The 57,671-nt window shown below is 41.9% G+C and carries 53 protein-coding genes, 7 pseudogenes and 1 other annotated feature (1 of these 61 only partly in view); of the genes and pseudogenes, 28 read left to right on the top strand and 32 right to left on the bottom strand.

Annotated elements, in window-relative coordinates:
• The 6 genes and pseudogenes from RTN07_RS09545 to RTN07_RS09520 all read left to right on the top strand — a co-directional run.
• Window positions 1–700, top strand: the 3' portion of a protein-coding gene (locus tag RTN07_RS09545) for a Y-family DNA polymerase (protein ID WP_076777054.1). 620 nt of this gene lie to the left of the window's left edge; 700 of the gene's 1,320 nt are visible here — the last part of the coding sequence; its start codon lies off the left edge, out of view; it ends in the stop codon at window positions 698–700.
• Between the two features lie 20 nt (window positions 701–720).
• Window positions 721–1,383: pseudogene (locus RTN07_RS09540) on the top strand (SOS response-associated peptidase).
• Window positions 1,384–1,428: 45 nt separating this feature from the next.
• Window positions 1,429–2,103 carry a 3'-5' exonuclease gene (locus tag RTN07_RS09535; protein WP_099808712.1) on the top strand — a complete coding sequence of 225 codons (675 nt, stop codon included), beginning with the start codon at window positions 1,429–1,431 and terminating at the stop codon, window positions 2,101–2,103.
• A gap of 175 nt (window positions 2,104–2,278) precedes the next feature.
• Window positions 2,279–3,079 (top strand): alpha/beta fold hydrolase, encoded by an 801-nt coding sequence (locus tag RTN07_RS09530; protein ID WP_312177694.1) that lies wholly within the window; start codon window positions 2,279–2,281, stop codon window positions 3,077–3,079.
• Between the two features lie 409 nt (window positions 3,080–3,488).
• Window positions 3,489–4,631: a 5-methyltetrahydropteroyltriglutamate--homocysteine S-methyltransferase gene (locus RTN07_RS09525; RefSeq protein ID WP_312177692.1), complete on the top strand. Its 1,143-nt coding sequence runs from the start codon at window positions 3,489–3,491 to the stop codon at window positions 4,629–4,631.
• Between the two features lie 326 nt (window positions 4,632–4,957).
• On the top strand, window positions 4,958–5,779 hold the full coding sequence (locus RTN07_RS09520) for an acetoacetate decarboxylase family protein (RefSeq protein WP_138019354.1): 822 nt from the start codon (window positions 4,958–4,960) through the stop codon (window positions 5,777–5,779).
• Window positions 5,780–5,929: 150 nt separating this feature from the next.
• Here RTN07_RS09520 and RTN07_RS09515 read toward each other — a convergent pair whose 3' ends face one another.
• The 11 genes and pseudogenes from RTN07_RS09515 to RTN07_RS09470 all read right to left on the bottom strand — a co-directional run bounded on the left by RTN07_RS09515 (window position 5,930) and on the right by RTN07_RS09470 (window position 15,758).
• Window positions 5,930–6,112, bottom strand: a complete 183-nt coding sequence (locus RTN07_RS09515; RefSeq protein ID WP_312177690.1) for a recombinase family protein — start codon at window positions 6,110–6,112, stop codon at window positions 5,930–5,932.
• 277 nt (window positions 6,113–6,389) lie between these two features.
• Window positions 6,390–8,213 (bottom strand): acyl-CoA dehydrogenase, encoded by a 1,824-nt coding sequence (locus tag RTN07_RS09510; RefSeq protein ID WP_312177689.1) that lies wholly within the window; start codon window positions 8,211–8,213, stop codon window positions 6,390–6,392.
• A gap of 13 nt (window positions 8,214–8,226) precedes the next feature.
• Window positions 8,227–8,483 (bottom strand): annotated as a pseudogene (locus tag RTN07_RS09505) (hotdog family protein); the annotation flags it as partial.
• Between the two features lie 49 nt (window positions 8,484–8,532).
• Window positions 8,533–9,297: an SDR family oxidoreductase gene (locus RTN07_RS09500; protein ID WP_099834574.1), complete on the bottom strand. Its 765-nt coding sequence runs from the start codon at window positions 9,295–9,297 to the stop codon at window positions 8,533–8,535.
• A gap of 1,014 nt (window positions 9,298–10,311) precedes the next feature.
• Entirely contained in the window at window positions 10,312–11,832 is a 1,521-nt protein-coding gene (locus RTN07_RS09495) for a SulP family inorganic anion transporter (RefSeq protein WP_312177687.1), read from the bottom strand.
• Between the two features lie 350 nt (window positions 11,833–12,182).
• Window positions 12,183–12,599, bottom strand: a complete 417-nt coding sequence (gene arsC / locus RTN07_RS09490) for an arsenate reductase (glutaredoxin) (protein ID WP_472796760.1) — start codon at window positions 12,597–12,599, stop codon at window positions 12,183–12,185.
• Between the two features lie 18 nt (window positions 12,600–12,617).
• The gene (arsH, locus tag RTN07_RS09485; RefSeq protein ID WP_472796759.1) at window positions 12,618–13,379 is read right to left on the bottom strand and encodes an arsenical resistance protein ArsH; all 762 of its coding nucleotides are present in this window, start codon (window positions 13,377–13,379) and stop codon (window positions 12,618–12,620) included.
• 3 nt (window positions 13,380–13,382) lie between these two features.
• Window positions 13,383–13,544 carry a low molecular weight phosphatase family protein gene (locus RTN07_RS10995; RefSeq protein ID WP_409455559.1) on the bottom strand — a complete coding sequence of 54 codons (162 nt, stop codon included), beginning with the start codon at window positions 13,542–13,544 and terminating at the stop codon, window positions 13,383–13,385.
• A complete protein-coding gene (locus tag RTN07_RS09480; RefSeq protein WP_409455558.1) occupies window positions 13,522–13,833 on the bottom strand; it encodes an arsenate reductase ArsC in 312 nt (103 codons plus the stop codon). The genes RTN07_RS10995 and RTN07_RS09480 overlap by 23 nt, the downstream gene beginning before the upstream one ends.
• A gap of 2 nt (window positions 13,834–13,835) precedes the next feature.
• Entirely contained in the window at window positions 13,836–14,357 is a 522-nt protein-coding gene (locus RTN07_RS09475) for an arsenate reductase ArsC (protein WP_007116029.1), read from the bottom strand.
• 108 nt (window positions 14,358–14,465) lie between these two features.
• A complete protein-coding gene (locus RTN07_RS09470; RefSeq protein ID WP_007116030.1) occupies window positions 14,466–15,758 on the bottom strand; it encodes an arsenic transporter in 1,293 nt (430 codons plus the stop codon).
• 61 nt (window positions 15,759–15,819) lie between these two features.
• Between RTN07_RS09470 and RTN07_RS09465 the strand changes: the two genes are divergently transcribed.
• Entirely contained in the window at window positions 15,820–16,113 is a 294-nt protein-coding gene (locus RTN07_RS09465; protein WP_007116031.1) for an ArsR/SmtB family transcription factor, read from the top strand.
• 15 nt (window positions 16,114–16,128) lie between these two features.
• A complete protein-coding gene (locus RTN07_RS09460) occupies window positions 16,129–16,476 on the top strand; it encodes a YnfA family protein (protein ID WP_007116032.1) in 348 nt (115 codons plus the stop codon).
• A 22-nt stretch (window positions 16,477–16,498) separates the two neighbouring features.
• On the opposite strand, the gene RTN07_RS09455 is transcribed toward RTN07_RS09460, so the two are convergent.
• The 3 genes and pseudogenes from RTN07_RS09455 to RTN07_RS09445 all read right to left on the bottom strand — a co-directional run bounded on the left by RTN07_RS09455 (window position 16,499) and on the right by RTN07_RS09445 (window position 19,618).
• Window positions 16,499–17,179: an NADPH-dependent FMN reductase gene (locus tag RTN07_RS09455; RefSeq protein ID WP_050325874.1), complete on the bottom strand. Its 681-nt coding sequence runs from the start codon at window positions 17,177–17,179 to the stop codon at window positions 16,499–16,501.
• A gap of 237 nt (window positions 17,180–17,416) precedes the next feature.
• Window positions 17,417–18,698: pseudogene (locus tag RTN07_RS09450) on the bottom strand (IS3 family transposase).
• Window positions 18,307–18,423: a sequence feature (AL1L pseudoknot), on the bottom strand. Its footprint overlaps the pseudogene before it by 117 nt.
• Window positions 18,699–18,787: 89 nt before the next feature.
• Window positions 18,788–19,618: a cation efflux transmembrane domain-containing protein gene (locus tag RTN07_RS09445; RefSeq protein WP_312177681.1), complete on the bottom strand. Its 831-nt coding sequence runs from the start codon at window positions 19,616–19,618 to the stop codon at window positions 18,788–18,790.
• A gap of 72 nt (window positions 19,619–19,690) precedes the next feature.
• On the opposite strand from RTN07_RS09445, the gene RTN07_RS11000 reads away from it, so the two are divergent.
• Both RTN07_RS11000 and RTN07_RS10990 read left to right on the top strand, forming a co-directional pair.
• Window positions 19,691–19,807 (top strand): transposase-like zinc-binding domain-containing protein, encoded by a 117-nt coding sequence (locus RTN07_RS11000; protein ID WP_418001145.1) that lies wholly within the window; start codon window positions 19,691–19,693, stop codon window positions 19,805–19,807.
• Window positions 19,800–19,928: pseudogene (locus RTN07_RS10990) on the top strand (IS1 family transposase); the annotation flags it as partial. The gene RTN07_RS11000 and the pseudogene RTN07_RS10990, both read left to right, overlap by 8 nt.
• Before the next feature lie 202 nt (window positions 19,929–20,130).
• On the opposite strand, the gene RTN07_RS09435 reads toward RTN07_RS10990, so the two are convergent.
• On the bottom strand, window positions 20,131–20,727 hold the full coding sequence (locus RTN07_RS09435; RefSeq protein WP_282850684.1) for a DUF411 domain-containing protein: 597 nt from the start codon (window positions 20,725–20,727) through the stop codon (window positions 20,131–20,133).
• Window positions 20,728–21,233: 506 nt separating this feature from the next.
• On the opposite strand from RTN07_RS09435, the gene RTN07_RS09430 reads away from it, so the two are divergent.
• Window positions 21,234–22,226 carry a transposase gene (locus RTN07_RS09430; protein WP_143822846.1) on the top strand — a complete coding sequence of 331 codons (993 nt, stop codon included), beginning with the start codon at window positions 21,234–21,236 and terminating at the stop codon, window positions 22,224–22,226.
• A gap of 344 nt (window positions 22,227–22,570) precedes the next feature.
• Here the strand turns inward: RTN07_RS09430 and RTN07_RS09425 are convergent, their stop codons facing one another.
• The 3 genes from RTN07_RS09425 to RTN07_RS09415 form a co-directional block, all read right to left on the bottom strand.
• On the bottom strand, window positions 22,571–22,981 hold the full coding sequence (locus tag RTN07_RS09425) for a YqaA family protein (RefSeq protein ID WP_007116042.1): 411 nt from the start codon (window positions 22,979–22,981) through the stop codon (window positions 22,571–22,573).
• Window positions 22,982–23,173: 192 nt separating this feature from the next.
• Window positions 23,174–24,046, bottom strand: coding sequence for an alpha/beta fold hydrolase (locus RTN07_RS09420; RefSeq protein WP_312177678.1), 873 nt, complete (start codon window positions 24,044–24,046; stop codon window positions 23,174–23,176).
• A gap of 220 nt (window positions 24,047–24,266) precedes the next feature.
• Window positions 24,267–24,659 carry a MerR family DNA-binding protein gene (locus RTN07_RS09415; RefSeq protein WP_138018156.1) on the bottom strand — a complete coding sequence of 131 codons (393 nt, stop codon included), beginning with the start codon at window positions 24,657–24,659 and terminating at the stop codon, window positions 24,267–24,269.
• 108 nt (window positions 24,660–24,767) lie between these two features.
• Here RTN07_RS09415 and copM point away from each other — a divergent pair, with 108 nt between their 5' ends.
• From copM to RTN07_RS09400, 3 genes are all read left to right on the top strand, one after another.
• Window positions 24,768–25,517 carry a CopM family metallochaperone gene (gene copM / locus RTN07_RS09410; RefSeq protein WP_076777061.1) on the top strand — a complete coding sequence of 250 codons (750 nt, stop codon included), beginning with the start codon at window positions 24,768–24,770 and terminating at the stop codon, window positions 25,515–25,517.
• 41 nt (window positions 25,518–25,558) lie between these two features.
• Complete coding sequence (locus tag RTN07_RS09405) at window positions 25,559–25,771, top strand: heavy-metal-associated domain-containing protein (protein ID WP_007116046.1); 213 nt, start codon at window positions 25,559–25,561, stop codon at window positions 25,769–25,771.
• Between the two features lie 112 nt (window positions 25,772–25,883).
• Window positions 25,884–28,097, top strand: coding sequence for a heavy metal translocating P-type ATPase (locus RTN07_RS09400; RefSeq protein ID WP_159675756.1), 2,214 nt, complete (start codon window positions 25,884–25,886; stop codon window positions 28,095–28,097).
• A gap of 131 nt (window positions 28,098–28,228) precedes the next feature.
• On the opposite strand, the gene dsbD is transcribed toward RTN07_RS09400, so the two are convergent.
• From dsbD to RTN07_RS09380, 4 genes are all read right to left on the bottom strand, one after another.
• Window positions 28,229–30,190: a protein-disulfide reductase DsbD gene (gene dsbD / locus RTN07_RS09395; RefSeq protein WP_282850692.1), complete on the bottom strand. Its 1,962-nt coding sequence runs from the start codon at window positions 30,188–30,190 to the stop codon at window positions 28,229–28,231.
• A gap of 73 nt (window positions 30,191–30,263) precedes the next feature.
• Entirely contained in the window at window positions 30,264–30,806 is a 543-nt protein-coding gene (gene lspA / locus RTN07_RS09390) for a signal peptidase II (RefSeq protein WP_007116049.1), read from the bottom strand.
• A 50-nt stretch (window positions 30,807–30,856) separates the two neighbouring features.
• A complete protein-coding gene (locus RTN07_RS09385; RefSeq protein ID WP_007116050.1) occupies window positions 30,857–31,561 on the bottom strand; it encodes a DsbA family protein in 705 nt (234 codons plus the stop codon).
• Window positions 31,562–31,633: 72 nt separating this feature from the next.
• Complete coding sequence (locus tag RTN07_RS09380; RefSeq protein ID WP_203172730.1) at window positions 31,634–33,646, bottom strand: heavy metal translocating P-type ATPase; 2,013 nt, start codon at window positions 33,644–33,646, stop codon at window positions 31,634–31,636.
• Between the two features lie 105 nt (window positions 33,647–33,751).
• On the opposite strand from RTN07_RS09380, the gene RTN07_RS09375 reads away from it, so the two are divergent.
• Window positions 33,752–34,204, top strand: coding sequence for a MerR family transcriptional regulator (locus RTN07_RS09375; RefSeq protein ID WP_036594787.1), 453 nt, complete (start codon window positions 33,752–33,754; stop codon window positions 34,202–34,204).
• A 304-nt stretch (window positions 34,205–34,508) separates the two neighbouring features.
• Here RTN07_RS09375 and RTN07_RS09370 read toward each other — a convergent pair whose 3' ends face one another.
• From RTN07_RS09370 to merA, 3 genes are all read right to left on the bottom strand, one after another.
• A complete protein-coding gene (locus tag RTN07_RS09370; RefSeq protein ID WP_076776531.1) occupies window positions 34,509–35,531 on the bottom strand; it encodes a DNA-binding protein in 1,023 nt (340 codons plus the stop codon).
• A 189-nt stretch (window positions 35,532–35,720) separates the two neighbouring features.
• Window positions 35,721–36,356: an organomercurial lyase MerB gene (merB, locus tag RTN07_RS09365; RefSeq protein ID WP_007116054.1), complete on the bottom strand. Its 636-nt coding sequence runs from the start codon at window positions 36,354–36,356 to the stop codon at window positions 35,721–35,723.
• 11 nt (window positions 36,357–36,367) lie between these two features.
• Entirely contained in the window at window positions 36,368–37,990 is a 1,623-nt protein-coding gene (merA, locus tag RTN07_RS09360; RefSeq protein ID WP_076776533.1) for a mercury(II) reductase, read from the bottom strand.
• A 21-nt stretch (window positions 37,991–38,011) separates the two neighbouring features.
• Here merA and RTN07_RS09355 point away from each other — a divergent pair, with 21 nt between their 5' ends.
• Complete coding sequence (locus tag RTN07_RS09355; RefSeq protein WP_158071794.1) at window positions 38,012–38,170, top strand: hypothetical protein; 159 nt, start codon at window positions 38,012–38,014, stop codon at window positions 38,168–38,170.
• Between the two features lie 82 nt (window positions 38,171–38,252).
• Here the strand turns inward: RTN07_RS09355 and merP are convergent, their stop codons facing one another.
• Together merP and merT are read right to left on the bottom strand one after the other, a co-directional pair.
• Window positions 38,253–38,528: a mercury resistance system periplasmic binding protein MerP gene (gene merP, locus RTN07_RS09350; protein ID WP_040403538.1), complete on the bottom strand. Its 276-nt coding sequence runs from the start codon at window positions 38,526–38,528 to the stop codon at window positions 38,253–38,255.
• A 13-nt stretch (window positions 38,529–38,541) separates the two neighbouring features.
• A complete protein-coding gene (merT, locus tag RTN07_RS09345) occupies window positions 38,542–38,892 on the bottom strand; it encodes a mercuric ion transporter MerT (protein WP_040403539.1) in 351 nt (116 codons plus the stop codon).
• A 71-nt stretch (window positions 38,893–38,963) separates the two neighbouring features.
• Here merT and merR point away from each other — a divergent pair, with 71 nt between their 5' ends.
• The 3 genes from merR to RTN07_RS09330 all read left to right on the top strand — a co-directional run bounded on the left by merR (window position 38,964) and on the right by RTN07_RS09330 (window position 43,420).
• Window positions 38,964–39,371 (top strand): Hg(II)-responsive transcriptional regulator, encoded by a 408-nt coding sequence (gene merR, locus RTN07_RS09340; protein WP_007116058.1) that lies wholly within the window; start codon window positions 38,964–38,966, stop codon window positions 39,369–39,371.
• 83 nt (window positions 39,372–39,454) lie between these two features.
• Window positions 39,455–40,417 (top strand): site-specific integrase, encoded by a 963-nt coding sequence (locus tag RTN07_RS09335; RefSeq protein ID WP_007116059.1) that lies wholly within the window; start codon window positions 39,455–39,457, stop codon window positions 40,415–40,417.
• Between the two features lie 39 nt (window positions 40,418–40,456).
• Entirely contained in the window at window positions 40,457–43,420 is a 2,964-nt protein-coding gene (locus RTN07_RS09330; RefSeq protein ID WP_312177672.1) for a Tn3 family transposase, read from the top strand.
• A gap of 59 nt (window positions 43,421–43,479) precedes the next feature.
• Here the strand turns inward: RTN07_RS09330 and RTN07_RS09325 are convergent.
• A pseudogene (locus RTN07_RS09325) lies at window positions 43,480–43,699 on the bottom strand (IS3 family transposase); the annotation flags it as partial.
• A 230-nt stretch (window positions 43,700–43,929) separates the two neighbouring features.
• Here RTN07_RS09325 and RTN07_RS09320 point away from each other — a divergent pair.
• The 4 genes from RTN07_RS09320 (at window position 43,930) to RTN07_RS09305 (ending at window position 47,963) form a co-directional block, all read left to right on the top strand.
• Window positions 43,930–44,571, top strand: a complete 642-nt coding sequence (locus RTN07_RS09320) for a TetR/AcrR family transcriptional regulator (RefSeq protein ID WP_312177670.1) — start codon at window positions 43,930–43,932, stop codon at window positions 44,569–44,571.
• Window positions 44,572–44,752: 181 nt separating this feature from the next.
• A complete protein-coding gene (locus tag RTN07_RS09315) occupies window positions 44,753–45,709 on the top strand; it encodes an HlyD family secretion protein (RefSeq protein ID WP_312177668.1) in 957 nt (318 codons plus the stop codon).
• Between the two features lie 20 nt (window positions 45,710–45,729).
• Complete coding sequence (locus RTN07_RS09310; RefSeq protein ID WP_312177666.1) at window positions 45,730–46,782, top strand: ABC transporter ATP-binding protein; 1,053 nt, start codon at window positions 45,730–45,732, stop codon at window positions 46,780–46,782.
• Entirely contained in the window at window positions 46,782–47,963 is a 1,182-nt protein-coding gene (locus tag RTN07_RS09305) for an ABC transporter permease (protein ID WP_076775726.1), read from the top strand. Before RTN07_RS09310 ends, RTN07_RS09305 begins: the two co-directional genes overlap by 1 nt.
• 157 nt (window positions 47,964–48,120) lie before the next feature.
• Here the strand turns inward: RTN07_RS09305 and RTN07_RS09300 are convergent.
• Window positions 48,121–49,361 (bottom strand): annotated as a pseudogene (locus RTN07_RS09300) (IS3 family transposase).
• Between the two features lie 99 nt (window positions 49,362–49,460).
• Here RTN07_RS09300 and RTN07_RS09295 point away from each other — a divergent pair.
• A complete protein-coding gene (locus tag RTN07_RS09295; protein ID WP_007117301.1) occupies window positions 49,461–50,690 on the top strand; it encodes a TerD family protein in 1,230 nt (409 codons plus the stop codon).
• A gap of 133 nt (window positions 50,691–50,823) precedes the next feature.
• On the opposite strand, the pseudogene RTN07_RS09290 reads toward RTN07_RS09295, so the two are convergent.
• From RTN07_RS09290 to RTN07_RS09280, 3 genes and pseudogenes are all read right to left on the bottom strand, one after another.
• Window positions 50,824–50,946, bottom strand: a pseudogene (locus RTN07_RS09290) (prolipoprotein diacylglyceryl transferase family protein); the annotation flags it as partial.
• 183 nt (window positions 50,947–51,129) lie between these two features.
• The gene (locus tag RTN07_RS09285; RefSeq protein ID WP_312177664.1) at window positions 51,130–52,602 is read right to left on the bottom strand and encodes an ATP-binding protein; all 1,473 of its coding nucleotides are present in this window, start codon (window positions 52,600–52,602) and stop codon (window positions 51,130–51,132) included.
• 1 nt (window position 52,603) lies between these two features.
• Window positions 52,604–53,338, bottom strand: a complete 735-nt coding sequence (locus RTN07_RS09280; RefSeq protein WP_312177663.1) for a heavy metal response regulator transcription factor — start codon at window positions 53,336–53,338, stop codon at window positions 52,604–52,606.
• 501 nt (window positions 53,339–53,839) lie between these two features.
• Here RTN07_RS09280 and RTN07_RS09275 point away from each other — a divergent pair.
• The 4 genes from RTN07_RS09275 to RTN07_RS09260 all read left to right on the top strand — a co-directional run bounded on the left by RTN07_RS09275 (window position 53,840) and on the right by RTN07_RS09260 (window position 57,369).
• Window positions 53,840–54,112, top strand: coding sequence for a hypothetical protein (locus tag RTN07_RS09275; protein ID WP_065253219.1), 273 nt, complete (start codon window positions 53,840–53,842; stop codon window positions 54,110–54,112).
• 61 nt (window positions 54,113–54,173) lie between these two features.
• Window positions 54,174–54,764 (top strand): c-type cytochrome, encoded by a 591-nt coding sequence (locus RTN07_RS09270; protein WP_312177659.1) that lies wholly within the window; start codon window positions 54,174–54,176, stop codon window positions 54,762–54,764.
• A 165-nt stretch (window positions 54,765–54,929) separates the two neighbouring features.
• Window positions 54,930–55,568 carry a DUF411 domain-containing protein gene (locus tag RTN07_RS09265; protein WP_312177656.1) on the top strand — a complete coding sequence of 213 codons (639 nt, stop codon included), beginning with the start codon at window positions 54,930–54,932 and terminating at the stop codon, window positions 55,566–55,568.
• Window positions 55,569–55,662: 94 nt separating this feature from the next.
• The gene (locus tag RTN07_RS09260; RefSeq protein WP_312177653.1) at window positions 55,663–57,369 is read left to right on the top strand and encodes a copper resistance system multicopper oxidase; all 1,707 of its coding nucleotides are present in this window, start codon (window positions 55,663–55,665) and stop codon (window positions 57,367–57,369) included.
• Window positions 57,370–57,671 lie beyond the last annotated feature (302 nt).

Below are 57,671 nucleotides of genomic sequence, written 5' to 3'. Positions count from 1 at the left end.
CGCGATGCCACATAGCTTAGTGCGTCAGCATTTTAGTGTGGTCATGGAGCGGACCAATTTAGAATTGAATGGGGTGATGTGTTTAGGTTTAGAAGCGGCAATGGCTAAACAAGAGATTGTGTCATCGCGTTCGTTTTCTAAAAAAATCAGCGAACTTGAAGATTTAAGCCAAGCGGTGATGGGTCATGTGTCTAAAGCGGCCGTTAAACTGCGTAAGCAGCAAAGCGTGTGTAAGATACTGGTGGTGTTTGCCAAGACCAGTGCCTTTAACCCCAATGAGCCTTACCAAAGTATTCGTGGTCAATATCAGTTTATTAATGCCACCTGTGATACCCGGGTGATGATTGCTGGCGCTAGACAAGTACTAGAGCGGATTTATAAACCTAATTTAAAGTATGCCAAAGCCGGTGTCATGCTGTGTGCGATTCAAGATCAGGCTACCATCGTTGATGATTTGTTTGAGAAGCCTGACCTCTTAAAACAGCAGCAATCACAAAAGCTAATGGCAATGATGGATGCCATTAATCAGCAGATGGCGCACCAGAGCAAAGCTCAAGCCAAAGGTTCATCTAAAGGCAATGGTGGCCGATTGTATATTGCCAGTACCGGCATAGCCAAGCAGCAAGACTGGCAGATGAATCGAGCGTTTTTAAGCCCAAGCTATACCACCAAACTGTCTGATTTATTAACTGTGCATTAATTTAACCAAGAGAATCCTGTATGTGTGCCAACTTTCAACCGATTACCCAAGCGCAAGCGTCACGCTTTACCAATCAGCAGTTAAGCTTTGACTTTAAAGACGATATCTATCCGGGTTACGAGGCACCGATACTATTTGCCAATATCGGTGACCCAGCAGAGTGGCGATCTGCGATGTTTGGTATGATTCCTAAATGGGCCAAAGACACCAGCTTTGCTAAACACACCTACAATGCGCGTAGTGAAACCGTTGCCGGTAAACCAAGCTTTAAACGCGCTTGGTATAACAACCAGTTTGCGCTCATTCCGGTGCAAACCATCTTTGAACCCAAATATATCGATGGTAAAGGTTAACATTATGGCATTGAACGCGAGGATGGTGAGCCCTTTACCGTAGCCGCTTTATATGAGATCGTTAAGGTAGGGGAGCAAATCGTTCGCTCCATGACCATGCTGACCATCAATGCCGATAATCATCCTTTCATGTCACAATTTCACAAGCCTGAAGATGAAAAACGCTCGATTGTGGTGATTGAACCTGAGCATCGCCAGGATTGGCTCAATATGCATCATGAGGACGCGTTTGAGCTACTTAAACCGATGGGTGCTGGGTATGTAGCAGAACATCGGCCAAAGCCGAAAAAACTGCTTAAAACGGCGCAAATGGATGTGTTTAATGGCTAGGGTAGCGGTTATATGACTGACTTACACCCATGATTGATTAATTTAATGACTTCAACCCCAATGACAGCAGACACTCAAGCCCAAATCGATGCCATCTTTAACCAAGTTGCCCAGTACAACCAACGGCACGATACCAGCAAACCCTTGTTCTTTGATACCGAAACCACCGGTGGCGGCAGGGAGGATCAAATCATTGAAATTGCGTTTTGTGATAGTGACCGAAATGTGATTATCGATACGCTGATCTATACCGATAGACCGTCTAGCCCAGGCGCATTTAAGGAGCATGGGATTTATCCTCATGAGCTGATAGGTAAACCTACCTTTATTGATATTCAACCGGCGATTTTACAATTGCTCAAAGGACGCACCTTGTATGCCTATAACGCAAACTTTGATATTCGTATGATGCGCCAATCGGGTCATAAACTTCCCTTGCAGCAAGTTGAGGTTAAATGCTTGTGCAAGCAGTTTACTGATTTTATCGGTCAGTACTCACCGTATTTTAAAGCCAATCGTTATTTTAGCCTAAGCAATCAATTTAGCAATGTGGTTAAAATCAATACTGAGACCAAGCAGCCATTATCGCCTCAACAGAAAACTGATTATGTTAATAGCCGTCCACAGAGTTTGGGCTGGTATAATGAGCTCAAAGATGAAGTTAAAACGCTGCCAAAAGAGCGCAAAAATGATAACGTACCAAGATTTAGAATGAGATAATGTGAGACAAGAAAGATTGGTATTTAACATAATGAATGATGGGCGAAGTTAAATTGAATTAAGTTCTAAGTCTAAAATATTCATAAAAACATTCAAAAATTTGTTTATTTCCTTTATTTGTGTTTGTATGGTCAGTACATAAAAACTTTAACCTATTTAATCAATTAGGAAAATTATGGCAACGACTTTTCATATAGCAGGTGTCAACGGTAGTATTGACGGCAATGGCGAACAAACTTTGGTGATGATACATGGTTGGCCCGATACCCAAGCACTGTGGCAAAACCAAGTGGCTTTCTTTAAAAATGACTATCGTTGCGTCACCTTTACGCTGCCTCTATTTGATGAGCCACAGGCTCGCCCCAAGGTGTTTTCATTAGAAGACATCATTGATACCATTCGTCAAGTGATTGACTATGTCAGCCCTGACAAGCCGGTGATATTGATGGTACATGATTGGGGTGCTATTTATGGCTATCAATATGTGGTACGTTATCCAAAGAAAGTCAGCCGCTTAATTGGCATTGATGTGAGTGATGCCTATAGTGAAGAGTTTAATGCTAGTTTAACGGTTAAAGATAAGCTGGTGATTGCAGGCTATCAGCTGCCATTAGTGATTGGTTTTCGTTTAAATGGTAGCATTGGTAATAAAATAGCCAGAACAGTAGGCAAAGTCCTAGGAGCACCTGCGGCATCTCAGACGATCCATGCGAATATGGGCTACCCTTATTATGTGGCGTGGACAAAGGCAAAGGGCGGTTTTAAAAACTTACAATCGATTAACTTTACCTGTCCTTACCTTTTCGTCTATGGCACACAAAAACCTACCATGTTTCACTCTGAAGCTTGGCTTGTTAAAATCAGGCAGCAACCTAACAATCAGGTGAGCGGGTTTAAGACATCACATTGGGTTACTGTCGATAAGCCCACACTGTTTAACCATACGGTATTAACATGGCTGCAACGACTTGACTGATGTATGCTGAAGAAAACGGAGGAATTTATAAGGTTATTTTTCATTAGAATTTACTTAATAATATTGAAAATGGAGTAGGCAACTAATTGATTTTAAAAATATTATTTTAACATAACAAGTATTGGGCAAGTTGAGTTTGAAGATGAATCAGTTAACAATAGTGCTGTCGTAATAGGATAAAATATACCTCCTTGAATGTAAAACAAGTCAGTGACTACGCTAAGTAAAACTGCACGGATGCTTACGATGCCTCACTAAACTTCTTAAGTATTTTGGTAAGCGCAAACCCACAGTTTAGTAGTGAAAACATTAAACGCAATTCATTTTACCTTGAAAAATCAGCGTTTGTCTGATTAGCTAAAAACTCTTATAGTGACGCTTCAAATTTTTTAACAAAAGCGAATCAACTATGAGCCAAATATTTGCGCAGGCAACCCCACGAACCCGAGCGCCATACCGTAACGATGTAGTAGGGTCGTTTTTACGCACTGACGTCCTAAAAAATGCCAAAATCGAATTGCAAACTGGCAAAATCAACCAAGCGGCATTTAACAAAATCCTAAAAGACGAAATTCAAAATCTTGTGAATCTACAAAAACGCCATGGACTGCACGCCGTGACCGATGGTGAATTTAGCCGTGTGTGGTGGCATTTAGATTTTTTAGCGGGGCTAGATGGCATTGAGATGATTAGCCTTGAAAAATTTCCTGTTGCGTTTAAGGGTGCGAAACCTAAGGGTAACACCATTGCCATTGTGGGTAAAATCGACTTTAGTGACGACCATCCCTTTGTCAAAGCCTATCAACTTTTAAAAGATTGTGCGGGTAATTACCCAACAAAATTCACCATCCCATCACCCAGTATGCTGCACTTATTGGCTTGTATACGTGATGAAAATTACCAGCCGATTGACCTTTACCAAGAAGAAAGCCAGCTATTTGATGACATTGCTAACGCATACATTAAAGCGTTAAACAAATTTTATGCGTTAGGTCTACGTAATTTACAACTTGATGACACAAGTTGGGGACAGTTTTGCTCGCTCGATAAACGAGCGGAATTTGAGGCTCGAGGTATTGATTTGGATAAAGTTGCTAAAAATTATGTGACGGTACTCAATCGTATTGTAGATGCCAAACCTGACGATATGCAAATTACCATGCATATTTGTCGTGGTAATTTTCGTTCAACTTGGTTCTCTGAAGGCGGTTATGCGCCTATTGCTGAGGTGTTGTTTGGTACCTGCAGAGTAGATGGTTTTTTCTTAGAATATGATAGTGAACGCGCGGGAGATTTTGCACCGTTACAACATATCAAAAATCAGCAAGTTGTACTAGGTCTAGTTACGTCAAAAACAGGCGACTTGGAAGACAAAAACGTTATTATTGAGCGGATTAAAGAAGCAGCCCAGTTTGTAGATATTAACCAGTTATGTATAAGCCCCCAATGTGGTTTTGCCTCAACCGAAGAAGGTAATATTTTGACTGAAGAAGCTCAATGGGCAAAACTCGATTTAATTAAAGAGATTGCTGATGAGGTATGGGGTAACTAGTGACCTCTGCTGTCAACAAGGGAGAAAAAAACTTGGTAGATTGATATTACTGTTATTTTCTTTGAATTTGACGATGGCTTCAGCTTTGAATGTTTAACTGTATTCTTTTCTTAGCCAGGGTAAACTTCTGTTTAGGTTGCTAGTTTACCAAATATTTCTCTGCGTTTTTTTCAGCATGCATCAATCAGATTTAGTTATGCCTACCAAACTTTAAATTAATTGAGTAGAACGCATTGCTTTACACAACAATACTTTATACTTTTTTATTGTCATGTTTAAATAAAACCGCTTAAAAACAATCTGATAATAAAAAAGGTACTTAACCTATGATAATGAATAAAAACGTGAATAATAAATGGTATGCTGACCCATTTTTTCAACAAGCCACCCACACAAGACAGATGTCACAAGGTCAAGCTCAGCTGCCTATTAAGTACTTTGATGTGTCAAGCCTGATTGCTTTTTTTATGGTGGATTATGACAAAGCAGTCAGTGTATTGGACAATCCAAAGTTAAAGGTTGCCAAGCTTATAGGCAATAAAGCGCTATTTAGTCTAGCTTTCTATGATTATCGTGAATTAACTGATGGTGAGCCTTATCACGAAGTTGCATCGAGTATGCTTGTCTATCCTGCAGACCAAGACACTCCTGCTCATCCATTGATGGAAATGACATTACCACCAGATCGACGCAATACCGGTATGTGGATTTGTGATTTACCGGTAACCACTGAAACTGCGTGTCGTGCAGGTAAAGAATTATGGGGCTACCCGAAATTCGTCACCGATATTGATTTTAATTTAAACGATAAGGATTTTAGTAGTTCTGTCAAACATCCAGAGAATCCTCAAACATCCATCTTGTCATTATCAGGTACGATCGGCGTCTCAGTTACCGCACCTTGGGCAGACTTAGTTTTATATTCAATGTTAAATGATGCGTTAATACGGGCAACCGCAGATACACGTACATTAAATGGCGCTAAAATTGCCACTAAAGGTAATCTTAAGCTAAGTGTTGATTCAACGAACAGTCACCCAATGACACAAAGGCTCAATAGCCTTGAGTTAAATGGCGCGACACCTTTTTCAGTCACCTTTACTGATAGCTTGCAATTGCGTTTAAATGAAGGCGTAATTTTTGATTGATAATTCGAACTTCAAAAACCTGCTTACAGGGTTCAGCACAGAAAGCGGAACAATAGCACGTTCAGGAATTTTGTCGGGTTTTATCCCCTTTTAAGACAAATACTTACTGACTTTGAGTATTGTTAAATCAATCTAGATCCCATCAGGTCGCTATATGTAAAGCGTATCACCAGATCGCAAAGCTTGAAGGCAGTTTTCTAGTTGAGGACGTTTATCTTTTACTGAGAAAATTTGCTCTTGAAAGATTTTTTCACAAACACAGTTGGTTAATGCGTCGAGTGATAAATTAAGGTGTTGGTCAAGCGTTGATGTGCGAGCATAGCCGATTTTCATAAGTGCCTTTGCGAATGTTTATAAAGCAAAATATAAGGCTTTATCATACGCTATTTAATAAATGAGTTGATATATAAAAAATCGCTATGATACCCATTAAAAATCAATGAAAATAAAATGTCTATTAAACCCTCGTTTTATAGACATTTTGAAATGACTTAAAAATACTCGATAAAATCCCTTACCGCTCTATTTTTTCCGTTTTCTGTGGTGACCCCTGATAGCTTTGAAAAGAATTAGCTTTTCTCAAGCTGAGCTATGCTTGCTTTAAGTAGCCTTAAAACCATGATTGGTGCATATTTAGAGGCGTCGTTTCAACTGGATCAAGAACGGCTAACCAGCTGTTAATTTTTGGCATTTCCCAACCAAAGAAATAATCACAAGCGGCTAATTTGCCATAGATAAAATCAGGAGAAGTTGAGTTTTCTAGCTTTTTATGGAGGACTACTGCTTGATCAAGCCATAACCAACCAACAATCATATGACCAAAAGCCTCTAAATAGTTAGCTGCATTCGCTAATCGTAATTCCACATCGGTTATAGCATGTAGTTTTGCAGTAACATCGAGAATCTGTTGCCATGCTTGACTTAAAGTTGCTACATGATTTTGCAATTGTGTAACCTTTCGAGCGTTAGCACAAGTCTCTTCAATTTTTATGCCTAAGAGCGTCATTGAAAGACCATTATTGATATATGTTTTACGTCCTAATAAGTCCAATGCCTGTACCCCGAATGTTCCTTCATGAATGGGATTTAGACGATTATCACGATAGAACTGTTCGACATTATACTCACGGGTATAACCGTAACCGCCATGCACTTGAATGGCTAAATCATTTGCAACTAGACCCCATTGTGATGACCAGCTTTTGACTACTGGGGTCAGTAAGTCAAGAAGTGCTAATGCTTGCTTTTGTTGCTCTTCCTCTTCCAGTGAGTTTATATCATCTACTAAACGAGATGCATATAAACATAATGCTAAGCCGCCAGATGCATAAGATTTTTGAGCCAACAACATTCGGCGAACATCTGCATGCTGGATAATTGGAATTTGTGCCGATGCAGGATTACGTTCATTGCGTGTCCGACCTTGCGCGCGTGTCTTTGCATAATCCAACGCATGCAGATAACCTGTATAGCCTAATGCCGCTGCCCCTAATCCAACTGAGATACGAGCCTCATTCATCATATGAAACATATAAGCAAGACCTTTACCAGGCTCACCAATCAACTCACCAATTGCCCCCGCCTCACCTTCTGGTGTAAAACGACCTTCACCAAAATTTAAAACCGTATTGACAGTACCACGATAACCCATTTTATGATTAATACCTGCCAAAACGACATCATTGCGCTCACTGGCCTGACCTTCTTTATTTAGTAATTTTTTTGGTACAGTAAATAAAGAAATCCCTTGTACACCTGGTAGGAGTTGACCATTTTCATCTGGGATTTTAGCAAGAACTAAATGCACAATATTTTCAGAAATATCGTGATCGCCACCCGAAATCCACATTTTATTGCCAAATAAACGGTAACGACCGTCGCTAGAAAGCACGGCACGTGTTCGAATGTCAGCAAGGCTAGAACCAGCCTGTGGCTCAGATAAACACATTGTTCCAAAGCATTTACCCGCTATCATAGCATCCACATAAGGTTTTACTTTTTCACGGTCACCATGTGCCATCAGTAAGTTAGCATTACCAATCGTTAAAAAAGCATAGCCTGTCGTCCCTGGATTAGCAGCCATCATATAAGCAACACCTGCCCGTTCAATTGAAGAAGGCAAACTCATTCCATTCCATTCAACAGGAAAAGCTGTCGCTATCAAACCTGCATCAGCAAATGCTTTTAATGCGACACCAACCTCTGGGTTAATGGTGACACGCTCTCCATCAAACACGGGCTCATTAACGTCATTTTTCTTATTATGCGTGGCAAAAAGGTCTGTTGCTAAACTTTCATAAACATCCAAAACCGACGCATATTCGAAACGCTCTTGTCCTGCAAAACGTGGGCGTTGACTAAGTTCATCAACTTTTAACCAGTCAAAAAGTAAGAATTCAACATCTTGACGCGAGAGTATCATTTCTTTGCTCATGCAATTCTCCAACTTATAGATTGATTAATATCAGCCATTCAGTAACCAGTGCTGGTTTAGCTTGATTTTCAATTTCAATAGAAACATCAAGAGTAAGCCGATACTGATTTATAGCCTTTTCGACAATACTTTCTAAACTAAAATACCCTCGACCCTACTACCACTAGAAACAGGAGTAAGAAAACGTAAATTATTTAACCCATAATTAACTGAGGAGGTCTGACCTTGTATTGCTGGCAACACCTTTTCAGCCATAGCTGATAGAAGCGACTTATTTTAAATAAAAAAGCTCCAGGGCTAAGAAAATTGATGATTAATATTAAATCGTTAAACCACCATCAACGACAATACATTCACCGTTGGTATAGCTAGCTGCATCAGAAACCAAATATAAAACTGTCCCCGCCATTTCATTTGGTTCAGCATGTCGACGTAATGGAATTTCTTTGATCCAGCTCTCATATGCGTCTTTATTCGCAAACAATGCACCAGCAAATTTGGTTTTAGTCAAACCAGGGAGTATAGCATTCACGCGGATGCCAAATTGACCACATTCTTTTGCAAAAGACTTGGTCATGTTTACGACAGCAGCTTTAGTAATGGAGTAAATACCTTGTAAATCACCAGGTTGTAAGGCGTTTACCGATGCCGTGTTAACAATTGCACCACCACCATGCTCTTTCATTAATTTGCCAGCTTCAACCGACATGAAAAAGTAGCCACGAATATTGACTTCAACTGTTTTATTATATGCCGATAGGTCAGTATCTAAAATATGACCATAATATGGATTCGCAGCCGCATTATTAACAAGAATATCTAAACGACCATGCTTTTTACGAATATGTTCAAATGTAGCTGAGATATCTTCCATTGATCCGACATGGCATGCCCATGCTTCTGCTTGCCCACCAGATTGGTTAATTTGCTGAGCGACAACTTGACAGTCCTCTACTTTTCGGCTCGATACTATGACATAAGCACCATACTCAGCCAATAATTTAGCAATTTCCTCACCAATCCCACGACTTGCACCAGTGACTAATGCGATTTTCCCTGTTAAATCAAATAGGTTTTTAGCCATTTTATCTTCCTTCCTTGTTTTTCCCTAGATATATTTATAATTTCCTGTTCCCTTAGCATACCTAAATCGCCACAATGAATACAATGAATTATTTAGATTGTTAATCATGAATAAAAAGGATTGTTTTTACTTAAAACTTAGTTCACACAAAATACTTTGTAATTTGCAATAGCCCCCGGATTCCTTATTTCCTATTTGTGAACCGTCCTGGTTTTATCGAAGACAGGTTTACTTGAGTCATGCAGCATAGCCTGACGTAATTAATGAACAATAGTAGGTATTTTCCGCATCCACTACGAGCATAGCTCTCTGTCTTGCACTCGGGCGAAGCAGTGCTCCGCTATTTCCTCGTTCAGGCGATACATATCCATTGGTAGAATGTAACCGTTCATGAAGGCGGTATAGACCCGGCCTGATTTAGTTTTAATGTAGGTAAAATCAGCGACCTGAGGAGCACTGCTCCGCAAGAGTCTTTTCTGGTTTAGCCTATCTGCAGTAAAGTTGCGTTTAACAAGGGGTCAGCACAGAATTCGGAGAAAATAGCACGCTAAGGAAATTTGTTTGGTCTTTTTATGGTTGAAAATACTGTCTATAAAACGATGGTTTTATAGACATTGTGTTTTAACCATTAAAAATCGATAAAACCCAATCGAAAGTGTTTAAATACTTGTGTAGTATTCAAAAAATATAAAACCAGAAATTTTAGCTTTTTAAACAAATTGCTATTTCTTAGACAATAAAAAGATTATTCAAATATCAATAACTTAAATTCAATATAAAATGCTTAGCGTGCTATTTTCTCCGAATTCTGTGCTGACCCCAGTATGTGCAGGATTAGGGATTGTATTACCGTGGTTCACGGCAATGATTTAAAATCGATGATGGCGCTAAAGTGCAATCGAATATACAAAGGTTTTATATTTCAATAATCTATTTACTTGGAAGATAAGTTTATGAAAAAATGTCTAAGAAGCTAATGTTTCTTAGACATTTCAACTGTATTAAATGCGTGGGTTAATGACCAAACACAATATTCACATCCTCAGATTTATCATGTACCCCAAAGCGGTCAACCAAGGTTTTGCTCGCTTCATTGAGGCCAATCACTTCGACATTCACGCCTTGCTTGCGGTATTTTAGTACCACTTTATCGAGTGCCGACACTGCTGTCACATCCCAAAAATGAGCATGGGTCAAATCAATACTCACTGCCTTAATCTGCGGATTGGTAAAATCAAACTGAGCCAAAAAATCATCAGCAGACGCAAAAAACACTTGCCCAATTACCGCATAACCCAAACTAGTCGCATCGCCTGTGGGCAATACTCGCACCGACAGATAACGACCGATTTTATTGGCAAAAAATAACGCCGACAACAATACACCCGCAAACACACCTAAGGCTAAATTATGGGTATAAACCACAATCGCCACCGTTACCAGCATCACCACATTAAAACCAACGGGGTGAGTTTTCAATTCTTTAATTGATTGCCAGTTAAACGTACCAATCGACACCATAATCATCACCGCCACCAACGCAGGCATGGCAATGATCTTGAGTAAATCGCTTAAAAACACCACCATCAATAGCAAAAATACCCCAGCCAAAAACGTCGATAATCGTGTACGACCGCCTGATTTGACGTTAATCACCGATTGCCCAATCATGGCACAGCCTGCCATACCGCCAAGTAAGCCGCTTGCGATATTGGCAATACCTTGACCTTGGCACTCTTGGTTTTTATCACTGTCGGTTTCGGTCATCTCATCCACGATGGTCGCTGTCATCAAAGATTCAAGCAAACCCACTGCCGCTAGGCTCAACGAATACGGCAAAATAATCATTAAAGTTTCAAGGTTTAAAGGAATATCAGGCAACAAAAATACAGGTAGCGTATCAGGTAATTGCCCCATATCGCCCACTGTCCGCACCTCAATGCCCATAAAATAAGTAAGCGCGGTTAAAGTCACAATAGTCACGAGCGGCGAGGGAATCAGCGAGCCAATTTTTGGAATACGGGGAAATAAATAAATAATTAAAAGCCCAGCGACTACAAGGGCATAAGTGTGCCATGTGGTATTAGTCAGCTCCGGCAGTTGTGCCATAAAAATCAAAATCGCCAACGCATTGACAAAGCCTATTACCACGGCTCGGGCGACGAACCGCATCAGCGAGCCAAGTTTCAGCCAACCTGCGATGATTTGGAACACCCCTGTCAAAATCGTGGCAGCCAGCAAATATTGCAACCCGTGTTCTTTCACCAATGTCACCATGACCAGTGCCATTGCCCCTGTCGCCGCCGAAATCATAGCAGGACGACCACCAACAAAGCTAATCACCACGGCGATACAAAACGACGCATACAGCCCAATTTTGGGGTCAACGCCTGCAATAATTGAAAAGGCAATCGCTTCGGGAATCAAGGCAAGTGCCACGACCAAACCCGATAGCACATCGCCACGGACATTAGAAAACCAGTGTTGTTTGATAGTCGCCACAGAAAAAGTGGCTGGATTAAAAAAATGTGTCATAACTTACCCATTGCAAAATAACCCATACGTTAGCAACGGGCGTCAATCACCACCTGCTAAATACAAGAAAACGTATGTAAGTTATTCATGAAAAAAGAAAACGCCCAAAAAAGTCCGCCTGCAACTACAGGAGAACTGAAACAAGTAGGTAAGTGAACTACTAGATTGGACGAATCATCAGGTAAGCCTTTTTAAGGTTAGTAAGGATATGGCATTGATAAATTGATAAATAGTCATCATGCCTAAGTAGAAGTGGCGTCAGCGTATCAAAAATTGCTGCATAAATCAACGCCACATAGCATGATTAAAGTGGGCATTTGATGGGTGAACCCTGATAAAGCCCCCCCACGTTATGGTTGATTGGGCGGAATCACTTCGCCATCTTCTTTCACAAACGGCTCGGTGAGTGGTTTATCTAACAAGTCAAGCACCACTTCAGACGGGCGACATAGCTTTACGCCTTTATCACTGACCACAATCGGACGATTAATCAAAATCGGCTCAGCCAGCATATGTTGGATAATGTCATCATCGCTTAAATCTAGATTTTCTAAGCCACGCTCAGCAAACGGCGGCACATTGGTACGCAATAACTGTCTTGGCATCATCGCCATTTGCTCAAGTAATTCTCGCAGTTTTGCTTCGCTAGGTGGTGTTTCAAGGTAATAGATAATATTCGGCTCACCATTTACGTGACGAATTAACGCTAAAGTATTGCGAGACGTGCCGCAATTGGGGTTATGATAAATGGTAATATCTTGCATGATAATTTCCTAAAATTGTGTTTATAGACTGGTTTGATTGACTCGTTGCATGAGTTCCTCGGCACTTTCAACTCGCTCAGAGTAGCGATTGACTAAATACTCTTTGTAATCACGGGTGAGTAGGGTAAATTTCATCAGCTCTTCGACCACATCGACAATGCGTAGAAAGTACCCCGATGGCTTCATCCTATCGTTTTCATCAAATTCCAAAAACGCTTTGGCGACTGACGACTGGTTAGGAATCGTAAGCATCCGCATCCACCGCCCCAAAATCCGCATTTGATTGACCGCGTTAAACGATTGTGACCCGCCAGAGACTTGCATCACGGCTAAGGTTTTACCTTGGGTCGGACGCACTGCACCCAGTGATAGGGGAATCCAGTCGATTTGGGTTTTCATGACGCCGGTCATCGCCCCATGACGCTCAGGGCTACACCAAATCATGCCTTCACACCAATTGACTAATTCGTAGAGCTCTTGGACTTTGGGGTGCTGACTATCCGCATCATCAACCAGTGGCAATCCTGCTGGGTTATAAATCTTAACCTCAGCACCCATTGCTGTGAGTAAACGGGCACACTCTTCAATCACCAACCGACTAAAGGAACGCTCACGCAGCGAGCCATACAGCAATAAAAACTTGGGCGCTGTTGTCGATAAATCGCCCTTAAAATCTTGCACAGTGGGACGATGAAATTGTGATTCATCAAGCTGTGGTATCGATAAATCTTTGACGGTTAATGTCTCAGGGTTGATATCGGTGTGTTTTTGCATGCTTGTCATAATTCATGCCTTTACCAGTTGTTGTAATGCCTCTAGCTGTTCTGCCTTGCGGCGTTTGGCAATGTCGATCAGTTTCTCAACTCGTTGCTCAATTTCACCAATGGTTGTCAAAAAAGCTTGGCGTTTTTGTTCATCGCTGCCGTCAAGTTTGGATGGGTCGGACAAGCCCCAATGGACAACTTTCGCCTGCGGCTTGGTCACACACCGTAATGACCACATCAGGCACAAAGCTGTCACCGTTGTCATCGGTTAGGCTGTCCCAAGATTGACTGGTTAAGCCTGCCGTGTCATAGCCCATTTCACTTAGATATTTGATGGATAAGGGATGCACTTTGCCACTTGGCTGACTGCCCGCGCTCATCGCATTGATGATACCTTGGGCATTTTGTCGGGTGATGGCTTCCGATAAGATACTGCGACAGCGGTTATGGGTACAAATATATAAGATATTCATGGTTATTCGGTATCCGCTACAATCGTGGTTTGTTCAGCAATGTCTTTGACCTGTTTGGTGAGGGCTAATTTATCCAGTTTTTCAATCGGTAAACTGTCTAACAAGCGAATACGGTTAACGAACTGATGCTGTACTTGGCTAAATGCCCGTTGTTGCTCTGTCTCATCGGTAATCGTTGACGGGTCAGCCATGCCCCAATGTGCCGTCACAGGTTGTCCTGGCCATACGGGGCACGCCTCACCTCGGGATTGATCACAAACCGTAATAATAAAATCCATCACAGGGGCGTCAGGTTGGGTAAACTCCAGCATATCTTTACTGCGCAAACTGTCTGTGTCGTAGCCTTGCGCCTTTAAATGCTCAATAGTTTTTGGGTGGACACCGTTGCCGTCTGGGTTACTACCCGCACTGTAAGCGGTAAATTTTTCAGGCAAAATGGTATTGGTAATCGCTTCAGCAATGATACTGCGACAGCGGTTATGACTACAAATAAATAGAATGTTATAAGGCGGTTTGTTGGTCATGGTTTTTTTCTCTTATGGATGAATAAATAATACTAATGAAAATTCATGATAAATTGATTACATTGACTGATGATGAAACGTTCGCTAAAAGCAGGGTGTTTGACCAAACTAATTGATTAAACTTAACCACCCTACCAAGGCGACCAAGGTTGCCAATAGTACGGGGATAGTTAAAATCATCCCGACTTTAAAATAGTAACCCCAGCTTACCTTAATATTTTTAGTCGCCAACACATGCAACCAAAGCAGGGTCGCAAGCGAACCAATCGGGGTAATTTTCGGCCCCAAATCACAGCCAATCACGTTGGCAAACACCATGGCTTCTTTAATCATTGGACTTGTAATATGTGCCCCATCAATGGCGAGGGCTTGGATCAGCACCGTTGGCATATTGTTCATCACCGACGATAAGATGGCGGATAAAAAGCCTGTGCCCACGGTTGCCACGAGCAGTCCTTGTTGTTCAAGCCCTTGTAACAACGTGGCCAGATAATCGGTTAAACCCGCATTTTTTAGCCCATACACCACCAAATACATACCGAGTGAGAAAATCACGATTTGCCATGGGGCGTTTTTGACCACCGGTAAAATAGGCAACTTTTTACCCATCGTTGCCACCGCCAACAACACCGCCGCACCTAGGCCAGCAATCACGCTAATCGGCACACCCATCGGCTCAAACACAAAAAACCCGAACAACAACGCCGCTAGTACCACCCAACCCGTTGTAAAAGTCGCTTTATCGGTAATCGCTGAATTTGGCTCATCAACCCATTCCAACGCATAGGCATTGGGTATGTCTTTACGATAAAACCCATACAACACCACTAGTGATGCTAATACGGATACAAGATTCACCGGCACCATCACCAACGCATAACGGTCAAACGGTACCTTAAAAAAATCCGCCGATACAATGTTGACGAGATTCGATACCACCAAGGGCAAGCTTGCCGTATCGGCAATAAAGCCTGCTGCCATAATAAACGCCAATGTGGTGGCTGGACTAAAGCGTAATGCCAATAAAATGGCAATCACAATCGGTGTTAAAATCAGCGCCGCCCCGTCATTGGCAAAAAATGCCGATACTACTGCCCCTAGCAGTACGATAAAGGCAAATAACCAATGACCATTGCCCTTGGCAAAACGCGCGACATGCAAGGCAATCCACTTAAAAAACCCCGCTTCATCAAGAAGCAAGCTGATGATGATAATGGCGATAAAAGCAAAGGTGGCATTCCAGACAATATCCCACACCACAGGAATATCATCCATACCAATCACCCCTGTCATGAGTGCCAACATCGCCCCGATGGTCGCTGTCCAACCAATGCCTAAGCCTTTAGGTTGCCAAATCACAAAAATCAGCGTGAGCAAGAAAATGATAGCGGCGATTGCCATAATGAATATCCAGTGCTATAGTTAGTAACATAATAATTTATATATTCGGATATGTAAATATATGAAAGAGAAATTTTTACCGCATGAGTTTTTTAAAGCATTGGGCGACCCAACGCGCTTAAGCATTATTCAACTGCTCAATGAAAAACAGTCGCTGTGCGTGTGTGATATCATCGATACCCTCAATCAGCCACAACCCACCATCTCACGACATCTTAACCAGTTAAAAACCATTGGCATATTGACCAGCGAGCGCAAAGGGACTTGGATTTGGTATAGCATTGACAACGATTTATCAGATTGGTGTAACACGGTGATTACTGCTTTGCCTGAGTTTAACCCTGAACTTGTCTAGGAACCCGCCTAGCTCATGAAGCAGATTTTATTCACGGTGGTTTTATTTGCGATAACGGCCATTGCCGAAATCGTCGGTTGTTATTTGGGTTATCAATGGTTGGTTGAGAAAAAACCGCTTTGGTATCTCATCCCATTGGTGATTAGTTTAGCCATCTTTGTGTGGTTATTGACTTTGCACCCAACGGCGACAGGGCGTGTGTATGCTGCGTATGGTGGCATTTATGTGGCTGTCGCCTTAATGTGGCTACACCTTGTCGACAAAGTCACGTTAATGGCATGGGACATCGCAGGAGGTAGCGTTGTACTACTCGGTGTCTGTATTATTATTTTTCAGCCATACGCCTTTAGTAAAAACTTTTGACTTAATCAGGCTATTTAAACCATTATCTATCTGAAGTGTCACCATTAGGCGCATTGCGTTGTGTGGGTGTGGTTAAAAATGGGGGTGTCATCTCTAAAGGATTGATAATTTGACGTTGAGACTGGGTTGCCATTGCCCACCACTGTAGCTGTAAAAAGCTACGAGCCAAGTAACTTTGCCAATCCTCGGTATTCACCGTGGGTAAAAAATGACCCTGTTCATCAAAGACTTCTTGCGCTTTTGGAATATGAATCATAGCTGATACCGATAGACAGCCCAATTCTGCTAAAAAAGTGCGCATATTGATGGCCGCTCGCATACCGCCCCATTGCCCTGCTGAATAAGTGACAATGCTACTTGGCTTGAATGAAAATAATGAGCTGCCAAAGTGATTGAGTAAGTCCATCAAGGCAGGACTCATAGCGTGGTTATATTCGGGACTTACCATCACATAGCCGTCCGCTTGGGCGATTTTATTCGCCAGACGCTCTAACGGTTCAGGTGCTTTACCTTTAGCATAGGCAAAATGCGGTTTAAAAACCGGTCCTAATGGATAATCGAGTGGGTCAATGATTTCCACGGTAATGTCTGGAAACGCGGCTTGCAAATACCGCTCACAAGCCAATGCCACACGCTCACCGAGTCTGGCAGGTTTTGGTGGGGTGCTATCGCGTACCGAACCTAAAAAAATAAGAAAGTTCATTAATTCATTTCCAAACTTGTAAGTTTAATAAGAATAATGGAATTATGCTTAATTGTAGCGGTCAAGTTTAATTAGACAGCCTTTAAGAGATTTTGATTAAAAAACTGTATTTCTTTCTCGACTAGTGTTAAGTAATCATTGAAGCTGTGTGGTCTAACTTGACGGTAATAGCCGATGATATAACTGGCGACATCGACTTGAACCGTCCTGGTATTATCGGAGACAGGTTTGCTTGAGTCAGGCAGCATAGCCTGACGGAATTAATGAACAATAGTAGATATTTTCCGCATCAATAGGCGATACATATCCATTGGTAGAATGCAATCGTTCATGGTTGTACCAGTGTACCCAATCAAGGGTCGCCAATGCAACATCATTCACACCATTCCATTCAGGTTTAAAATAGTCAATCACCTCCGTTTTATATAGCCCATTCACGCTTTCGGCTAAAGCATTGTCTGAGCGAGGAATAGCGAAGCACTGCTTCGCCCGAGTGCAAGACGTAGGGCTATGCCCGAAGTGAAATCACCAGTCGTACCAACAGATGCGGCAAGCCCTGGCTGTTTGAGCCGTTCACTGTATTTGATGGATAGATACTGGCTACCCTTATCGCTATGGTGAATCACATTTTTTGGTCTATGCCTAGCATCCAGTGCTTGATTTAACGCATCAAGTACCAGTTGGGTATCCATGCGATTGGATACTTTCCAACCGACGATGACCCGTTTAAACACATCAATGACAAAGGCGGTGTAAACCTAGCCTGTTTTAGTCTTGATATAGGTAAAGTCAGCGACCCATAGTTTGTTTGGGGCATCGGCAGTAAAATTGCGTTTGACCAAATCAGCGGGTTTGTCTTGGTCATCACGCTGTTTGGTGGTGATTTTGCCTTTGCCCCGCCATACGCCTTGGATGCCAAGCTGTTTCATGAGCCTTTCAACAGTACAGCGAGCAAGCTTTGGTAGACCGTCTTGTTTGAGTTTGTGCCAGACTTTACGAATGCCATAGCGACAGCCACTGTCTCGCCAAATCTGTTTGATTTGCTCCATAAGGTGTTTGTCGCTTTGCTTGCGACGGCTTTGTTTTTCTGGGTTCTCTTGCTCGTCTTTGATACGATAGTAGGTGGATGGGGCGATTGGCAGGATTCTGCAAATCGACTCGACCCCATACTTTTTCTTTTCATCATCGATGAATTTGACCATTACTTCGGTTTGCGGCCCTTCTCCGCCTGGGCGAAAAAAGCAGCGGCTTTGCGAATGATTTCATTAGCCTGCTTTAATTCTTTGATTTCTCGCTCTAACTCGGCAATGCGGGCGGCTTGGCTTTCGGTGGTAACAGTGATGGGATTTTGCTTTGCTAGGTGCTTTTGATGCCATGAACGAAGGGTTTCAGGGGTACAGCCAAACTTCGGAGCAATGGCTTGTATGGCTGCCCAGAGTGAGGGATAATCTTTTTGTGATTCGATGAGTAATTCGACGGCTCGAGTCTTAATTTCAGTTGAGTATTGTTTGGTTTTCATAAGGGTATTGTCTCAGAGTTTTGGGTCTCCGACAATCCCGGGACGGTTCACTACTTACTTGAGCTATTTGCTTCAGTTATTAGGCTTGGCTACTTACTCAACTTCAATATTCTAAAGGCGCCCTGAATAACTAAAGCAAATACGATGCTACCAATAATCAAATCAGGCGTACTAGAGTGTAACCAATTAACCAAAATCCCTGCAACAATTACCCCTAAATTGATAATCACATCGTTTGAAGTGAAAATCGTACTGGCTTGCATATGGGCTTCTTCTTTGCTTTTCGATTTTTGTAGTAAATAGAGGCAAATCGAGTTTGCAATTAGCGCAAGAATCGATATGACTATCATGGTAGAAAAGTCAGGTAACTGCTCATTGCCAAAGAAACGTCTTAGTACTTCTAAAAAACCAAGAATCGCCAGCGTAATTTGAAAATATCCGGCAATTCTAGCAATCCGTTTTTTCTTAATGACCGTTCCACCGACCGCAAATAAGCTAATTCCATACACGAAGCTATCTGCTAACATATCTAAGCTGTCGGCGACCAACCCCATCGAACGAGAAATCAGTCCCGTGCTCATTTCAATAATAAAGAAAGCAAAGTTAATGACCAGCACTATCCATAGTAGCTTTCTTTGCTCAGCATCTTTTTTGTGACTAGAGTCAGCATCAACTTTAAAATTATTGTTGGGATCAGAGGGGTCAATGGTTTCGGTCGAGAGTAAGGTGCCTCCTAATTTTAGGTCATGAATAGCAGTCTCTATCCCTTCTATATTGTCATGATGAAACACAGTTAATTGACGGTTAGGAATGTCGAACTCAAGATGTTCAATATTCGAGTGGCCCTCTAATTTCATTCGGATTAGGTTTTCCTCCGAAGGGCAGTCCATCTTCGATATTTTAAAAGTTGTTTTATTCATAGCTACATTTATATCCGGGTGGTGGTTCAAAAAGTAGAAAAAAAACAGGCTGAGAAATTGATAAATAGTGAAATGCAAATGACACTATACATCAAATGCCCAGCCTGTCTAAGTGACAATATAAAGAAAAATGGTTTCAAAAGCTATGGTAAGCGAAACTATAAATACAAAGACTGCAAAAGGCATTGAAGGTAATAATTGCATTATCAGACATCGAGTAAGGCGAGCATTTAGGCGAAGTTGTAACTTTCCTAAAAAGCTGGAAAATCACTTTAAAGCCTTTGATTTAGCTTTCTTTGATGTGGCCTGATAAATTAGGCATCAGCATAGAATTTGGATTAAAATAAGTATCCGACCACCCCGCCTTTCTCACATTAGCAGAATGTGGGGTAACTGCTTATGATGATTAACTAAATAACTTACTCAATCTGCTGTAATATTATATGAGAGCCACGTCCTATAGCCGGACGTGACCCAATCAGTGTTACCTAGCGCTGTACTGGCTAATATCTTCAATATTGTTCGTTTGCTTGTTTAATACTAGCATAAGGCGCGGTACTACCGTCTTTTTTTATCAGCATAATAGTATAAGGACTGAATTGATCACCCATTTCCATGCCTGGACTACCCATTGGCATACCCGGTGTGGCTAGACCAATAGCGTCTTTGGGCGGGTTTTGTAGGAACTTATCCATATACTTGACCGGCACATGACCCTCAAACACATAACCGTCTTGGCTTATGATGGTATGGCAAGAGTACATTGACGTTGGTAATTGATGCTGCGCTTTGATCGCTGTAACTGCCTCATTACTGGTGACTTTGTCAACAATCATCACACCGTAGGATTTAGCATGCTCAATCCAACTATGACAACAGCCACAGTTCGGGTCGCGATGTACCGTTAACGTATTGTTTTTCAATGTATCTGAGATTTGAGTTTGAACGTTAGGAATGGTGGTTATCGCCTGACGCTGCTGAGTTGTTTGAGGCGTTGAGGCGATGGTATCTGTTTGACTATTTTTCGCGACTTGATTGCTACAAGCGACCAAAGATAACGCTGATAAGCTGACGAGGATTGAAAATTTAATAGAATATTTATTTGACATGATAATCTCTATTGATAAGTTGGTTTCAGCTCAAACGTGACGGGTAACGCTAAAATCACTGGTTAATCTGTAACTTTGAAATCACTAAATGAGTAAATGCCAAAACCTTATGCTTGGCATTTATAATTCAATACTTCGCTAACAAGTATAGAAAAATTATATAAATCAGAAACTTAGAATCACAATTTAGATTAAGTATAGGCAGAAAAACAAAATAGATTGAAAAAAATAAGGTATTCTCCGATAATTAGGTTACGACACCACCACTACCAGAGAATACCCCACATGAATGATATAATTATTAGCATCTTAACGCAAATGAAATTACAACTTGGCATCAAAATAGACAAACGAATCATCACAGCATTTTGCCTCACCCTAAATTTTTTTTATTCATCAAAGACAAAATCAACTTCTCACAACTAGCCCGATACAGTGGCAGAAACGAAGAAAGCTATCGAAACCTATTTGCCAAGCCGTTTGACTTTTTTAACTTTAACAAAATATTGATAGAACAACACATTGAAGGCAAAAAAGCCATTGCCTTTGACCCAAGTTACATCAACAAAACAGGCAAACATACCGCAGGGGTAAACTACTTTTGGTCAGGGGTAGCTGGGCAAATGAAATGGGGATTAGAATTAGGGGGATTGGCAATACTAGACATAGACCATCACACCGCCTTCCACCTCAAAGCCATAAAAACCATTGACGTGAAACATGATGAAAACCTGCTTACATTCTATAAACGCAAACTACTGGAGCATAAAGAAGCCCTATTAACCCTATCAAAATACCTTGTCGTTGATGCCTATTTTTCCAAAGACAGCTTTATCACACCTATGCGTGCAGAGAAGTTTGAAATCGTATCACGACTTAGAAATGATGCCAATTTAAACTATTTATACACAGGGGAACAAAAAGGGCGTGGCAGATCCAAAGTATATGACGGTAAAGTGGACTATAAAAATCTCTCCCTGCACCATACAACCTGTGTTCAAGATAATGGTAAAGAGAGGATTTATCATATGCAAGCCTATAGCGTTGCCTTAAAAATAACACTCAATATCGTCATTGTCAAAACTTTAACCAAACACAACAAATGGCAACACCGAATCTACTTTAGTACCGACTTAACCCAAGATTGGCAAGATATTTTAGATTTTTATAAAACTCGATTTCAGATTGAGTTTTTATATCGGGATGCCAAACAGCATACAGGTTTAAATGACTGTGAAGCACGCAGTAAAGAAAAAATTGACTTTCATTGGAATATGTCACTGACCGCTATCAATTTGGCAAAGGTTAAATACTGGCTACCAAAGAAAAATGCGATGCCTAATACAGATATTGTATTTTCGATGAGTGATGTGAAAACCCGCTATAATAATGAGCTAATGGTGAATAAGTTTATTTCAATGTTCGCTATTAATCCCAAACTTGCTATTAATAGGCGTAAAATTTCTGAATTCCTTGAGTTTGGGCGTATGGCGGCTTAATTTGTTAGCGAAGTATTGTTATCTATTTACCTAATTTAATAGAGAAAATAACCTGTGTAAAGGTAATAGATAAAAATAAATCGCTGATAATCAGCGACTTTTACTTTTGCTGAATTAATTATCTATTAGCACGCTATTGGATAATTAATTTTGAAGGGGCATTATTTGACAAAACTGTCAAATGAAGTCAGTCGGTGGGGTAAGGTAGCGTTTTTTAGACGAATGACATATCCTCAATTTTAAACATACTCAACAAAATTCCTTAGCGTACAATATGGTTCGAATTCTATGCTGACTTCTAATAGGTTACCCATCCCTTATGCGAACCTGACGCGGTATAGCCCTCACGCCCAACCGCCTCCTAGTACCAAAACAGTCAAAACCGCATACCGAATACTTTTACCCAACAATATCATTACCGCCGACAGCCAAACATTCAATCGCAACCAACCTGCCCCAATCGGCAATAAATCACCAATAACAGGCATCCATGATAATAATAATGCCCAAACACCATATTTCTCGAATAGGCGTTTGGCTTTATCAGAAATGCGGTGGCGTTTGGGTAGCCAATAGCCAAGTCCATACGATACAATGCCGCCCAAGCTATTGGCAACTGAGGCAACCAAAAAGATACTTAGCCAATCGTTAGGATTTCGTAAGAGCAAAGCAGTTAAAGCGATATCGGATGTGCCTGGCAACACCGTTGCCGACGTAAACGCCGATACCGCCAATGTCCAAAGTTCCCAATTCATCGTTTGATAAACTCTTTAGTTAAAAACCTTAATATAGGGGTCAGCACAGAAAACGGAGAAAATAGTACGCTACAGAATCTTGTCGAGTATTTCTAAAATTGATAATGGGATAACTGTCTAAAAAACCAGCGTTTTTAGACATATCACAACTGAAAAATAATCCTAATAGGCACTGCTATTTGGTTGGGCTAATTAAACCTGCCTGGCAAAGTGGCGAATATGTTCGGCAATCACATTGGGCTGGCTTAATATGCCCCAATGGTTGCTATTGACACTAACCTTTTGAAAATTTTTAACCCATTGTGGCATGGCATCAATGTAGTCAGCACTAACGAATTTATCCTGGGTTAAAACAATCGCTTGCACAGGGCTATGGGCAAAACGCTGACGAGGGCGTAAGTTTCTGGGTAAAAAATTCGCCCGATACAGGGCTATCCCATGTTTACCATCCGCTTGTACCAAGGTATCAAGCGGAATATCCTGGGTGTTTTCTAGCTTTTGAACGTGTTTTTGCCATTGCTTAGGTGAGTAAGTTTGCCAAAAAGTAGGTGCGAGAAAGGGCAAGTGCATCATGCCGATATACCAAGATTTACTCAGTATCGACAACAGCTTGGCAGGCTGAGAACCAATACTGCGTAAGTAAAGTGCCACATGGTCAAGGCAAGGACCTGAAATGGTAGAAAATGATAAAATTTTGCCCGCCAATTTTAGGTCAGTCACCGCTTCCCACGCCTGAATTGAACCCCAATCATGGGCAGCAAGATGAAACGGCTTATCACCAAGCAGTTGCTTTGCCACGGCTTGCAAATCCTCACTGAGTTGTAATAAATGATACGCTTTTATATATGTCGGACAGTCTGACTCCCCTGCCCCTCGCACGTCATAGGCTATCACAAAAAAATCGGCAATGAGATGGGGTATGACTTTTTCCCAAACCGTATGGCGGTCGGGATAGCCATGCACCAATACCAAAGGCGGTAAAGTGCTATCACCATACGTAAATGCGGCAAGTTGGTGATTATCCGTGGTAAAAATCTTATGATGTTGGGGCGATAAAGTAGGCATAGTTGGGTCTCGTTTTTGGCTTAATATTGTGGGTCTCTGACAGTTTGGGTGACGAATGTTAGATTAGACTTATTTGATAATGTTGTTAAATGAAGTAAGACGATGGTAGTGGGCGGTGTTTTTTAGGCGAATGAGATAGTCTCAATTTTGAAAATACTCGACAAAATTCCTTAGCGTACAATATGGTTCGAATTCTTAGATGACCCCTAATAAGCAATATTCACTCTTTAATAGCCAATTTATCTAAAATCCCACATTCTGCCATCCCATCCCCTTTACAACTATCATGCCAAACTTGTAATGTGCTTTTCATGGCTTGTAATTGCTCGATTTTTTCGTTTAATGTCACAATATGCTGTGCGGTTAAGGCTTTAACCTCACTATTATTACGACATGGATTGTCCTGCATTGCCAGTAATACCTTGATTTCTGCTAACGAAAAATCTACGTCTCTCGCTCGTTTAATAAATTGTAAACGCTCAATACTATCCTGTGAATAGTCCCGATAACCTGACGGTGTGCGAGTAATCGCAGGAATTAGCCCGATTTTTTCATACTCTCGGATTTGGCGAGCGGTCAAGCCTGTGGTTTGTTCTACCTGTTTAATATTCACTATATTTCCTTTTACAAAAGAATAACAAAGAAATAGCTTGACCCTAACATAGTGTTAAGCTTTATACTGAGTATAAATTAAATCTCCGACTAACAAAAGTAAAAACGTATGAACGTACTTTCTACCAAATTCAAAGCTTTAGCCTTATTCAGTTCTATCGCCCTATTAACCGCCTGCAATCAGCCTACCAAAACTGAGAAATCAACTAATCCAGTAACCGCAAGTAGCGCCAGTAGCGTAGTAGCATCCACAAAGACAAATGAAACCGCCCGTGCAGGACATGATATGAGCAAAATGAATGGCATGGGAACAGCAAGCAGTCCTACTGCTAGCCAACCTGCCCACGTTGCCGAGTATATGCAATCCATGAACACCATGCACGAACAGATGATGTCTGCCAGCCATATTGCTAACCCTGATGTTGCTTTTGCTACAGGTATGATTGCCCACCATCAAGGGGCGATTGATATGGCAAAAATTCAGCTAAAATACGGCAAAGACAGCGAAATGCGAGCCTTGGCAGAAAATATTATTAAAGCCCAACAAATAGAAATCACACAAATGCAAACGTGGCTTAGCAAACACAAAGATGACAAAGCCCCTACTAATACCGCTATGCCTGAAATGGATATGAAAAGCCATGATGCCATGATGCAAGGCATTATGGACAGTGACCCCGATGTTGCCTTTGCCAAAGGTATGATACCACATCATCAAGGGGCAATTGACATGGCGAATACGGAATTAAAAATGGGCAAAGACAAAGAGATGCTACAACTTGCCAAGCAGATAAAATCTGCCCAAGACCCTGAAATTAAGCAAATGCAAGCATGGCTTGACAGTAAAAAAACTAAATAATTAAATAATTAAACCACTTTAATAAAACCAAAGGAACGACTATGAGTAATCAAACCACTACCCTAAACATTAACGGCATGACCTGTGGTGGCTGTGTCAAAAGCGTCACCAACGCCCTTAATCAAGTGACAGGCGTACAGCAAGCCGATGTGAGCCTAGAGCAAAACAATGCGGTGATTAACTTTGATGATAGCCAAACCAATGAAACTGCCTTAAAACAAGCCATTGAAGATGCAGGATTTGAAGCGAGTTAAAAATATCATCAATTTCTTATTTTTATCAAAATACCAATAATACGCCTTTTAATTCATTTAAAAGGCGTATTTTACCTTTAGCAATGAATGTTTTAAGGAAATAAAAACTGCCATGACGACCGAAACTATCAATCTTGATATTGGTGGTATGACTTGCCAAGCCTGTGCCAATCGTATCGAAAAGGTGCTGAATAAAAAACCTGCCATTCTTGAAGCAACGGTGAATTATGCCAATGAAACCGCCCATGTGAGTTTTGACGACAGCCAAACCAATGCCGATGAAGTGCTAGACTGGGTTAAGAAAACAGGCTATACCGCCCACATTCAGCAAGCCGATGCGATGTTTTCCCAAGACAAAGCCACAGAAAGCGTCACACCGCCACTTCGGCTGATATTGATTTGGCTGTGTTTATTGCCGTTTTTGTGGGGTATGCTGGGCATGATGATTGGCAAACACGACTTTATGCCCGCGATTTGGGTGCAGTTTATTTTAGCCACGATTGTTCAGTTTGGTTTGGCATTGCCATTTTATAAAAGTGCGTGGGCGAGTATTCGAGGTGGACTTGCCAATATGGACGTATTAGTGGTATTGGGAACGCTGACCATTTGGGCGTATTCGACTTATGTGTGGCTAACTATGGAGAGTTCGCACGCCATGCACGATACGGCTCACGCTATGCCTGATGTGTATTTTGAGGCAGGGGTGATGGTCATAGCCTTTGTGCGATTGGGCAAATATCTGGAAGAACGCACCAAAAAACACAGTTTAAACAGCATTAATCTGTTGCTAGAACTCACACCAAGTAATGTTTTGCTAAAAGTGGGAAATGACTGGCAACAAACGCCGTTATCCAAGGTCAAAATCGGGCAGATTTTACTGGCAAAACACGGTGACCGTATTGCCTGTGATGGTGTGGTGACTGCTGTTACAGGGGGCGAAGCGTGGTGTGACGAAAGTCATCTCACAGGTGAATCCTTGCCGATTCCCAAAAAAAACGGCGACAACGTGATGGCAGGGGCAATGCTGTCCAGCGGTACACTCGAATATCGGGCAACCGCCATTGGGAGCCAAACCCAGCTTGGCGACATGATTACCGCCCTCAATGACGCCCAAGGCAGTAAAGCCAATATCGCCCGTATCGCTGACCGTGTGGCAGGGGTGTTTGTGCCTGTGGTGGTGGTGATTGCGATACTCACGTTTATCGGCAATTTTTATGTGCTTGGCTCGTTTGATACCGCCTTAATGCGAGCCGTGGCGGTGTTGGTGATTGCCTGTCCGTGTGCCATGGGGCTTGCCACGCCGTCTGCGATTATGGCAGGGATGGGCGTTGCTTCTCGGCATGGGGTGTGGTTTAAAGATGCCCAAGCCTTAGAAGCGACTGGCTCGGTGGATACCATTGCCTTGGATAAAACAGGTACGATTACCGAAGGCAAACCGCAAGTCGTAGCACATTATCTGTTTGATGAAGAGTTAAATTTAGCCGAAATCGCTCAAATCACCGCCACGCTTGAAACCCATGCCAATCATCCATTAGCGACTGCCATGCTTGACTATGCTAAAACCTTTAACTTGGAAAATACCTTTACCGTCAATAACGTAGAAAATGTGACAGGCAAAGGCATACAAGGCGACATTGCAGATATTGGCTTGGTAAAAGTCGGTAGCCCTGCTTTTACCAATATGACGTTACCGCAAGAGATTTTGGCAGAAAAAACATGGCAAGTTGCAAGCCTTGTTGCCGTTAGCGTGAATGACGTACCGATTGCCATGTTTGCCCTTGCAGATAGCTTGAAAGCGGACAGTATGACCGCCATTGCCTCACTTAAAAAACTGGGCTTAACCACAATAATGTTAAGCGGTGATAAACAATCGGTTGCCGATTATATAGGTGGACAAGTCAAAATTGATATCGCGATTGGCGAACTTTCACCTCGGGATAAAGCCACAAAAATCAGCGAACTACAGCAAAATGGCAAAAAAGTGGCGATGGTTGGCGATGGCGTAAATGATGCCCCTGCCATGGCAACGGCTACCGCTAGCTTTGCGGTACAAAATGGCACGGATATCGCCCAACACAGTGCTTCGGCTCGTTTGATGGGCGATGGCAGTCACTCTATTAGCCATGTGTTGTCAGCGGTAACGATTGCCCGAGCCACATTAAGAAATATTAAGCAAAACCTGTTTTTTGCTTTTATTTACAATATGATAGGCATTGGCTTTGCCATGGTGGGCTTGCTTAATCCGATGTTAGCGGCAGGGGCGATGGCGTTAAGTTCGATTTCGGTATTAATGAATGCGTTGCGATTGACACGGTTAAAAGGATAAACTTTTTCATAAATTAATGTTTTCCACAGGTTTTGTTAATGATGTGTTTTTCTTATTATGGTAAATTGGGTAAGAAACTAAACAAATGTCATTACCGCCCTATATGGTTCGAATTTTGGGCTAGTTCATTCTTATCGTACTATATTTGGTATTCTTAGCTTATCATTTAATTGAGCTAATTGTTTTTCAAATACCTCCCGTTCTACATTACCATCTTGACGAGCAACAAGTTTACCTTCTTGATAATATAACAAAGCAGGCGGAGCAAATACGTCCAATGCTTGGTACACTTCTTTACTATCCACTGTATCATCGGTGACATCCATTTTTATTACTTGCCAATCATTAAGCTGGGCTGGTGGTGTTTCAAATAACGTTTTATCCATAGTTCGACAAGTAATACACCAATCAGCAGTTACATCAACTAAAACCTTTGGATTGTTCGCTAAAATAGGGTTTAACTCGCTCATTTTATATATCTTAGTGATTTTTGGTGATTGGTCTGTGATGCTACTTGCAACACTTGATGTTTTGATGGTTTTTAGGGGTTGCCAGCTATCTTGACTACCCAATGCCATTCCAATTAATAAAATACTTGCCCAAATTGCCGTTATAAGGGCAATTGCCTTGATTACTATTCGTCCGTGTGATGGTTCTTGTTTTTGTCCAATACCTTGCCAATGCCATAGCCATGTTGCCACGACCATAAACCATATCGCCCATATCCCTAACATGAAATGAGATATCAACACCCTTTCTATCATTACTAAAGCCACAGCGAATAACATCAAAGCAAAACCTGTTTTTACCCATACCATCCATTCTCCTGTTTTTGGCATAAAATTTCCCTGTGTTGCACCTAAAATAATCAAAGGTGTAGAAAGTCCAAGCCCTAACAGGAATAAAGCAAAAAACCCAATTACAGGGTTACCCAAAGTAGCTACCCCTGCCAATGCTCCTGCAAGCGGGGCGGATACACAAGGCGACACAACCATGGCTGAAAAAAATCCTGTAATGAAACTGCCCGACATACTTCCTAGACGGCTTGTACCTATATTACTTATTGTTTGACCTAAGCGTGACAATCGAGCAGAGAGGGGAAATGGTATGGCATCAAGCATATACAAGCCCAAAAGCACAAACACCGTTGCAAAGCTTAGTAAAATAATTGGCTGTTGGAGCATATTCATCAAGCCAAGCGATTGCCCAAATACTGCAACCAATGCCCCCACTAATCCATAACTGGTTGCTACACCCACACCATAGCTACCTGTTAATAACAAGCCTTTTTTAGCAGAAGGACTATGCTGACGTGCCACAATATTCACCACGATAGGTAGCATTGGTAGTACACATGGCGTAAATGATAAACCCAACCCTGCCAAAAATAACAATAGTAATGCCCAGCCTGTATGCCGACTCAACCCAAAAATATCATTGTCACCCTGTGAGGGATGTTGAGCTGTGATGTCGGTCGTGATAGGTGGCGAGAGTGGGGCCTTGTCTGTGATAACAGGAGTGGTATTATTGGGCGATGGACGTAGGGTCGTAGGCACAGCACTAGCGGCTTGTGGCGTGATAGGCTGTAAGGTGAAATTTACTTTTTCAGGAGGGTAACATAGTCCCATCTTAGCACAGCCTTGCCACTTCACAATAGCAGGCTGTGCTTGCATAGGTTTTAATACAGAAAGTGTCGTTTTAGCAGTAAAGCTTTTATCAATAATAGGTACACGCCCGAAACTGGGGTCATTCACAAACGTGGCAGTTTGGTCAAAAACCAAAGGTGTGGCATTCACACCTTGAGGTAATTCAAGTTTGAGCTTATCTTGATATACAAAATAGCCATCTTTGACATTTGCCTGAATAGTGAGCTGATTACCTTGCTGGGTCGTTGTTATCGCAAATGCCTCTTGAACGGGCAACGGTTTGGATGGATTGGTCGTATTGGCGTTATTTGAACTAAAAATATCAGACAAATTTATAGCATGGGCTGGAGTTACCTTGATAGCTATGATAAAAACAATAGCTAATAGTTGAACTAACGAAATAAAATAACTTCGTTGATAGGAGGAAATTATATTTTTAGTTATCATATTGCTGGCACTTATAACTCATATCTTGATTCGTATTTTCGGTTTGTAGCTTAATTGAATTTATAGATATTATTTAAGCATCTATCATAGGTGGTTCTCGACGTTTAGCTTCCAAAAAAAAGCTATCTATCAATACCAATACTACGCCAAGATTAATCGCCACATCCGCCAAATTAAAAATCGGGAAGTTCCACACATTCGCATAGTGCACATGTAGAAAATCAACCACATAGCCTAAACGCACCCTATCCATCAAGTTACCTAACGCCCCTGCCATTATCAATGCCAATCCTGCTGATAACACCCCTGTATCACGGGGTAAACGCCTTAAATAGACAATAATAAATCCACATACGCCAAATGCTAACCCACTAAAAAAGAAACGTTGCCAACCGCCTTGGTCAGCAAGAAAGCTAAAGGCAGCTCCATAGTTATGGGCTAGGGTAAAGTTAAAGATTGGCTCAATGACCGATACTGTTTGGTATAACTGAAAGTTATTTTCAAAATATACCTTGGAAAGTTGGTCAATCCCAACCACCAACGCACTTAAGCCATACCATAGCCAAGCAGTTTGGGGATTTTTAATATCACTTAAGGTGTTTTTCGACGGCTGCATAACAACTCGATAAATTTAGGTATTAGGTAAATGACGACTTAACGAACTCTTTATGGTTTGGCTGTGGTTTTGACTTCATTGGCAACCATTGCCTGTAACCCATCGGGTGATAGTTTAGTTAGCAACTTGCCATTGACATAGTAAGTCGGTGTACCTGAGATTTTAATAGTTTTGGCATCGTCCATGTCTTGTTTCAGTACTTGGTTAATTTTATCACTATTCATACTGGCACGAGCTTTTTGTTCATCAAGCCCAGCCTTGATAGCCGCTTGCCAAGCCGCTTTAACTGTTTCGTCGTCATGCCACTGCGGTTGGGCTTCAAATACCGCTGCTAAAACTGGTTCGTATATACCCTGTTCTTTGGCAGTTTCTAAAATACGAGCCACTTGTTCAGAGCCTTTATGAAATAAGGTGTAACGTAGCACCAGCCTTACCTTACCATTATGCTCATTGATGATTTGTTTAACATACGGATTCATTGCCCGACACGCCTCACATGAAGGGTCAAAAAACTCTACTATAGTTACAGGGGCATCTACCTTACCAATAATAGGTGAATGCGAGCGTACTAAGGTATCTGTAGCGACTTGCTTGGCAGTAATAGTATCAGATTCGCCTTGTGGTGTAGATTGGGCATTAGTTGTAGTGGGAGTTTGGCTATTATTTGAATTAGTGGTGGTTTGTTGTCCACAAGCAACCAACGTGGCTGAAAGAGCAAGTAGCGTAGTCACTAGGGTAAGTGTAGTTTTTTTCATGAAAAATTCCTTATAGACGAGTAGCCATTTTTAGTTAAAATTTTGATTAAATAATTAAATGGATATACCACATTAGCGTTTATCCACAAAGTCCATACGTTGGATTCGCATGGCATTGATAATGGCTAATAAAGCCACACCCACATCAGCAAATACTGCCTCCCACATCGTCGCCACACCGCCAGCACCCAATATTAGTACAATAGCTTTGACCACAAATGCCAAGGTAATATTTTGCCAAACAATTTTACGGGTTTGTTTGCCAATATTAATCGCCATTGGAATTTTTGATGGTTTATCATCTTGAATGACCACGTCAGCGGTTTCAATTGTGGCATCACTGCCCAAGCCTCCCATAGCAATACCCACATCACTTAAAGCGACGACAGGAGCATCATTCACTCCATCTCCCACAAATGCCACGGTTTGTTTTTTATTGGCTTTATTAGAAGGTTGGTCTTTGATAGTTTTTAAGTGGGTTACTTTATCTTCAGGCAATAAATCACCGAAATAACGTTCAATGTGTAACTTGTCGGCGACTGACTTTACTACGGCGGTTTTATCACCACTTAACATTGTAGTCGTGACCCCAAGCTGTTTTAAGGTATCAACGGCATGAGAAGCATCTGCTTTGATTTGGTCGGCAATGGTAAGAAAGCCCACATATTGCCCTGCATACGCCATAACGATGACAGTATCAATACTTTGAGCCACTTCGCTAGGATATTGAATATTAAATTTATCCAATAATTTTGCATTTCCTGCTAAAAAAGATTGCCCCTTGATACTAGCGGTTAAACCATACCCCGCAATCTCCTGCACATTGTCTAGGGCAATCGTGCTATCGACTTGCCCAACATACTCGTGGACTGCGGTAGCTATGGGATGCGTAGATTTGCTTTCTATAGCATTTAGATAGCCTAGCATCATATTTGGGTCAAAGGCTGGCTCAATGTTTACCTCTTGGACTTTGAACACCCCCTCAGTCATCGTTCCCGTTTTATCCATCACCACATTGTCAATGGTCGCTAGGGTATCTAAAAAATTACTGCCCTTAAATAAAATTCCATTACGGCTACCTGCCCCAATACCACCAAAATAGCCAAGCGGAATCGAAATCACCAAAGCACAAGGGCAAGATATGACTAAAAATACCAAAGCCCGATACAGCCAATTACTAAACACATAATCAGCCACAAAGAAATAGGGTACAAGGGTAATAGCAATCGCTAAGGCAACTACTATCGGGGTATAAATTTTGGCAAACTTACTGATAAAAAGCTCAGTCGGGGCTTTTTGGCGGGTCGCATCTTGCACTAAGGCTAAAATTTTAGACAGCTTGGAATCTTGATAAGCAGTCGTAACTCTAATTTGCACCACATTTTGTAAATTAATCATCCCTGCCAATACCACATCGCCTTGACGTTTGGTATCGGGTTTACTTTCCCCTGTCAAAGCCGAGGTATTAAATGAAGCGGTATCAGAAAGTAAGACCCCATCCAGTGCTAGCTTTTCACCTGCTTTTAGCTGAATAATTTGTTCGACACCCACGGATATAGCTTTAACAATGCTGGGTTGGTTATTTTCAATGATGGTGACCTCATCAGGACGTTGGTCAAGCAAAGCTTTGATATTTCCCTTTGCACGTTGTACTGCCATTGCTTGAAAGATTTCCCCTATAGTATAAAAAAGCATGACGGCAACACCCTCGGGGTATTCGCCAATGGCAAATGCCCCAATGGTCGCAATACCCATCAGAAAAAATTCTGAAAACCAATTGCCAGACTTGATACTTTCAAAAGCCTCTCTTAACACAGGAAAGCCCACAGGAATATAAGCAATGGCATATACAATAAAGCGTGGTATTTCCGTGAACCATACAGGTTTTATCACATGGTCAAGCACTAGCCCAATGGCTAATACCACAAAGGCAATTATCGCTGGTAAAAAAAGCTGAAACGTGGTTTTGTCACTTGTGTCATGCGACTGGTCATGCCCATCTTCATTACTGTGACCCTCATGGTTGCCATGGCTAGCGGTTATGATTTTTTCTTCCTCGTCGGTACAGCAACAATTTTTTGACATACGACACCTTTCTAATGGTTTTATTAAAGATTACCTGTTACTATAAACCCTGTAGTCACTACAGGGTCAAGTAATAATAATCCAAGTCATACGAAAAGGTCACTTATGTCTATATTTAAAATCAGCGAGTTAAGTAAAAAAACAGGGATTAATATCGAAACTATCCGTTACTATGAGAAAATTGGGGCGATAAATAAAGCCAGTCGAGGCGAAAATGCGTACCGCTATTTTAACCAGCATGCTATTGAACAATTAGAATTTATTAAAACCTGTCGTTCATTAGGTTTTACAATGCAAGAAATTAAGGCTTTTAATCAACTTAAGCAAAATCCCAACCAAAGCTGTGTGATAGCGGATAAGCTAGTTGCTAGCCATTTGGCACAGATTGAACAAAAAATACAGCAATTACAAACTATTCGAGCCTTATTACACACAATGAGCAATTGTCAACAAGATTCTGTCGATAAGTGCAAAGTAATTCATTCATTACAATTCGCACCCACTTTAATAGAAGAAGGAATTAAACTATCTACGACAGAGCTAGAGGCAATACGGTAGAGGTAACATATAATACTTGGGTATCTATATGTAGCTCATAATAGGACAGCTTACTGCCAATTCTTACTTAAGATTTCGGCTCAATCTTTTCCCCGTCTTCCTTGACAAAAGTTTGAGTTAAAGGCATATCAATCAAATCTAGCACCACCTCAGACGGACGGCACAGCTTGAGGGTCGGCTGGGATTCGTGTAAAATTCCGCAAAATAAGAAGTAAATAATTGTTTTTAAATTTTTTATTTAATATTTCTCTTTATCCACTGCACTACCCGAATTAGCTTTACGATGTAAATTTTGGGGTGAAATTTACTCCACCAATGCCTTGAAGTTCGTTTTGCTCATAAAATCGCGCAATTCACCTAAAATGGAGTCCTGCGCTTCCAACTTGGCATTTGCAGTTGCTAATTCTAGCTGAAGACCATGCACTTTAGCGCTGAATGATTCCATTTGATTTGTTGCTTCAACCAGTTGATCATTTTGATTTGCGATCATGATTTCTCTATCTACAAGTTGAACTTCCAACACTTTACTATGTTGCTCATTGGCTTGTAGTTGCTGAGCCAGTCGCTGATTCTTATGTAACTCATCGCTCAAGCCTCTTTGAGCATGGGATAAATCTGCGGCCAAACGCGTACTCTCTTGATTCAATTTGGTTGATTCATCTTGTTTGATGATGACTGTCTGCTGTACTTGACGCAGTTCTGCTTGTAATTGCTGTATCTGTAGCTCATGGCGTCGTTGATCTTGCTCTCGTTGCTCTTTAACGGATTGGCGGTAGTGTTCTAAAGCATCTCGTGCGTGCTGGTGTTTTTCTTCAAGTGACTGACGATGCGCCTCATTCTCGGCCAGACGATCATTCAAGTCGGCAACTTGTTGCGTTAACGTATGACGAGCTATCGTTTCCTTTTGTAGGGCAATATGCGTTTCGTGATGAGACGACTTTTCCTGAAGCAGAGTGCTTTCTGACAGCCGCACTCGATTACCCAATGCTTCAATTTCAGTATGTAAAGCTAATAATTGTTCAGCATGTTGTTGATCCTTTACGGTACTTTCAGCACGTATTTCATTGACTTGAACATTAGCCTCATCTTGCAATTGGCTAGAGAGTCTCGAAATGAGATTCTGTAAAGCCTCACTGATGTCAACTTTGTGTCTAGTGGCTCCGCCGTCCTCCTCTTCAAGCTCTTTCAAATACTTATGAATGGTCGTTTTTGACCCTGTATTGCCGAGTTCTACGCGCACCGCATCGACGGAGGGGTATTTACTTTGTGCCAGTAAAGACTCACGAGCCTTCTTAACTTCAGATTTATACAGTCCCGTGCGCGCCATAACAGCACTCCCACTCTATAGTGTAATATATTACATACCACGTAATTACATACTAACAATTTCAATTAATCAAGTTATTTTTGGATGATAAATGACACAGGATAACTAGCCGTTATCCTGTGTTATGGCGTTTTATATAAATAAGATGGGAGTTTTTATAAGAAATATTACATGCTGCCAAAGACTTCTTTAATTTGTTGCTTGACCTACTGCCGACAAATGCCTAGCCAGTTTACGCCCCAATTCATATGCTTCTTGGACAGTCACTATTTCAACTCGTGGGTGCTCTAAAGCCCAGTCGTGAGCTACACGGCTGGAGGCAAAAAAATGTACATGACAGCAAAATGATAAACGAATATCAGTTTTATTCTGCGGAAGTATCAGTGATACCACGGCATCAGATGGAGTGATGTCCAACACCTCATCGGGTGTAACAGTAAGCAATATAGGCACGCTGGTGCTCGCACAACGTGAATGCACATAAGCGGTTTGATTAAGCAGCGGTGGAAAAATCAAGGTATCGAGTGCGCACCATGTGTATAGCCGTTGGCCATTAATTTCAACGGTGTGCATGGTTTCGCGTTGCGTGAGACCATACCCGACAATATCTCCCGTATTGTCATATTCGATACCAGGAATTTCTTTAAGTATCGACGCTAATTGCTCAAGGTCGCAATTTAAAGCCGTTGCCAGGATTGTGGGTGAAACTGATTGCCCTTTAATCAGTTCATGCAGCAATACACTAAATAGACTTGCTAAGTTTTTAGGCTGATTGGCTGGGATGAGACGATTGGCAATCTCTGTAACGTAGCGTGTGATATCCATAATTGTTCCCTTTACCCCGCGCAGCACGAAAGCTGCTTCACATCCTTGGAGAAAGTCTGCGCCGCGAGCTTCAGTCCCTCGACCATCGTCAGGTAGGGGAACAACTGGTCAGCCAATTCCTGAACGGTCATGCGGTTACGTATCGCAAGCGCTGCCGTTTGAATTAGTTCGCCCGCTTCAGGTGCCACAGCCTGTACGCCAATGAGTCGTCCGCTACCTTCTTCGATGACCAATTTGATGAAGCCGCGCGTGTCGAAGTTGGCGAGCGCACGCGGTACGTTATCCAGCGTAAGTAGGCGGCTGTCGGCCTCAATCCCGTCGTGATGCGCTTCCGCTTCGCTGTAGCCCACGGTAGCGACTTGTGGATCGGTGAACACCACCGCTGGCATAGCTGTTAGATTGATTGCAGCATCACCGCCTGTCATATTAATGGCCGCACGGGTGCCAGCGGCGGCGGCTACATAGACAAATTGTGGTTGATCCGTACAGTCGCCAGCGGCATAAATGTGTGTGGCACTGGTACGCATGCCTTTGTCGATGACGATAGCTCCTTGCGCGTTGACGGCAACACCTGCCATATCCAATGCCAAGCTGCGCGTGTTCGGTGTTCGGCCCGTGGCGACCAATAGCTTATCGGCACGTACTTCGCTGTGTCCCGTGGTAAGTACAAATTCACCATCCTGATGTACGACGTTGCTGGTTTGCGTGTGTTCCAGCACCGTGATCCCTTCGGCACGGAAGGCGGCGGTGATCGCTTCACCGATAGCGGGGTCTTCACGAAAGAACAGCGTACTGCGTGCCAGAATCGTGACTTGACTACCTAATCTGGCAAATGCCTGAGCCAGTTCCAGCGCGACTACAGACGAACCAATCACAGCCAAGCGTTTGGGAATGGTGTCACTGACCAAGGCTTCGGTGGAATTCCAGTACGGCGTGTCTTTCAAGCCAGCGATGAGCGGAATGGATGAACTGGCACCCGTGGCGATCAGGCAGCGATCGAATGCCACAACGCGCTCATCGCCGTCATTCAAGCGCACGATGAGACTTTGGCCATCCTTGAAACTGGCCACGCCGTGTAGCACGTTGATGGATGAATTACTTTCTAAAATACCCTCGTATTTGGCGTGACGTAGTTCATCAACACGAGTCTGCTGCTGGCTCAGAAGTTTACGGCGATCAATCACTGGTACAGTCGCGGCGATACCATCGTCGAACGAACTTTCGCGGCGCAAATGGGCGACATGGGCAGCACGAATCATGATCTTGGACGGTACGCAGCCGACATTGACGCAAGTGCCACCGATGATGCCGCGCTCAATCAGCGTGACCGTCGCGCCTTGTTCGACGGCCTTTAGCGCTGCCGCCATTGCAGCGCCGCCACTACCAATGACGGCGATATGTAGCTCTTCGTGCTTCTCTGTTGGCGCGGCATCTACGAGTGTGGTCTTGTAGCCGAGTCCTGCTACGGCAGCGATCAGTGCAGGCAGAGATGTGCTTGGCTCGGTTGCAAGTTGCGCCGTACCCTTGGCGTAGGACACATCCACTGACTGCACGCCTGCCACTTTATTCAAAGCTTCCTTGATATGCACTGCGCAAGATTCGCAGGTCATGCCTGTAATTCGCAATTGGGTCATGTGATTGCTCCTGTGGTTTTGATGGCAACGGCTAACTCCGCCGTTCGCAATTTATTCATAGATTGTAGTTATCAGGCTGCACCACCCAGTCAGACTGACGAATGTAATGACCTCGCCAGTCTGACAATCAGCAGCAAATCCCACCGACAATCAGAAGCGTTACAACACTGGCGATTGTAACGATGATGATGAGATCGGTTTTCTTCGAGATCAGCCATGCTTTCATGTTTATGCCCCCAAGCTGTTGCCTTTCCAGAGATTTCTACTGTTTGACAGTTGATGGATAGCCAGCGTCCTCGGTTGCCTTGGTTAGCTTCTGGATATTGGTCTTCGCATCATCGTAGCTAACGATGGCTTCGCGTTTCTCGAAGACGATGCCTACTTTGCTGACACCATCGACTTTGGTGAGCGCCTTCTTTACAGTGATTGGGCAGGCTGCACAGGTCATACCTGACACAGAGAGCGTGACGGTTTGAGTGGTTGCCAATGCAGGGGAAACAGCGGCTGCAAGAACCATAGAAACTAACAACTTTTTCATGATGAACTCCAGTCTAATAGAAAAATGGTACGACATAAGGAAAACCAAGTGCGATCAGTACCAGTACAGATACTCCCCAGAAAATGATCTTGTACGTGGTTCGTACCTGTGGGATCGCGCAGACTTCGTCTGGCTTGCAGGCTTGTACTGGTCGGAAAATTCGCCGCCAAGCGAAAAACATCGCCACCAGTGCCACGCCGATGAAAATCGGGCGGTACGGTTCCAATGCGGTTAAGTTCCCGATCCAAGCACCACTGAATCCCAATGCGACCAGAATCAGTGGACCTAAACAACAAGTAGATGCAAGGATCGCTGCCAATCCGCCAGCGAAAAGAGCACCGCGTCCATTTGGTGATTTAGACATAAGTTTCTCGTTTCAAATCTTGAGTGGATAGCGTAAGATTACCTCCGTAGTTATGTACGGAGTCAAGTGGTATGCGAGATATTTTGGAGAACTTAACCATAGGCTCTTTTGCCAAGGTAGCTAAGGTCAATGTGGAGACCATTCGGTTTTACCAACGCAAAGGCTTATTGCCTGAGCCAGATAAGCCTTACGGCAGTATTCGTCGATATGGTGAGGCTGATGTGGCGCGAGTGAGGTTTGTAAAATCAGCCCAACGATTAGGCTTTAGTCTGGATGAAATTGCTGAATTACTCAGATTGGACGATGGTACCCACTGCGATGAAGTTAGTCATCTGGCCGAACACAAGCTCCAAGACGTCCGTGAAAAAATGGCCGATCTAACGCGTATGGAAGCAGTGCTGTCTGAGCTTGTATGTGCCTGCCATGCACAGGGGGAAAACGTTTCATGCCCGCTAATTGCAGCACTCCATGGAGAGTAATATCTCTTTCAATCCTAGAATTTAGTAGTCGATAAATTAGCAAACCTTCAACGATTGCTAATAAGAATATCAGGTGAGTATCCGTGACTAAACTAGATCAATATGTTCATGCCGCGACACGTGATAATACTCGTCGCAGTTATCAATCTGCTATTCGGCACTTTGAAACTGAATGGGGTGGCTTTCTACCTGCAACTGCCGATGGTGTTGCACGATACTTAGTTGATCATGTGGGATTGTTGTCGATCAATACACTAAGGCAACGGCTGGCTGCATTAGCGCAGTGGCATCTTGATCAAGGCTTTCCTGATCCCACAAAAGCCCCTATTGTGCGCAAGGTATTTCGCGGCATTCAAACCCTTCATCCCGCACAAGAAAAGCGAGCAAAACCATTTCAAATTGAGCAATTAAGGCTGGTTATAAATTGGCTTGATCAATCTATTGAATCGGCTAGACTTACGGATAGCCATGGCGACGTATTACGACATACCCGCAATAAATCCATGCTCTTACTTGGATTTTGGCGTGGCTTCCGTGGTGATGAACTGACACGGTTGCACGTGGAACATGTTGAAATCGTCCCAAATGAAGGGATGATCTGTTTTTTTCCTCAAACCAAAGGAGATCGCCAACTTAAAGGTACTCGTTTTAAAGCACCTGCATTATCTCAATTATGCCCCGTTACAGCATATACCGACTGGATTGAAGTCAGTGGCTTAACAAGCGGTGCCGTGTTTCGCTCTGTGAACCAATGGGGACATATCGGCCAAAACCGCCTGCACGAAGATAGCCTTATTCCATTACTGCGTTCACTGTTTACAGAAGCAAAAATTGATTCGCCTATGCTTTATAGTGCTCATTCATTACGTCGTGGCTTTGCAAACTGGGCAACTTCCAATGGTTGGGATTTAAAAATGCTAATGGAATATGTAGGTTGGAAAAATATAAATTCAGCAATGCGTTATCTTGAAAGTGTCGATCCATTTGCGCAGCATCGTATTGAGTCAATGTTGACGCCTTCAGAGCAGTTGGTCACTCAATTATAGTCTTTGTATAAAACTTACCCAGATAAGAGGAAATAAAGCGTGACCAGCATTCATGAAACAGCTTATCCACGCTTTAAACAAGAATTGACCTCACGTGACCTACATGACATTTACACGCCAACAGCCGAAGAACTCAAATTTGTAAAAGGAATTACTCGTAGGGCACCAGCAAAGTTATATTTAATCATCTTACTCAAGACTGTACAGCGACTTGGATACTTTCCAATGCTCGCTGAAATACCGCCTGTCATCATAGCCTTTCTGAACAAAAAATTAGATTTACGAATAATCCCTATGCGTGATCTACTAGCCGAAGAAAAGTCCGATTTTCGTCAACGTTCCATCGAGGCAATTCGATCTTACTTAAACATTAAACCAATTTCCTCTGAAACATCAGCCGCCACAGAGCAAGCTGCGACTTTAGCGGCGCAAACCAAACAAGAATTGGCAGATATCATCAATGTTATTATTGAAGAGCTCATTCGACAACGTTTTGAACTTCCAGCCTTTAGTACACTAAATCGAAGCGCCCAGCGTATTCGTAATCAAGTCAATGAGCGCTATTTCCGAAGTTTGACGGATGCACTTTCTCCACAAATAATCGACCAGTTTGATACGATGCTCATCGTTGCACCAGACCAAACATTCAGCGGTTGGCAACAATTAAAACAAGAACCAAAGAAGCCTACGAATAGTGAGGTTCGACAATATCTAGACCATGTTGCTTGGTTGAAAACTTATTCAGTTGACCTCCCCGAAGTGACTCATATTCCTGTGGTTAAACGTAACCAATATATGCATGAAGCACGGGCACTGGAAGCTGGTGATTTAAGGAATACTCAGAAAAATAAACGTTATGCGCTGATGGTGATTTTATTTCATACACAGTTGAGTCGAGTGCTTGATGATGCGGTTGAGATGTTTGTGCGTAAGTTACGAAAACTGCATTCTGGTGCTGAAGAAAAACTCCAGCAATATTATTTAGAACATCAAAAACGGGCAGAAAAACTGGTCTCACAATTACGGGATGTATTAGAAGCTTTTCAAGAAGGTGAATCGGATCAAGAACGCGGTCAACGTGTTGCAGCGGCCATGCATAGTGAGCCAGCACTCCTCTTAGCTGAATGCGAAGAGCACATGGCATACGCTGGCAATAACTACCTACCATTTATGGTTGTACCCTATCAAAATCAGCGGCCATTTCTACTCAACTGTTTGAGTTTACTTGACCTGAAGTCAACGTCTGCGGATTTATCGTTAATTAATGCGATTCATTTTGTCCTTGCTCATCGACAAAGTCACAAACTATGGCTGCCACTTACAGGAACTGATATTAGTCTCAAATGGATTCCAGAGAAATGGCGAAGATTAGTGACAGGCCAACGATCTGGTGCGGTCGTAGAAGTAAACCGTAAGTATTTTGAGCTCTGTGTGCTAACCGAAACAATGCGGGAATTGCAATCTGGTGATCTTTATGTGTCAAATAGTGATCAATATAGCGATTACAGAGATCAATTAGTAGACTGGGAAACGTATCAAACTCAAGTCGCTGAATATGGTGAAATGCTAAATATTTCAACCGAACCAAAAGAATTTGTTGAGGGATTGAAAGTTTGGCTGTCTGATACTGCATCGCGCGTTGATCAAGGTTTTCCAAAAAATGAGCATGTTGACCTAAATGGTACCGAACTTATTTTGCGGAAACAACATTCTGATACAAAGCCCGCTGCGCTTGATTATGTAGACAAACAGTTAGCTTCTCGATTACCTGAGAAAAATATCCTCGATATTTTAGTAGAAGCAGAAGGCTGGTTGGATCTTCATGAACAATTTGGCCCACTCTCTGGATTTGAAGCAAAAATAGATGATCCCCGTAAGCGCTTTGTCACAACATTGTTTTGTTATGGCTGTAATTTAGGCCCAACTCAAACCGCTCGTTCAGTTAAAGGAATTAGCCGAAAACAAGTTGCTTGGCTTAACCTGCATCATATGACTGAGGAGCGTCTGGAAAAAGCGATTGTTCAAGTCATCAATGCGTACAATAAATTCTTGTTACCCAAATACTGGGGCACAGGGAAAAGTGCTTCCGCTGATGGCACAAAGTGGAATATGTATGAACAAAACCTGCTGTCTGAGTATCATATTCGCTATGGCGGATACGGTGGTATAGGCTACTACCATGTCTCAGATATGTATATTGCGTTATTCAGCCACTTCATTCCATGCGGTGTTTACGAGGCGATTTACATTCTTGATGGTTTGATTAAGAATGAATCCGATATTCAGCCAGACACCTTGCATGGCGACACACACGCACAAAGCGCACCTGTATTTGGATTGGCTTATCTACTGGGTATAAACTTAATGCCACGGATTCGTAATCTTAAAAAATTAGTGTTCTTCAAACCTGATCGTAGCGTGCGATATGAACATATCAACGGATTGTTTAGCGAAGCGGTTAATTGGGAGCTCATAGAAACTCATTTGCCAGATATGCTCAGAATTGCTTTATCAATCAAAGCTGGAAAAATTACCCCTTCAACCATATTGCGTCGCCTTGGAACAGCAAGCCGCAAAAATAAATTATATTTTGCCTTCCGCGAACTGGGAAGAGTGGTGCGAACTGAATTTTTACTGAAATATATCGGTGATGTTGAGTTGCGCAAAACCATCAATGCTGCAACCAACAAAAGTGAAGAATTTAATCAGTTTATAAAATGGCTGTTTTTTGGTAATCAGGGTGTAATTGCCGAGAATGTACGCCATGAGCAACGCAAAGTTGTTAAATACAATCAGTTGGTTGCTAATTTAGCTATCTTACATAACGTTGAAGCAATGACGGGATCATTGAAAAAAATGCAGGAAGAGGGCGTTCCGATCAATGAAGAGATACTGGCAGGTTTAGCACCATATCGCACAGAGCACATTAATCGCTATGGTGATTACACGCTGAACTTAGATCAGAAAGTCCCACCAATGAATTATAAAATCCGCATTTTATAGGATAATATTCAATAGGTTATACTTGTTTTTGCGGAATTTTACGCGAATCCCAGCCGACCCTCGGCTTGGCTTTCGGTGGTAACAGTGATGGGATTTTGCTTAGCTAGGTGCTTTTGATGCCATGCGCGTAGGGTTTCGGGTGTGCAGCCCTTGCGCAGCATGCTGCTCAGGTGCTATGGCTTGGATGGCCGCCCACAGTGAGGGATAATCTTTTTGTGATTCGATGAGTAATTCGACAGCTCGTGTCTTAACTTCTGCCCTGTATTGTTTGCTTTTCATAAGGGTATTGTCTCAGAGTTTTAGGTCTCCGACAATCCCGGCACGGTTCAGTAGGCCCTGCACCCACGATCAACACATCCGTATATTCTAGTGAAACTGAATTAGATGCCATTATAATCTCGTCGAGAAAAATATTGAATAAATCAACAAAATAAATTACTGACTGGATAATTATTTAATGATATAATTTTGGCAAATACGTTGATAGAAGTCAAGATGGTAATTAAATAATGAAACAGCGAGCTACCACAGAGTTTGAAAAAACCCAGCGTCGTGAAAAATTATTAGATGCTGCGATCGAAATTTTTTTTCAAAAAGGATTTCATGCGACACGTTTAGAAGATATTGTTAAACAGGCGGGTTTGTCGAAAGGTATCTTATATCTGTATTTTGAGAATAAAGAAGCCATATTTTTAGCATTAATCGAACGATTAGCATTAGGTAATGTTCAAAAACTCACTCAACTTTTAAATAATTTTGATAAGACAGAGCAATCGATTGAAAAAATCTTTAAAGGTTTTTTTGATGAAATAACCTACATACTAGTCGATACCCAATTACCTAAATTAATTAAAATTATGATAGGTGATAGTCAAAATTTTCCTATCATTGTCGAACATTATAAGCAAAATGTCATAAATGTCGCCTTGTCTCAATTGGCATTATTTTTGGAAAAAGCCCATCAAAAGAAATTACTCAATGTACCTGAGCCAATGCTCACTGCGCAACTTATTATAGCACCCTTTATTTTAAGCGTATTAATGCAAGTATTGTTTTTCGGTGAAGATAGACAAGCAGATAGAGCAAGAATTCAAGCCTTATTGCAGGTCCACCAAAAGATATTAATGAATTATCTGACAGCGACTCAATAAAGCCGATGCCATTGATAAAAATTTAGCAAGCTAAATATAATGGTTTAGGGCATTTTATTATTTTTTAAGGCAAGTTTACTTTTCACGACTTGTGCATATCAGTACCTTTTAAAATCCTACGATGATTAAGGGGCTTAGTCTCTCAATGCAAAAATTCCTACCTAATGCAACGTTGATACTGATGGCTATCTCTTTAGTAGGCTGTGAACAAATCAGTCATTTTCTTAACACTAATAACAATTCGACAGCACATAGTACTGTTGGCTATATTGAAGGCGATTATCGCTATTTAGCGGCACCTCGTAGTGGGTGGTTAAAGTCTGTCACCGTCAATCTTGGTGATGCAATCCATCAAGGTCAATTGGTATTTAAATATCGTAGTGATAGCGAGCAGTTTGCTGTCAACCAAGCTGATGCCCAGCTGCAATCACAAATTGCTCAAAGTCAAAATCTCACTACCGGTGCCAGACCTGAAGAAATCGCCAGTCTACAAGCTCAGCTTAAATCTGCGCAAGCTCAATTATTGCTTGCTAAACAAACGCTTCAACGGTTTCAGATGCTCCAACGGTCAAGGGCAGTGGCACAAGTCCAAGTGGATGAAATGGTGGCTCAAGTTAAAACAGCACAAGCATCCGTTGATAGTATTCAAGCACAAATTCGGGCAGCTAATTTACCCGCTAGAAAGCAGACACTGACAGCATCGATTGCTACCAGTAAAGCTGCCAAAGCGGTGTTAGAAAAAGCCCAATATGATTTAAGTCAACTGAATGTAAATAGTGAGTTAGCGGGCGAAGTTAGCCAAGTTTATTATCATACGGGCGAATATGTAACTCAAGGTCAGCCGATTGTACAAATTTTGCCCCATGCCAATCGCAAAGTTATCTTTTATGTACCCCAAGATAAATTATCAACGCTTAGAGTTGGGCAGGTAGTGAATTTACAAGGTATAGGAAGTCAGCAATCCTTGTCAAACGCTAGCATTCGCTATATAAGTCCACAAGCGAGTTATACCCCTCCTGTTATCTATAGCAATGAAAACGCTGACAAACTCACTTTTCGAGTTGAGGGAGTGTTAAATACAGCCGATAATATGCCCAATTTGCAAGTAGGGCAGCCTGTACAAGTCATCCTCGAATAAAAATGAAGGATATAAATCTTATGGTACCCTCTACCTATTCAGCTTCTAATAGCAAGATAGAGCCTTTATCAATGATTAACCAAGCCCAAGGATTAGCGATTGATGTCAAAAATTTATGTAAAAAATTTGGCAATAAAGTGGCTGTCGACAATGTCTCAATTGCACAGCCTGCGGGATCAGTGTGGGGATTTTTAGGACCCAATGGCTCTGGTAAAACCACAACCATACGTATGCTATGTGGGTTATTAGAACCAACCTCAGGAGAAGGGAGCTGTCTAGGTTTTGACGTGGTCAAGCAATCTCGTGAAATCAAAAACTTAACAGGCTATATGACCCAGAAATTTAGTTTTTGGGAAGATTTAACGATTAAAGAGAATTTGGATTTTGTGGCAAGGTTGTATGAAATGCCTAATCGCAGAAAAATTGTAGAAAAAACCTTAATTGATCTAGGATTGGAAAAACGCCAGCATCAACTGGCAGGTAGTTTATCAGGTGGTTGGAAGCAGAGGCTGGCATTGGCAGCAGTAACCATGCATGAGCCCAAGCTGTTATTACTCGATGAGCCTACTGCAGGCGTTGATCCACAAGCTCGGCGTGACTTTTGGCAGCAAATCCATCGTTTAAGTGAACAAGGACTGACAGTATTGGTATCGACCCATTATATGGATGAGGCAGAACGCTGCGATCATATTGTCTATTTGGCTTACGGTAAGCTCATTACACAAGGTACCGTCAATGAGATTATCCAGCAGTCGGGTTTGATTGCATTTGAAACACAGAGTAACCCTACTCTCGAAATACAGCAAACTCAGTCTAAAGGTACGACAGAAAATACTATTCGAAGTTTGCTATCAGACATTCACGCACTGCCTAGTATCGAAGAAGCTAGTTTCTATGCCGATAAAATCAAAGTCAGTGGGCATGATAGGCAAGCCATGGAACAAGACTTTGTCATATTCAATCAAAACTTGCAATCTCGAGGGCAACCTATTATTTATTGGCAAACCATAACACCAACTCTCGAAGATGCGTTTATTGCCTTAGAGAAGCAAACAGGTGGGGATAATCGCTAATGACTTATTATTTGGGTAGTCCGAATAGACTGTCAATTAGTCGAATTCAGGCCATTTTAATCAAAGAGTTGATTCAAATGAAGCGTGACAGGCTCACCTTTGCGATGCTGTTAATGATACCGATTATGCAGCTTGTACTATTTGGATTCGTTATTAACAACCATCCTAAACATCTACCAACCGCTATATATTTACAAGAAAATACCGAGATCACCCGTAGTATTATAAGTAATATGGCTCAGTCAGATTATTTTGATATTGTAAATGATGTCAATACCTTAAACGCTTATCGGGGTGACACCCCTTTGCAAGACACTAGGAGTTTATTACAATCAGGAAGAGTAAATTTTGTTTTAACTATTCCCTCAGGATTTAGCAAAGCTTGGGTAAGAGGTGAAAAACCCAGTTTGTTGTTGGAAGCTGATGCGACTGACCCTGCTGCTGCCGCAATGGCGGTAGCTCAAATCAAGCCAATTGTCGATAGAACCCTAGCGGATATCCAAATAGGTTCGTTGGATTATTTGAAACCAAAACCTAGTTCTATTACTACACTTGTGCATAATAAGTATAACCCTGAAGGTATCAGTCAATTTAATATTGTACCAGGCCTGTTGGGAGTGATTTTGACCATGACTATGGTCATGATTACTAGCATCGCCATGACTCGTGAGGCTGAAAGAGGGACGATGGAAAATTTACTAGCAATGCCCAGTAAGCCGCTTGAAGTGATGATTGGTAAGATCACACCTTATGTACTCATGGGTCTAGTGCAAACGATGATTATTTTACTCGCAAGTAATATGTTATTTCATCTGCCATTCGTTGGTTCTGGCTCCACATTTGGGTTAGGCGTAGGGTTATTCATATTGGCAAATTTAGCAATAGGGTTTACCTTCAGCACAATTGCAAAATCTCAAATGCAAGCAATGCAGCTCACATTCTTCTTTTTTTTACCTTCGATGTTGTTGTCTGGTTTTATGTTCCCATTTCAGGGGATGCCTAAATGGGCACAATATTTAGGTGAAATCCTACCCTTAACGCATTTTTTACGTATTGTTCGAGGGATTATGCTAAAAGGCACATCATTAAGTTTATTATCCAATGAGTTTTTAGCCTTACTTGCCATACTAATTATTGTAGGTATTATTGCAATGCTACGTTATCGACAGACTTTAGATTGACCTCTGCTGTCAAGAACGGAGAAAAATACTTGGTAGATTATGTCAGGCAGCCTGACGGTAAAAGTCTTGGAAACCCCCGCAGGCGACTTGAATCCTAACCCTTTTCGTATCCGTTGACGGTTATAAAAAATCTCAATATTGAATAGCCACCAAAATTCTAGACACATGCAACCATCTTTTGATAGCTCTTTTCATACTCTAACGGAGAACGCTGACCAATGGAGCCATGTCTGCGTTTAGAATTATAAAACATCTCAATATACTCAAAAATATCTGATCTAGCTTCATCTCTTGAAAGATATATTTTCTTTTTGATTCTCTCACGCTTTAGCAACTGAAAGAAGCTTTCAGCAACCGCATTATCATGGCAGTTGCCTCGTCTGCTCATACTGCTTTCAAGATTATGATGCTTAAGAAACGTCTGCCATTCATGACTAGTGTATTGACTGCCTTGGTCAGAATGGACCAGTACTTTATTCTTCGGATGTCTTCTAAGCAAAGCCATCAATAATGCATCTAGTACAAGGTCTGTGGTAATCCTTGACTTCATTGACCAGCCAACGACAAGGCGCGAAAACAGGTCAATTACCACTGCTAAATATAGCCATCCTTCATGTGTACGGATATAAGTAATATCTGTGACCTGAGAAACACTGTTTCGCAAGGATTTGGCTCAATTGGATTAAACTGTCGGGCTAACGTGTTCGCGGCAACAACAGATGGTACACCTGCATGGGAGCGAGGTTTACGATAGCCACGCTGTGATTTAAGACCATTTGCTTTCATCAAACGATGTACTCGATTGATACCACAAGCTTCACCGACATCTTTTAAATCACAGTGAATCTTGCGATAGCCATAGACACCACCCGATTCTAGCCAAAACTGTTTGATTAATCCTGATAGCTTTTGATTTTCTCTAGCGGTTTTGCTAATGGGCTTTTTTAACCAAGCATAATACCCACTGTGATGAACATCTAAAGTAGAACATAGGCGACGAATAGACCATATGTGCTGGTTGTCCCGAATAAAGGCGTACTTCATTTGGACTGACTTGCGAAGTACACCGCGGCCCACTCGAGCATAGCTCTCGCCTTGCGTCGGGGCGAAGCAGCGCTTCGCTTATCCTTCCTTATTTAATATGTCTCGTTCCAGCTTAAGCTGTGCGACTTCTTTTTTAAGTCGCTGGATTTCTTGTTGTTCGGGTGTGATAGCTCTACCTGTGATGAGTGGTTTGCCTGATTGTTCTGCAAGGTATCGTTGTAGCCATTTTTCTAAGGTTGATTTGCCAACATTGTATTGTCCTGCAACATCGGGCACTTTTTGCCCTTGTTCTTCAATTAATTTAATGAGTTCAAGTTTAAATTCTGCTGAGTATTGATTTCTAACTTTTGTCATGAGATTATTCCTCTACTGAAGGTATTATAATCTCTTATTAGCTGTCTTGGTTTACTATGCCACTACAAAATACAACAATTAAAAAAACAAGGACTAATTATGCAGCTGATTCGCGGTCAAAAATTAAAGGTCAATGATATATTGCCGAATGCCTCATCATTTTCTTTACAAGTAGATATAACAAGTTCGCTTGTGATTGATGTCTCAATATTTGGTCTAGATCATGCAAATCGATTAAGCGATGAAGCTTATATGATTTTCTACAATCAGCCCATTAGTCCTTGTAACTCTATCAAATTGACAAAAAACAGTGACAAACACTCAGTGTTTGAGGTTAATTTATCTGCCTTAGACACTAAGATTGAGCATCTGATGGTGACATTAGCGATCGACGGACCTGGTATGATGTCGCAAATTGGCAATAGCCAGATAAGCATCTTAAACTTACAGGGGCAGGTAGTAGCCAGTTTTGCATTTGATGGCAATATGTTTGAACAGCAGCGCGCTATTATGCTATTGGAATGCTATAAAAAGGACGGTATTTGGCGCTTCAATGCAGTTGGTCAAGGATTTAATGGTGGCTTACCAAGTCTGATTGAGTATTATGGCGGTGAAGTTGCAGAATCGAGCCAAGCGCCTGCATTAGATGCTTCTAAAGCTCAGACACAGAATGTCGCAACACCAACCAAAGTTTCGTTAACAAAGGTTACACTTGATAAGCCTAATATCCCACATAGAGTGAATCTAACAAAGCAGCAGTCATCATTTATTGTCGAAGCAATTTGGGTGGATAATGGTGATAGCTGTAGTGATAACGATGACTTAGATTTAAGGGTAGGCATTTTGATTGAAGGTGAGAAAAAAATGCATTATATACATGCACCAAAGCAAATGGGCGCTTTGGAAAAATTTCCTTTTATCAGACACTTGGGTGATGTTACTGGCGCTAGCACTAGCGAGCCTGGTGTTGAAAGAGTCGAAATTAATAGTGACATTGCAAAATTAATAGGTGGTCGGGTTGGAATCGTATTCTCTGTATACTCTGCCATTAGCAATGGTGCGGTATCAATTGCTTCGCTACAGCCGAAAATGCGTATGCAGTATGGCGACCAAATTGTAGAGTGTGTCTTTAATCCTAGTGTCTCTGCCAAAGCTAAGAGTAGCTATGTTTACACGTATGTCATTGGTACTGCAGTGATCGATCAACAAGGCATTGTCATTGAGCATTCGGGACAAACTTCAAAGTTGCATAGTGAAGATACACCACGACTCCATTGGCAGCAAGGAAAGCTATCTACTACCATTGATGGTGAGCCAATGTTTAAGTGACCAATTTTTGGATTAAACAATGTACTAGAAATCAACATTGAATTCTTTAGCGTGCTATTTTCTCCGAATTCTGTGCTGACCCCTACCTGACCTGACTCTAGCAAACCTGTCTCCGACAATCTCGGGACGGTTCACTGCGATACCAAGCCAAACCGTAAGCGGCAGCAAAGGCTAGCAAATACATTAGCCCATACCAGTGCACTTCCAATGGACCGAAGGAAAGCGCTACGGGATCATACTGAGGATGAATCATCATAAAGGCATCATAATTATTGGTAATAAAATGTATGAAATAGGCTTATATAAGAAATTTTTTGTCCAACAATTGAAAAGTACAACTATCGCAAGTCAGAATCTCATCTTATGTATAGAGAGGCCTTCCAAGTAAACTCGCCTTCGATCTAATCTGAGCGGTTCATAGACAGTATGAAGGTATTTACTACCTGGCAATCAACAACTTTACAGCAACCTCAAAAAGACACTCATCTTTGATAGTAATACTAACTTTGCCATTATGAGCATTGGCGATAGCTTGCACAATAGATAAGCCTAAGCCTGTTCCTGAATGCATCGTATTCGTTTTATCATGACGATAGAATCGCTCAAACAGTTTATCGGCTTCAATCTGATTTAATGGTTTGTCTAGACGGTTGGTCATAGTTATTCTTAACCAGAGCTGCTCTGGGGATTGAATATCGTCTTTTGGCGCATTAAGCGAGGTGCTTGAAGTGAGGACAGTAGCGGATATCATAATAGTGCTATTACTAGCCGCATAATAAATCGCATTTGACATCAGGTTGGCAAACAGCCGTTGCAATAAGCCTTTATCACCTAGTACTGTTTTAAAATCACCCGATTTTTCAAAGATTATCTCACGATCCTCAGCAATCATCTCATAATAATCTATAAGCTTTGTGATCAAGCTCTCTATATCGACATGACTGATTTGCGAATCACTCAGCTCTTTTTGAGTTTTTGCCAGTAATAACATATCGTTAATCATGGCGGATAACTGCTTTAACGTATCATGCTGATGATGCAATTGCTCAATGTATTCGTCGCTTTCTCTTGGCTTAGTTAACATGACTTGCGTTTGCGTACTCAGCGTCGCTATTGGCGTACGTAGCTCATGGGCGATATTGTCTGAAAACCGTGATAATGATTCAAAGTTACTTTCAAGCTTGACCATCATAGAATTATAAGACTCCGTTAGTGGACGTAATTCTAACGGCATATCGCCAACCACAATTCTTTCATCTAACCTTTGAAGATTAATGCCTTTCATCTTTTGTACGATAGTAGCTAGGGGAGCAAAACCCCAGTGTACACTTAGTGCTGCTACTGAAACCAATAATAAGGTAATGGCGATAAGTATCAAGCTCAGCTGGCGATTAAACTGGATAAGATATTGATGATGCACATCGATAGGTAGAGCAATAAATGCCAAAACCTCTTGATGTGTGACGATAATGGCTCGGTAATGCCTATTATTTATCTTGATCATAAACTGCTGATCGCGATAGTCCTGCAATAGTTGTAACAAGCTAAAATCTGCCGGTAGATCATTGATGAAATTACTGGGATTGCTGGACAATAAATTGCCGTTTTTGTCTGATATTAACGTTTTTAAATCATAGTCTAACCAAGAAGAATGTGGATGATTGGCATCAATTAGCGCTTGCGACTTTGACACTGTAAAAGGTTCTATGTGATCGTTAAAATTCACCATGCGTTTACGCAGGTTAAAAGCTGCATGGGTAATAATCTCTGAGTCCATTTGCTCAAAGTGCTCGTTAACAGAGCGCTGAACCCATATATAAATAACAACTTGAGAGATAACAACAAATATTGTCAGTAAAAAAACAGTACGCCATAACAAAGGCCAGCGTCGATTCTTAAATTTATCTCTCATTTTATTTTAGATCATCTTTGTTGGTGTCATCGTCGCCCATGCTACTGTCTGCTCCGACATTCAGTGGCTCTAACTTGTAGCCCATTCCGCGTACCGTATGAATCAGCTTTATATCAAATCCATCATCAATTTTTATCCGCAAGCGCCTTATAGCCACGTCAATGACATTCGTATCACTCTCAAAGTTTATATCCCATACTTGCGAGGCGATCACAGTGCGCGGCAGTACCTCACCTTGACGTTCTAAGAAAAATTGTAATAAAGCAAATTCTTTAGCAGTCAATTTTATGTTGGTATCGCCTCTATATACAGTGCGTTTAGCAATATCCATTTTTAGGTCAGCCATATGTATGACAGAGCTTTTATAGTCTGATTGATTGGCACGCCGCAATAGGCTTTTTATTCGGACAATTAGCTCGGCAAAAGCAAAAGGTTTGGTCAGATAATCATCGCCACCAATTTCAATGCCCTTAATCCGATCGCTTAAATCATCTTTAGCGGTTAAAAATAAAACAGGCGTATGCTTTCCAGCAGCACGGTAGCGCTGTATCAGCTCAAAGCCGCTGACGTCAGGCAGCATCACATCCATCACCACCACACTAAAATCTTCAGTCATTAACGCATGATAGCCATCTAAACCTGTCATGTGATGATCCACGATGAAACCGGCCTCAGTTAAGCCTTTCTTAATATATTCTCCAAGGTTTTTCTCATCTTCTACTAACAGTACTTTCATCGTTGCTTACCTTTATATCATTATAGTTGTCAACAGCGTATCACTAACATTGTTAGCTTATCAGCCATATATTTATCAGGAACCCTTGTTATAACAGTGTTCTTTGGATAGAGGCAGATGCTGGTATTTGGTTTTAATGACAAGAAGATGACAATATTATGCTGTTCCTAACGAACATGTAATATCCGTGTCATCTAGCTGTCAGCCACCATTTAGTATTCTAAATCAACACCGCATAGAGGTTTGTCTCTGATACAGACCATCTCTACGAGCAACATTTGCAGTCTGAAAAGTATTTTTTGAAAAAATATGGTAGCGATCGTGATACAAATGCTGAAGCCATATTAAATGAATATATCGCGCATTAAAATCTAAAGCGGTAAGAATGACAGCATTGTAATCTTAACGTCATCTACCAGTCAGAATGATTAATGTATCATTTAGGCTAGTTTAACAGCTATTGAACTCAATAGTCTTTAATCCAAACAATAGGAGTTAATCATGTCACAATTTAAATTACTGTCTAAATCAATCGCAATGACGGCCATCGCTCTTGTCGTATCGACCTCAGCTATGGCGCATGATCCTAAAATGCATGATGAAAAAGATCAAATGAACTGTGAAAAGATGAAAAAGCATATGGATATGATGGGAAAAATGGATCATAGCAAGATGGACATGAGCGATCCTGCTATGAAAGCAATGATGGCTAACATGGGTAAAATGAAGCAAATGTACCAAAAACACTGCGTTACTAACGACAGTAAATCTTAAAAATTTTAGCTCTGTTAAATAGCAGTCAACACTTAACGGAAATAAATTTATAGGAAAACATATGAAATTTTTATTGGGTGCGCTCTTTACTGTATTTGTGGCAATCGTTAGCGTGTTTGCGATTGTTACCAGTGGCGTTGTCAATGTGGGAGCTGACCAAGAGCATAGCCCAATGATGTTTAGCTTTTTGGAAACCGCTCGCAATCGTTCCATAGCAAATGCCAGTAAAGATATTGTGGTACCAGATTTAGAGAAGGTCGATATCAGCTCTGGGGGCGCGGACTATAAGGATATGTGTGCAGGCTGTCACTTATCTCCGGGAGTGGACAAAACTGACTTTAGCGAAAACTTATATCCAAAGCCACCTAACTTCACTAAGGCTGAGATCGTCAAACGTTATCAAACAGAAGACGGTGCAAAGCAAAGCTTTTGGGCAATCAAACACGGAATTATGGCTTCGGGAATGCCTGCATGGGGCGCCTCTCATGATGACGCTAGAATGTGGGCAATGGTTGCTTTTATCAGATCGTTACCTAAATTAGATGAAGCTCAGTACACGATGCTAACCACTAGGATAGATGACGATATGATGGACATGTCATTTGATGGTGATATGAATATGTCGGATGATGGATCTGGAATGCAGCATTAATACTTTCTAGATATAAAAGCCTCCTAACTCACGGTTGTCGCTATCACCAATGTAGTACTAAACAGTGCTACATTTAATGTTTTTAGTTAAGTACATAAGAATTCAAATATAGGGTGTAAGTTTTTAGAATAGCGAGCATAACAATAGACGTTTAGGATTAATTTAATGAGACATTACACACATGTGTTTTCTAATGGACATAACTGGTTATCCGGTCGTGTCCTTTTATTGGTGGTGACATCGTCACTCTCGTTAACGCTAGCCGCTTGCAGCCAATCTAATATCAGTGGCTCTGATTCTCAACCAGTAAAGGTTGAACAGTCTGCTGCCCAGAATGCACAAGTACAGAATGAAAGTTCTGCTCCTGCAAATGCTCCCGTTAACAGCTTGTCATCATTACTCAAAAACGTCTCAGCCACGGTTTATAAAGATGCCAACTGCGGCTGCTGCAAAGAGTGGGTAGGCTATGCAGAAGGTAATGGATTAAACGCAACCACGCACGATGTTGCAGATCTATCCTTATTTAAGGAGCGTTATGGCGTACCACAGCAAATGCGTTCTTGTCATACCACCGTTACCACCGACGGTTTTGTCTTTGAAGGGCATGTCCCTGCTAAACACATGGCTGAATTCTTAGCAAATCCTCCTGCACAAGCTATTGGACTTGCTGTACCGAATATGCCGGTTGGTAGCCCAGGTATGGAGTATGAAGGTAAATTCATGCCTTATAAGGTAATGCAGCTTAATAAAGACGGCACCACAGAAGTCTATGCCGCTATTGAGTCTCCTCAGCAGCAGCTGTAGTGTTGGCTTAGATGTGAATAGATTCTGTTAAATATCGAAAATATTATAACTATAAGCTTAACCACCATCTCTCAAATTAAATTAGGTCATCATTATGAATAAACAGAACATACTGAACCGCCGACGTTTTTTAACCGGATCCTCTGCTGTCCTTGGTGCCTCCTTGATGCCGACTATTGCTAGTAGCGCATTGGGACAATCGAGTCGCTCAGGCAGTCAGGGCGCTACGATTAATAGTGATCAAAACGTTCATAAAGTACCTGTATTGACCGGCAAAGAGTTTGATTTATACGTCAGTAAACAGTCCGTTATTGTGAACGGCAAAAAGAGCATGGCGACGCTCATCAATGATTCACTACCAGCACCGACGCTAAAAATGCGTGAAGGCGATACGGTGGTGATACGTGTTCATAACCAGATGGATGAATCAACCTCTATTCATTGGCACGGACTACTAGTACCGTTTGAGATGGACGGGGTGCCGGGCATTAGCTTTGATGGTATTCCTGCGCACAGCACCTTTACTTATAAATTCAAATTAAAACAATCAGGCACTTATTGGTATCACTCACACAGTGGGTTCCAAGAACAAACCGGTATGCTGGGTGCCATTGTGATTGAACCTAAAGGGCGTGAGCGTCATCCTATCGACGAAGACCATGTGATCGTGCTTAGCGATTGGACAAGCCGCAACCCGCATAATCTCTTGAAGCTGCTCAAACAGCGCGCCGACTTTGACAACTACCATCTACCAGACTTCAAAAAATTGCTTGCTGATATTGCCGAAACGGATCTGAAAACCGCGTTTGATAAGCGCAAAATGTGGAATCAGATGCGCATGATGCCCACTGATTTTACGGACTTGTCGGGTGAAAAAACCTTTACCTACCTTATCAATGGCAAAACGACCGCAGCTAATTGGGCGCAAATCGTCAAAGCAGGACAGCGCGTTAAATTACGCTTTATCAATGCCTCAGCACAAACTATCTTTGATGTGCGCATACCCGGTCTCAAAATGACTGTGGTGGCAACCGATGGCATTGATGTCGCCCCAGTTGCGATTGATGACTTTCGCATAGGCGTGGCTGAAACCTATGATGTCATTGTCACCCCGACCAAAGATGCGCATACCATATTTGCCCAAAACATAGACCGTTCGGGCTATGTCGCAGCAACGCTTGCCACCAAAGAAGGTGCTCGTGCGGCAACGCCTGCTATGGACAAAATTGAATGGCTCACCATGTCAGATATGATGGGTGCTATGGGTGCTAATGGTTATAAAGCTAAGCACGCTAAAACAGAATATGACTTTAAGTCTGATATGCGTGTGGACAGTCCACGTATGAACCTTGACGATCCAGGTATCAACCTGCGCAATATTAATAGAGAGGTATTGAATTATAGTCAGCTACGCTCTGTCGATGAGGCAATATTTGCGGAGCAGCGCAAGCCTACCCGAGAGATCGAGCTACATTTAACCGGTAACATGGAGCGCTATATTTGGGCGTTTGATGGGGTTAAGTTCAGTGAGGCCACGCCGGTCAATATTAAGCCGAATGAGCGCGTCCGTATCACCTTAGTCAATGACACAATGATGAATCATCCGATGCATTTACATGGGATGTGGAGCGATTTGCGCATGCCTAACGGCGAGTTTCAGGTGCGCAAGCATACTATTATGGTGCAACCGGCACAAAAAATTAGCTTTGATGTCACAGGAGAAGCTGGTCGATGGGCATGGCATTGTCATCTGCTCTATCACATGGAAGCCGGTATGTTTAGAGAAGTGGCGGTCGTTTAAGCAAATCTTTGATGGTTAAGTGAGAGATGAGATGAAAATACATAAAGTAGGTTTACGGTTCGCCGGGGTATCATCATTGGTATTACTAGCATCATCATTTGCTAATGCTGCTGACCCGTCCACGGTTAAAAAAGACATAACTATGTCAGGCATGGACCACAGCAAAATGGACATGTCGGATATGGATCATAGCAAAATGGATATGTCAGGCATGGACCATGGCTGTATGGATATGTCAGGCATGGACCATAGCAAAATGGATATGTCAGGCATGGACCATGGCTGTATGGATATGTCAGGCA

The organism is Moraxella sp. CTOTU46934 (genome assembly GCF_031979465.1).
In the GTDB taxonomy this organism is placed as follows: domain Bacteria; phylum Pseudomonadota; class Gammaproteobacteria; order Pseudomonadales; family Moraxellaceae; genus Faucicola; species Faucicola tetraodonis.
The sequence above is the reverse complement of the archived record's forward strand: the minus strand, read 5'-3'. Positions and strand labels throughout refer to the sequence as shown.

Coding starts and splice junctions, on each gene's coding strand:
- RTN07_RS09535 (WP_099808712.1), top strand. CDS start 1,429: ATGACTTCAACCCCAATGACAGCAGACACTCAAGCCCAAATCGATGCC.
- RTN07_RS09530 (WP_312177694.1), top strand. CDS start 2,279: ATGGCAACGACTTTTCATATAGCAGGTGTCAACGGTAGTATTGACGGC.
- RTN07_RS09525 (WP_312177692.1), top strand. CDS start 3,489: ATGAGCCAAATATTTGCGCAGGCAACCCCACGAACCCGAGCGCCATAC.
- RTN07_RS09520 (WP_138019354.1), top strand. CDS start 4,958: ATGATAATGAATAAAAACGTGAATAATAAATGGTATGCTGACCCATTT.
- RTN07_RS09515 (WP_312177690.1), bottom strand. CDS start 6,112: ATGAAAATCGGCTATGCTCGCACATCAACGCTTGACCAACACCTTAAT.
- RTN07_RS09510 (WP_312177689.1), bottom strand. CDS start 8,213: ATGAGCAAAGAAATGATACTCTCGCGTCAAGATGTTGAATTCTTACTT.
- RTN07_RS09500 (WP_099834574.1), bottom strand. CDS start 9,297: ATGGCTAAAAACCTATTTGATTTAACAGGGAAAATCGCATTAGTCACT.
- RTN07_RS09495 (WP_312177687.1), bottom strand. CDS start 11,832: ATGACACATTTTTTTAATCCAGCCACTTTTTCTGTGGCGACTATCAAA.
- arsH (WP_472796759.1), bottom strand. CDS start 13,379: ATGACAAGCATGCAAAAACACACCGATATCAACCCTGAGACATTAACC.
- RTN07_RS09480 (WP_409455558.1), bottom strand. CDS start 13,833: ATGAATATCTTATATATTTGTACCCATAACCGCTGTCGCAGTATCTTA.
- RTN07_RS09475 (WP_007116029.1), bottom strand. CDS start 14,357: ATGACCAACAAACCGCCTTATAACATTCTATTTATTTGTAGTCATAAC.
- RTN07_RS09470 (WP_007116030.1), bottom strand. CDS start 15,758: ATGGCAATCGCCGCTATCATTTTCTTGCTCACGCTGATTTTTGTGATT.
- RTN07_RS09465 (WP_007116031.1), top strand. CDS start 15,820: ATGAAAGAGAAATTTTTACCGCATGAGTTTTTTAAAGCATTGGGCGAC.
- RTN07_RS09460 (WP_007116032.1), top strand. CDS start 16,129: ATGAAGCAGATTTTATTCACGGTGGTTTTATTTGCGATAACGGCCATT.
- RTN07_RS09455 (WP_050325874.1), bottom strand. CDS start 17,179: ATGAACTTTCTTATTTTTTTAGGTTCGGTACGCGATAGCACCCCACCA.
- RTN07_RS09445 (WP_312177681.1), bottom strand. CDS start 19,618: ATGAATAAAACAACTTTTAAAATATCGAAGATGGACTGCCCTTCGGAG.
- RTN07_RS11000 (WP_418001145.1), top strand. CDS start 19,691: ATGCAAATGACACTATACATCAAATGCCCAGCCTGTCTAAGTGACAAT.
- RTN07_RS09435 (WP_282850684.1), bottom strand. CDS start 20,727: ATGTCAAATAAATATTCTATTAAATTTTCAATCCTCGTCAGCTTATCA.
- RTN07_RS09425 (WP_007116042.1), bottom strand. CDS start 22,981: ATGAATTGGGAACTTTGGACATTGGCGGTATCGGCGTTTACGTCGGCA.
- RTN07_RS09420 (WP_312177678.1), bottom strand. CDS start 24,046: ATGCCTACTTTATCGCCCCAACATCATAAGATTTTTACCACGGATAAT.
- copM (WP_076777061.1), top strand. CDS start 24,768: ATGAACGTACTTTCTACCAAATTCAAAGCTTTAGCCTTATTCAGTTCT.
- RTN07_RS09405 (WP_007116046.1), top strand. CDS start 25,559: ATGAGTAATCAAACCACTACCCTAAACATTAACGGCATGACCTGTGGT.
- RTN07_RS09400 (WP_159675756.1), top strand. CDS start 25,884: ATGACGACCGAAACTATCAATCTTGATATTGGTGGTATGACTTGCCAA.
- dsbD (WP_282850692.1), bottom strand. CDS start 30,190: ATGATAACTAAAAATATAATTTCCTCCTATCAACGAAGTTATTTTATT.
- lspA (WP_007116049.1), bottom strand. CDS start 30,806: ATGCAGCCGTCGAAAAACACCTTAAGTGATATTAAAAATCCCCAAACT.
- RTN07_RS09385 (WP_007116050.1), bottom strand. CDS start 31,561: ATGAAAAAAACTACACTTACCCTAGTGACTACGCTACTTGCTCTTTCA.
- RTN07_RS09380 (WP_203172730.1), bottom strand. CDS start 33,646: ATGTCAAAAAATTGTTGCTGTACCGACGAGGAAGAAAAAATCATAACC.
- RTN07_RS09375 (WP_036594787.1), top strand. CDS start 33,752: ATGTCTATATTTAAAATCAGCGAGTTAAGTAAAAAAACAGGGATTAAT.
- RTN07_RS09370 (WP_076776531.1), bottom strand. CDS start 35,531: ATGGCGCGCACGGGACTGTATAAATCTGAAGTTAAGAAGGCTCGTGAG.
- merB (WP_007116054.1), bottom strand. CDS start 36,356: ATGGATATCACACGCTACGTTACAGAGATTGCCAATCGTCTCATCCCA.
- merA (WP_076776533.1), bottom strand. CDS start 37,990: ATGACCCAATTGCGAATTACAGGCATGACCTGCGAATCTTGCGCAGTG.
- RTN07_RS09355 (WP_158071794.1), top strand. CDS start 38,012: ATGGCAACGGCTAACTCCGCCGTTCGCAATTTATTCATAGATTGTAGT.
- merP (WP_040403538.1), bottom strand. CDS start 38,528: ATGAAAAAGTTGTTAGTTTCTATGGTTCTTGCAGCCGCTGTTTCCCCT.
- merT (WP_040403539.1), bottom strand. CDS start 38,892: ATGTCTAAATCACCAAATGGACGCGGTGCTCTTTTCGCTGGCGGATTG.
- merR (WP_007116058.1), top strand. CDS start 38,964: ATGCGAGATATTTTGGAGAACTTAACCATAGGCTCTTTTGCCAAGGTA.
- RTN07_RS09320 (WP_312177670.1), top strand. CDS start 43,930: ATGAAACAGCGAGCTACCACAGAGTTTGAAAAAACCCAGCGTCGTGAA.
- RTN07_RS09315 (WP_312177668.1), top strand. CDS start 44,753: ATGGCTATCTCTTTAGTAGGCTGTGAACAAATCAGTCATTTTCTTAAC.
- RTN07_RS09310 (WP_312177666.1), top strand. CDS start 45,730: ATGGTACCCTCTACCTATTCAGCTTCTAATAGCAAGATAGAGCCTTTA.
- RTN07_RS09305 (WP_076775726.1), top strand. CDS start 46,782: ATGACTTATTATTTGGGTAGTCCGAATAGACTGTCAATTAGTCGAATT.
- RTN07_RS09295 (WP_007117301.1), top strand. CDS start 49,461: ATGCAGCTGATTCGCGGTCAAAAATTAAAGGTCAATGATATATTGCCG.
- RTN07_RS09285 (WP_312177664.1), bottom strand. CDS start 52,602: ATGAGAGATAAATTTAAGAATCGACGCTGGCCTTTGTTATGGCGTACT.
- RTN07_RS09280 (WP_312177663.1), bottom strand. CDS start 53,338: ATGAAAGTACTGTTAGTAGAAGATGAGAAAAACCTTGGAGAATATATT.
- RTN07_RS09275 (WP_065253219.1), top strand. CDS start 53,840: ATGTCACAATTTAAATTACTGTCTAAATCAATCGCAATGACGGCCATC.
- RTN07_RS09270 (WP_312177659.1), top strand. CDS start 54,174: ATGAAATTTTTATTGGGTGCGCTCTTTACTGTATTTGTGGCAATCGTT.
- RTN07_RS09265 (WP_312177656.1), top strand. CDS start 54,930: ATGAGACATTACACACATGTGTTTTCTAATGGACATAACTGGTTATCC.
- RTN07_RS09260 (WP_312177653.1), top strand. CDS start 55,663: ATGAATAAACAGAACATACTGAACCGCCGACGTTTTTTAACCGGATCC.